Genomic DNA, 57,671 nt, shown 5'->3' with positions numbered 1-57,671 from the left:
TTGCCTGTAAAAGCCGGGTAAAAATTTGCCTAAAGGCGTGTCGGCCGGGTATTCACCCAATATGCGCTGAAACGTCTTTAACTGGTTTATGGCTTTCATTCTACTTTCTTTAAGGCGAAGTTTTGGTATTTAAGAATATCCACATGGGTGTTTATCCAGCCCAAACCCGCTTTTTTAATGAAATGGAAGCCGTTGTGCAAGCCGGTAAAGTCACCCAGATCGGGTTTGTTCATATCCTTGCCATCGGCTAATAATTTACCAAAGTAAAGCCCCTGGTCAAAGCCTTTAATGGCGAAATCGGTTGGTTCGACATGGTAAGCCCGACGATAGCTGCGTAAAAACGCATTGGTCTCAGCGCTTTTGTAATCAACCTTATCGGTGGAGGTGATGTGCGTGTTTAATCGTTGTAAAAGTGCCGCTTTCAGGAACGCGTACTTCTGCCAGCTTGGATGGCCGAACAAGGTTACCTGAAAATTTTTATTCAAGGTATCTAAAGAGCGCAGCGTAACCATCAAAAACGCCTGTTTAGTAGATGGCACCAAAAAAATATTTTGATCGGTAGGCGATAGTAGTTTCACCAATGGGGTAAGGTTGCCCCGTGTAATGGTAATGTTTATCACTTGGATCTTGCGCTTGCTAAGGCTATCTAAAGTTTGCTTGAACGGCGTTGTGTAAAGCTTCTCGTCGCTAAAGCCCGACTCTAAAATAAACACTTTTTTTGGTTTGATGCTTTTGGCAATGTAGGTAGCCGCGCCCATGGCATGGTACTCCAGAGGAGGTGTCATGGTAACTAAATTCTGGTTTTTGAAAGTAGCCGGTGCAGCAGGCGATAGCGGCGATATGATAGGCTTGCGCGCCGAGGTGAGCATAGCGGTAAAGGCCTTTACATCGTCCGGGAACACGGGGCCAACTATTATTTCGCTTGTTTTTACCTGCGGGTTTAACGCAAGGCTGTGCGCCTGCGCAGCATCATCCTTACTATCAAAAATTTGTAATTTGTAGTTGCTGCCGTTGGCGGTAAGCGAGTCTAAAGCCAATTTAAAACCCTGGTAATATTCTACCGACATGTTCGCCATTTTCAGTTTGGCAGCAGTGTAAGTTTGCCCGGCAGCGGCATGGTCAAGGCCGAACGGTAATATGAGCGATATAACCGATGCCCTGGCCTCCGGTGTTTTCACCGGGGGCTTTTCGGCAGGTTTGTCTTTTTTAATTACCGGATTTTCAGTTGTTGTTTTTACGGTAGATGAGGGTACAGTCCGGATCTTAGGCGAACATGCACCAATTATCAGCGCCGCTAAAACAAATATAAACCACTTATTCCCACTCAATTGTGGCCGGTGGTTTCGAACTGATGTCATATACTACCCGGTTAATTCCTTTTACGTTGTTAATTATCTCGTTTGATATTTTTGCAAGCAGATCGTAAGGCAAATGGCACCAATCTGCCGTCATCCCGTCTAATGATTCTACCGCGCGCAGGCAAATAACGTTCTCGTAAGTACGCTCATCGCCCATAACACCTACCGATTGTACCGGTAAATATATGGCGCCTGCCTGCCAAACTTTATCATAAACACCGCCACTGCGTAAATTGTTGATATAAATCGCATCGGCTTGTTGTAAAATATCAACTTTCTCGGGCGTTACATCACCCAGGATCCTGATAGCCAGGCCCGGGCCCGGGAAAGGGTGGCGGCCAAGGATGTTTGGATCGATACCTAAAGCGGCACCTACGCGGCGTACTTCGTCCTTAAATAAGGTGTTTAAAGGCTCTACCACCTTCAGTTTCATAAAGTCGGGCAAACCCCCAACATTGTGGTGAGATTTAATAGTTGCCGACGGGCCTTTTACCGAAACAGATTCGATGACGTCCGGGTAAATAGTACCCTGGCCAAGCCAGTTTACACCTTGTACCTCGTGTGCGGCATCATCAAATACCTCAATAAACACGCGGCCAATGGCTTTACGTTTTTTCTCGGGATCGCTAATGCCCGCCAATGCATCGTAAAAACGTTGCTTGGCATCTATCCCTTTTATATTAAGGCCCATGTGCTGGTAAGAATCTAATACCGATTGGTACTCGTCCTTGCGCAACAAGCCGTTATCAACAAATATACAGTGCAGGTTTTTGCCGATGGCCTGGTGCAGCAATACCGCCGCAACCGATGAATCGACACCGCCTGATAAGCCTAAAACCACCTTATCATCACCTAATTTCGCTTTTAGTTCGGCAATGGTGGTTTCGATGAACGAATCCGGGGTCCAATCCTGGCTACAGTGGCAAATGTCAACTAAAAAGTTTTGCAACAACTGCTTGCCATCGGTACTGTGGGTAACCTCGGGGTGGAACTGGATGCCGTAAGTTTTTGTACCGGTTATCTGGTATGCGGCAACTTTTACGCTATCGGTACTGGCAATAATTTCAAAATCATCTGCTATTCTTGCTATGGTATCCCCATGCGACATCCACACCTGCGACCCTGCCGGTACATCCTTAAACAAGATATTATCCGGTTTAATGTAATCCAGGTTGGCACGGCCATACTCGCGTGTGCTTGATGCCAGTACCTCGCCACCATGAAAATGCGCCATGTATTGCGCGCCATAACAAACACCTAAAATAGGAAGCGATTTGTGGTGTTTTATAAACTCAAAATGAGGGGCATCGTCCTGGCGTACAGAATACGGGCTACCCGAAAGGATGATCCCTTTTACGCTTTCGTCAACTTCAGGAACTTTATTAAAGGGATGGATCTCACAGTAAATATTGAGCTCCCTGACACGGCGCGCGATAAGCTGGGTAAACTGCGAACCGAAGTCAAGAATGAGGATTTTTTCTTGCATGGGCAAAGATAGGATTTTGAGCGGAAAAATGAGGCAGGAAATTTAGATTTTGGAACTAAGAATTGGTATAAAAATCTATATTAGCCCGCAAACATCTGTGTTATGATAACTACCCGTTTAGCCACCTTTGATGACGTAGCAGAATTACAGCAATTAATTGGCCTGTCTGTACGCGGCTTAAGTACGGCCTATTATACGCCAAAACAAATAGAAAGCGCCATTAAATACATATTTGGGATTGATAGCCGGCTGATAACCGATGGTACTTATTATGCTGCCGAAAAGGATAATGTAAAAGCAGGCTGCGGCGGCTGGAGCAAAAGGAACACCTTGTTTGGCGGCGATCAGCATAAAGAGATCGAAGACCCGCTGCTCGACCCTATGAAAGATGCCGCAAGGATAAGGGCTTTTTTTGTACATCCCGATTATGCACGACAGGGCATAGGCCGCAAAATTATTAATGTATGCGAAGATGCGGCAAAAGCCAACGGGTTTACCACCTTTGAACTCGGCGCGACTTTGCCCGGTGTGCCACTTTACGAGGCTATGGGCTACGAGGCCGTTGAAAGAATTGATGTTACTTTACCCGATGGTGAACTTTTAGGTATTGTGAAGATGAGGAAGGGTTAGTCTACAACCGTGCTAAGCTTATCGAAGCATTTGCGTTAAGGAACCATAGTGGGCAAAGACGTCTGCGCGCCCTTCGACAAGCTCTCCATCGTAGTTCTTGGACAAGGTGACGGCCTCTCTACGTTATTGCACCTTCAAAGCCCCAGGAATTGGTAAACTCAGGATGGGAAATTTTCATCCTGATCCTTCTAACCCGGAAAGATAAAAGACCATAACCCTCCGGATAGTTATTGGGAGACAGCGAAGCGTAATACCTTAATGACTAATGATGGTGACGCTATTTTGTCAGTACATGTAAAAATTTAAACCGCTGATTATAAGGAAGATATCTGTGTTCACGCGCGTTCATGGCCGTGAACGTGAACATTTTACAGTTATGGGGGGCGTTTTAGGGCCTATTCAGGGCGTTTTTTGGTGCTGCTGACCGGGTCTAATAGCGCATCTAAATAATCGCCAACCCAAACTCGGCCTTAAAGCCTAAAACATCAATATAATATTTGCCTTCAGATCGGATACGTGAATTACAACGGTAAAACTTAAGGCTTTCGTAATAGTTATAAATGGTTATATAAATACCTCCAATATCTAAAAACTCGCCCCGATCCTTATCGCCTGGTTTGCGCCGCCCATTTTATTGTTAAACGATGTGCCGTACATCACCCGTAAGCCAATGTTGGTTTGGAAGCCTATGCCCAGTTCAGTGTAGTTTTTAAGGATGGGGGTGCTCAGGTAATTTACGTTGACTATCTCCTGAAGTTTCAACTTGCGGATAAGCGGGACCATGTTGGTGAGTAACCCGCCAAAGTTGTGCTCCAGGTGGCCCTCCAGGTATTTATCACCAGTGCTAAATTGGTAATAATCTAACAGCAGGAATTTGTTGAGACCTCCCTGGTAAAATAAAACCTGGTTGCCGCTAAAGTGACGGTAATCGGTATAATAGATGCTTTTAGTATTGAAGAATTTGCCCGCGCTGATATAAAATGATGTTTTACCGTAAAAACCCATCGGGATATCTGATTTAGAGATATCTGCTGAAATAAGGTTATAATCAGCATCAGAGCCAAACACATTTTTGATCGCCTTGGCAAAGTTTAACCCAATGGTTGGGTATTTGGAGGGGATATAACGCTTGCCGGTAGGATAGGTTTCGTAGCGGTTACTAAAATCATAGGTGGTGCGCACGCTTACCTTGAACGATTGATTCTCCGGGAACAAGGGCGCATCTACTCCCGGCGAGAATGGGTTGTTTGATGTAAATTCCTTGCCTCTTGGATGGAAGAAACTGTAATCGGTAGTGTTTGACAGGTACTTGCGGTTTGCCCACTCGGCACCGGCACTTGCCTGCCATCCGCCGTAAATACGTTTAGAGATTGTGGCCGCCGCGTATTGCTTTTGGTAAAGCTTCTCAAAATTTTGCCTGTTTAACAGCGTATAGGCCGTATTCATAAAACTGCTTATAGGTTCGCGGTTATTCATGTCTATCACGTCGCTACCACCGGAAAGGTTGAGCGTTGCCGAACCAACCGGCAGGGTGATGCCACCGCTTGCGTTTAATAGCTTATTAGAGAAACCGTAACGCACTTTTCCGTAAACGTTAAGGTAGCGATTGTTTACACTGTCTATTTGTTTGGTAAATGAGCCGCCATAACCCAAAGCCAAACCTTCAACTGTGTTGTAGGTTACCGAACTTAGCAGGGAGTTAAAGTTGTAATACTCATGATCGTATCGGTTGCGGTGGCGGTAGCCGCCAAGCAGGAATTTGCCAACGCTAAATTTGTTGTTCACCTTATCTAGCGAATCCAAATAGGGCTTTGACTCGCGTTTGGCAGCCAATATAGCCTTCTTTTGGTAATCTATCTTTTCCTCGTCGGTAAGGGGGATGGGCCTTTCTTGTTCCCAATAGGCCGAATCTTTTTTGTTTACACCTTTGGTGATGCGCAGTACCTCCGCAAATTGTTTTTTATCAAGCTTTGGGTCGATATCGTAATCTTTATACAGCGATATAAAATAGCCCCCAAATTTAAAGCCGAAGAACCCGCCTGTAAATTCAAATTTTAATGACGACGGCATCCATGCTTTATCTCCGACCGGGAAAAACTGCTCGTTCACCTTTAAAGTATCTACAAAGTTGATGTTCGATTTTTTGGTGATGTATAGCCCAAGGCTTTGAATGCGCCAGCTATCGTCCATGATGTAAATGTAACCGCTAAAACATGGGTCGTAAGCGTTACGCGGCGTAACCTTGATCTTGTTAATGGTTTCGCCATTCTCGGTAATAAAGCCAACATATTTGTATTTGTAGTACGATAGGGCGTTATCTGCAATGGGCGAGATGAGCGGGCGATTGCTCAGCCCTTCCCAGGTTTGCAGGTTCTGGTAAAAGTTCACCTGCATATCTGATGCGCGGTTAAAGGTAAAAGCCTTGTTGCTGCCGGAGAACTTAGACGATATGATCTCCTCGTGCACCTTATCCGGGCGCTCGAAACTATATTTAGATTGCGACTCCGACAGGTAAATAATACCACGGCGGTTGGAATCGAGCCCATTTTCGCGGGCTATTTTTTGCACATCCACCCCCAGGAATTTCTTTGGCGCGGCAAGCAGTTTTTGCAGGCCTTTTATGTAGATCTCGCAGGTGTAGGCGTTTACCTCGTTAAGGTAGATTTTTCGTTTTTTTATGGCTTTGCGGATAATGGCGTATGCGGGGTCTTCCGCTCCGGCACTTATCGAAACTTCTTTTAGCTGGTAATCTTCGGCCTTTAAGGTAATGTTGATGGTTTGGTTTGCTTTCAATTCTACCTTACGGCTCTCCTGCTTATAACCTATTGCCTGGTAACGCACGTCGTATTGGCCTGCCTTTAAGTTTAAAGTGTAATTACCATCGTTATTGGCCGATGTGCCTTTGGTAGTATTACGGATGTAAACCGTAGCAAAGGGGACCGCATTCCCTGCGCCGTCTGTTATCTTGCCACTAAGGGTAACATCTTGCGCAAACAAACCGGATGATAAAAGCAAAAATATAGCGACAAGGAAAGGTAGTTTCATGCGAGAGATTTGGTAACGTAAAGATGGATAAAGATTTTAGATGCAGATTGTTAATTATTGTTAAACAAAAAGGCGTATTTATTTCTAAATACGCCTTTTCAGGTGATAAAGTTTGTAAGAATCTATTTCAGGATCTGCTCTATCTTTTCTAATTCTTCTGATGAAAAATCAATATTGTCTAATGCCTTCAACGAATCGGCAAGCTGTGCGGGCTTGCTGGCGCCTATCAATACCGATGTTACACGCTCATCCTTAAGCAACCACGCTAAAGCCATTTGTGCAAGGGTTTGGCCGCGGTGTTCTGCAAGTGCGTTTAGTTTTTTGATCTTTCCGATAACCTCATCCGTTACCTGGCTTTCCTGTAAAAAGCCGGTCGATTTTGCGGCGCGCGAATCTTCGGGGATGCCGTGCAGGTATTTGTTGGTTAATAGGCCCTGTGCTAATGGCGAGAACGGGATACAGCCCACGCCATCTTTACCCAATACGTCTAACAAACCCGCCTCAGCATCGCGTACGAACATCGAATACTTTGGCTGATGGATAAGGCAGGGTGTGCCCAGTTGTTTTAATATGGCAATGGCCTTTTCGGCTTCCTGCGCATTATAGTTGGAGATACCTACATACAAAGCTTTCCCCTGACGAACGATGAGGTCTAACGCGCCCATGGTTTCTTCAAGTGGGGTGTCCGGATCAGGGCGGTGATGGTAAAAGATGTCTACATAATCTAACCCCATGCGTTTAAGGCTTTGGTCGAGGCTGGATACCAGGTATTTTTTTGAACCCCAGTCGCCGTAAGGGCCATCCCACATGGTGTAGCCCGCCTTGCTGCTGATGATCATTTCATCACGGTAGCCCGCAAAGTCCTCTTTCAGGATCTTACCAAAATTGGTTTCGGCGCTGCCCGGGGGCGGGCCGTAGTTGTTTGCAAGGTCGAAGTGGGTGACGCCGCTGTCAAACGCCAAATGTAAAATGCTGCGGAAGTTTTCCATTACATCTACATGGCCGAAATTATGCCACAGGCCCAATGAAATTGCAGGTAGTTTTATACCGCTTTTACCGCAACGGCGGTATTGCATTTTGTCGTATCTTTTAGGTGAGGGTAGATATGTCATATTGTTTTGTTGATTGTACTAAAGTAGGCTTTTTTGTCTGAACCCAAATTTTCGGAATTAAAGAATTTATATATTAATCTTTGCATCTGGTTAATTCAAAAATTTTATCAATTCGAATTCAGACTACCTCCGCCACTACAAACGTACTGCCGCCCGCAAATACGAGGTCTTTATCGGTGGCTTTTGCCTGTGCTGCATGTAGTGCTGCTTTTACTGATGGATATGCTTCGCCGTGCAGGTCGAAACCCGTGGCTTTTTCTTTGATTGCTTCTGCCTCTAAACCACGCGGGATATCGGGTCGGCAGAAGTAATAGGTGGCATTGGTTGGCAGCATGGAGAGCACTTTGCTGATGTCCTTATCGTTCACCATACCTATTACAAAATGCAGTTGATCATATTTGACGTTGGCTATATTTTTAAGCACTTCGCTGATACCTTCGGGGTTATGGCCGGTATCGCAAATAGTGAGCGGGTTATGGCTTAGCACCTCCCAACGGCCGTGCAGTCCCGTTAGGGTTTTAACTTGTTTAAGCGCGGTGGTGATGTGCTCATCCGTAATGTTAAAACCTTGGTTGCGAAGTTCGTCAACAGCGGTTAAAACGGTGCGCGCGTTGTTCAATTGGTATGTGCCGGGTAGGTCAAGTTGGATCTGGAGAGCGGGGAGCGAAGTGCGGGGAGCGGTTATTTCCAGGTATTTTAAGTTCTCTTTTGAATCTCGACCCCGATAGCTATCGAGGTTAACTTCATGCTTTGCATCTGACGCAAACACAAATGGTGCATTTTCTTTTTTGGCCTTGCTGATAAATACATCCGCAACTTCTTGCTGGTACTCGCCGATAATTACCGGGGTTGAAGGTTTAATAATCCCTGCCTTTTCACCGGCAATTTTCGGGAGCGTATTGCCCAATAAATTCATATGGTCCCAACCGATGTTGGTGATAATAGAGAGAAGTGGGTTGATCACATTGGTAGAATCCAGTCTCCCGCCAAGGCCAACTTCTACAATAGCTACATCAACCTGTTCCTTAGCGAAAACATCAAAAGCAAGCGCCACCGTCATCTCAAAGAACGAGGGTTGGATGTGCTCAAAATCGGGTTTGTGCTTCGCTACAAAATCTACAACGGTTTTTGGGTTTATCATCTCCCCATTTATGCGGATCCGCTCGCGGAAGTCCTTTAAATGTGGAGAGGTATATAACCCGGTTTTATAGCCTGCAACCTGTAAAATAGCCGCCAGCATGTGCGATGTTGAGCCCTTGCCATTTGTGCCCCCCACGTGGATGCTTTTAAACTTATGCTCGGGGTTATCAAGGATGTTCAGTAGCGCAATGGTATTGGTAAGGTCTTCCTTATAAGCAGAAGCGCCCACACGGGTAAACACGGGTAGTTGGGTGTAGAGGTAATTGAGGGTTTCTGAGTAGTTCATGAGCTTTGGTTCATAGTTCATGGCCGAACTACTTGCTTACAAATGTAGCATCGAAAACTGATATGAGCTATCAGCCGAAGAAATTTTACAATGAGAATTAGCTATTGATTATTGCCGCTTAAACACAAAAGTCTGAGTGTATTCCCGGTCTTCACTTACATTTGCCGAAGGGTTTACTTTTGCATTTTTAACAGCTTGTATACACTTATCAACTATGTCGCCTGCGATGGATGTAGAACCTCGGGCAACGCTTGCAGAGACAATGTTTCCATCCGCGTCTATTTTGAATGTAATCACTATTTTACCTTCAAAGTTGGTAACAACAGGTTTTGAAGGTGGTCGTGTAAAGTTACGTGCGGTTAAAGCATTTCCACCATTTCCATCACCTGTCCCGTTATAGTTGTTAGTTAGCGTAGTTCCCGTTGGCTTGCCCTGATTGCCCGGCGTATTACCTGTGCCGTCGCCTTCGCCAGTGCCGTTGTTGGTTTTGCCTTTGTAAAGTGCGTTTTGGTTTACGGCCGGTTTAGCAACGGTTTTAGTTGTTGGCTGTGTGGCTACGCTGGTGCTTGGCTTGGTAGTATTGGCCGCCACTTCGGGCGCATCATCTGTAGTTTGGGTAACTACGTTTTTATCGCTGTTCTCTACTTGCTGTTTTTCTTCGGTTGGCGGGGCAGGGGTTACCTTGTCAGGTTTGGTTTTGTTGGCTTTCTCGGCTACGGATGGCTCTTCGGTGCTCATGTAATCGCTGCCCATGCCTTCATCCACCGTGCCATAATTCACCAGGATGCCACCTGTGCCATCCTCCTGTTTAACCGGCATCTGGAAAACAATAAAATAGCACAAAGCCATTACAATGCCCAGGATAACACCTGTTGCAAGAAATGCCTTTGGATAATTATTTTGTTGTCTGTATTCCATATTATTCAGTTTGCAGTGGGCAGTTATAAGTTGGCAGGTAGCTCATTTAAGCAAACTGCCAACTTATAACTGCCAACTCCCTGTTTATCCTTTAGGTTCTGTTGCCAGTACCATTTTAATATTTAGTTTTTGTGCTATGTCCATCACCTGCACCACGTCTTGTATAGCTACCGTTCGGTCTACATACAATACTATGGTCAACTCGGTTGCAAGGCTTTTGTAACTTTGCAAGGTGGGCTGTATTTGGTCTACCGGTACCTGTTTTTTATCTATGGTGTAAACCAGGTTTTTATCGATAGATACATTGATGGTTTTTTTTGATACCGATTGCCCGCTGGATGATTTTGGCAGCATTAACTTTACCACGTTGGGGTTGGTTACCGTAGACGCGATAAGGAAGAATAAAAGCAGGAAGAACATGATATCGTTCATGGCCGAGGTATGTACCTCTGCCGATGCACCCTTATGTCTTTTTCTTAAATTCATTTGCTTGGCTCCTCTAACAGGTCAATAAATTCGATGGCGTCGGTTTCCAGTTTCAAGATCACTTTATCAACCATCATATTTAAAATGTGGTAACAGATATAAGCGATAATACCTACAAACAAACCTGCTGCCGATGTTACCATTTTTACATATAAACCACCCGAAATTACACCCATGCTGATGTTATCGGTTTTAGAGATATCATAAAAAATCTTAATAACACCCGCAATGGTGCCCAGGAAACCAAACATGGGGGCTATACCAGCTACAATACCGATGATGCCAATATTTTTTTCCAGTTTTGATACTTCCAGCTTACCAATGTTTTCGATAGCGCCCTCTATATCTTTTATAGGGCGGCCGATACGCAGCAAACCCTTTTGAAGCATCCGGCCCAAAGGTGAGTTACTGTTACGGCAAATAGCAATAGCTGATTGAAGATCTCCGGAGTGGATGCTGCTTCGTACCTGGCTCATTAAGTGCGATTCGTCTTTCGAGGCCTTGCGGATGGTGAAAAAACGCTCGAAAAATATAACAAGGCCCAGTACAGCCAGTATGCCGATAGGGATCATTACCCAGCCACCTTTTAATAGCAGATCGCCAAAGCGTAATTCTTCTTCGGGTATCTTTGCTAATTGTTGTGTTGCGGCTGTATGCGCGGTATCAATCAGTTTTGCGGTGGTATCTGCTGCAACCTGCAATAATAACATCATAGTTTTTGTTTAATTCTTAATATAAAAATGTAGCACGTCGGCTATTTATTTTAGGCCGATTGGTTGTATGTAAACGTCTTTCGATTTTATTTTACCGGTGTTTAAAATTTTATCCATAGCAGCTTTAGCCTCCGCTTTTGTCCTGTAGGTACCCAACGATATCTTGTGCTTTTTGCCGGGTACACCTTCTGCAATGTGGGCTTCGAAGCCCATCTTTTGGTACCGGGCAATTTCCATGTTTGCCTTTGATATAGTTTTAAATGCCGAGGCCAGTATCTCATAACGTGGCCCTGTAATTTTAGTATTTGTAATTGGTGCGCTTTTGGTAATAGTATCTGTTAAAGATGGTATTACAGCGGTAGATGTACTATCTTCTTTTACAACCTTTTTAGCGGTATCAACCGGGGTAAGTGTATCTGCCCTGGCCGGTATAACCGCTGCAGATTTTGTATGCATTGGTTTAGGCGCTTCCAGGTTAAATATAGTTGGATCGTAACGGGTAACTAAATAGATTGCGCCCGCTGTAAGAGCTATAGCTAAAACAACAAATGTAATAGTTGTGTTTCGGCGTTTTCTCCTGGTCAGGTCAACCAAGTAAGCTTCGTGTTCTTCATCAGTTTCGTAGCGGTAGCCATCTGCTGCCGGCTCTTCAGAATTAGGCATTGCAACCACCGGCGGGGCAGCAATAGGATTCTCCTCAGTGGGGGCAGGTGCCGGGGTAGAATAAACAGATGCTGTTGGTATAGGTTCTGTCCCTAATTTATAAAGGCTTATCGGTTCGTACCCAAAAAACTCCAGGTCGGAACTTATACCGTTACCTGGGCGGAAGTAAAGCTGATCGCCTTCGGTATAAAACCAGCCAAGGTCTGCCAGTGCAATTTCTTCAGCCTGCGCCTGCAATTTTATGTTGTTGATGTATTTTTCGGTAAAATATTTTGATGATGCCAGCGATATATTCTTTCTATCGGCCATGTATTGCGCCAGCGTTTCGTCTTGCACCGGCTGCGGATCAAACTGCACGCTGTAGGCAGGCGGGTACATTTTCCCCTCCTGTTCGTTATAATGGCCATTGATGCGGGTATGTGCAAAATAGCCCAGGCCCGGCACACTTACATCACCATGTTGAGCCAGCAAGTCGCTTATAAAATTGCCTACATCCATTCGCTAAAAGTACGGATAATTATAAAACATCAAAAAGCTTAAAACGCGTAGCCTATGCCACCGAATATATTAAACCCATAATTTGGATAGTAAACCCATGTTTTGCTGCTTGCGTTCAAGATATTATTGGCCTGCACAAATATCGATAGCTGTTTGTTTATTTTGTACGTAGCCCCACCGCTCAGATCAGCAAACGAATTGATCGTTGTGTATTGCGGTGCCGCCGGTGTGCTGCCTGTTACCAATAATGGATCCTGCGTGCTACCACGGAACATTAGCGATCCGTTTATATCAACCTTATCATTTATGTGGATGCTTGTACCTGCGGTTAATATAAATTTAGGCAGGTTCCATGGTTGGGCTTCGCTCGCCATTTTATAATCTTTAAACTCTACGCGGCCATAAACGTTCACGTCTTCGCTTGCTTTAAAGTCAAGCTCGCCGTTAAAGCCGCTTACGCGTGCATCGCCGTTGTCATATATAACCTGGTATTTGTTAAACGTTGTAGCAAAATTATTTACGAATAGCGGCAGGTTTTTGATGCTGTTGCGGTAGATGGCCGCCTTAAAGCCAAGGCCCGGTGCAAGCGTACCTTTTAAACCTACGGTAATGTCCAGTTTATCAACGGAGTTTACCAGGTTGATATTCTCGCCCAAAAATGGGTTAACATCCGTTAGTTCTTTGATAGATGCGCGGTTTACATCACCTTTTGCTTCTGCAAATAGCCGTACGTATTTCGGCACTACCTGAAACTCTAGCTTGGCAGCCGGGAAAATGAAGAAACGGTCTGAAAAACCAAACTCTTTGGCGATGTTAACGCCCGCGTCTATCTTATAATTCTCACCCTGGAACTTAATGTAAGGGTTTGCCCTTATAATGCTATTGCTTTGCGAGTACAGTACATCTTTTTGTGTGCCAAGGTCTAACGATGCGCTTAAGCCCGCGTAAAACTGTTTAATGGTTTTATTTAAAAAACCGCTGATTACAACGTTGCTTTCTTTTGCGCTGTAGGCATTGTTAAATATGTAGCCTTTAAACTTAGCCGCGTAGGTAAAAGCGTTCTCTTCGTCTTTGAAGTTCTTGGCTATCTCTCCTTCGGCACCAATGGTATTAAATACCTGTTTGCCGGGCGTAAAATCCACAGGTGGGTTATCCTGATCTATACCGTAGAAATACGTTTGATGGCGTTTGTAATTGATACGGCCGGTAAGCGTGTTTTCGGCACCAATGCTTTTACCAAATACGCCTATTTCCTGGCGGCTGTCGTTTTGCTTATCAAGCGATGAGCCCGATTGCGCAAAGTGTTTCAGATAACCGCCAACTTGCAGTGCCTGGTCTTTACCATTACCAAAGTAAGCTTCGCCAAAAGTAGTTTTCATATTACCGATACCAACCTTTGCATAGTTATTGGTTTGTACCGAATCTTGCTCATGCGGCCTTTTCATGGCATCCAACTGGCGGATATTGTTATCCTGTGCCAGTTTTTTGTCTAACGGGGCATAGGCTAAGGGTGCCTTATATGGCGTTTTATCTTCCAGATCGGGATTGCGGCGAATTTTTACCGCCTCTGCCAATACCGGTTTGTAAGATGTAGTAACTACAATCTCCTCGGCAAGGCTGCTGTTGGCCGGGTTGTTTTGCCCGGCTTTTTTGGTGGTATCTGCCACCGCTACTTTAGATGCTGCATCGCCAAGGTTCTTCGCGCCTGCGTTTTTCACCGTAGTGCTTTTAGCCGGTGCTTTAGCTTTCGCGGCGGGCTTAGTTGTAGTTTTTGCAGGTTGTTTCTTATTCGCGGGTTTCTTTGTTTGCGCCATGGCAGGAACAAAGAAGAATACCGTTAAAAAGGTAAGCAGTGTTATGGTGTGTCTTTTAGTCATTGCTTGTCTTGTTCTATTGTTCTTTGTTTTCCTGTTTGGTTGGTTCTGTAGTTGCCGGCGTTGTTTCTGCCGGGGCTGCTTCTGTAGGTTTATTCTCTGCCGGGGCAGTTTCTACAGGTTTAATGGTTTCTTGTTTCGCTTTTTGCGGCTCCAGCACGTTCATTTTCTGGCGGGCTATATCCAAAATATCATCGTTGCCTTTGTAGTTGTCTATGATGCTTTGCAGGGTTGCTTTCGCCTGGTAAGTATCTTTCAAGCCAAGGTAATCATCAGCTAACAGGATGTACGTTTTTGCCACCCAGTAATCGTAATTAGGCAGATCCTTCACCAAGTCGAAACAGGTTTTTTGCGATGCCTTGTACTTGCCTTGCAAATATTCTACATTGGCAATGTTATATTTGGCTTCTGCTGCCGCGATGGTTTTTGTGTTGGTAACGGTGTACGTTAGTTCTTTTATTGCCGCGCTGGTATCGCCACGTTGCAGGTAAGCTTTACCTGCGTAAAGGCCTGTTTTAAATTTATCTTCCTGTGATGATTTTTCGTTATCACGCACCAGTTTAGCGTACTTCAATACATCGTCAGGCATGTTTATCTGCGAGTAACTTAACAGCAGGTTGTTCACTGCGAAACTGTAATCGGCTTTGTATTCCGAGTTGGTTTCCAACCTTTTCAGGAATACAATGGCATCGTTGTATTTCTTTTGGGCCATGTACAACTTAGCCATGCTGATAAGCGATTTCTCGCTGTAAGCGCTTGTCCAGTCGTTTAATATTACATTGTAGTCAAGCACGGCTTCGTCGCCCTTGTTGAGGTTAACTAAACTTTGAGCACGAATAAAGCGTGATTGTTTTTCGTAGATCTGCTTGGTTGGGAATTTATCAAAGTAAGCGCCTACTGCATTAACGGTTCCCTGCCAGTCGCCTTTTAGGTAAAGGTTGTTTGCGGCGGTGTACAAAATGCCTTCCTGTTCAGATGTGGTGTAGTTGCCAATAGCGGTAGAATTGGCGTAGTTTAGGAACGACGACGCATCACCCTTATCGGTATAAATCTTTTCAACCTGTTTCAAAGCCTGTTTGGCTTCATCAGACGATGAATAGTCTGACACTACCTTTTTGAACGCGTTGGTAGCTTCGTCATCCCTGCCGGCATTGTAATCAATTAAACCGATAGTGGTGTAGGCGCGCGGTATATAACTACTGCGCGGGTATTTAGCGATCATAGCGTTCAGGTCGGCTTTTGCACGGTCGCCATCATTTTTCAGGAAGTAGGCGTAAGCAATCTCGAAAGAAGCATCATCCGCGTAATCCGAATTTGGGAACTGGCTTAATAAACTGTTCAACGTGCTGATCTTAGCATCGGGGTTGTTTTGTAACCCCTGGATTATGCCGCGCTGAAACAAGGCATATTCCTGCCCCTGGCTGTGGCGGGCAATAATACGGTCGTAATTTTCTAAGGCGCTGCCGTAGCTCTTCATGGCAAAGTAACTATCGCCTAAACGGCTTATAGCATCGTTCTCGGTTGCCTGGTCTTTAACATCGCCACGCAAAAACTTCTCGAAGTAAGTAGCGGCTTTTTTGTATTGCTCATCGTAAAATGCAGCATAGGCAAGCGCGTAGTTGGCAAAGTTGGCTACATCCGTTTGTTTAGCTTCCGGCATCGCCAAAAACGCCTCAAAATTTTCTACCGACTCGGTATATTTCCTTACCTCGTACATAGATTCGGCCATCCAATAAAGTGTTAGGGCCTGTACCTTGGTATCAACCGGGTTTTTTAGCGAGCGAAGGAAAATACCTATCGCGTTTTCAAAAGCACGTTCATTATAAAACTCCAACCCACGGTAATAGGTTACTTTTTGGTAAGCTATCTGCGCGCTTTGGGATTTATTGGGGATAGGTTCCAATATCTCTACCGCTTCCTTATAGTTTTTTGAGTTAAGCAACGCCTCGCCCAAAAGTATCTTCACCTCATCGTTACGGGTAGATCGCGGGTAATTTTTCAGGTATGCACGGGTTGCTATTAGTGCCTCGTTGTTAAAATCGAGTTCGTACGATAGTTTAGCATATTGGTACAAGGCATCTTCCTGTAATTGCTTATCATAAGTTAGTTTTGAGGCGGTACGGAAAGCGTTACGGGCGCTTTCTTTGTTGTTCATTTTCAGGAACACATCGCCAAGCGTGTAGCTGCCGCTTTGGCTGTAGTTATCGTTTTGGGCTACCAGTTTTTCTAACACGGTAGCTGCCTTGCCATAGTTGCCTACTTTGTAATAGGCATAACCTATCTGGTAGCTGTCCTGCGTGTTTTGGGTGCGGCCCTGGTCCTGGTCTTCAAAGCGGCTGTAATATTCAACCGCCTTATCATAGTTTCCCTTTGCAAAGTATGATGCACCAATAATACGCAGCATTTCGGTTTCGTTTTGCTGCTTGGTGCTATTGATGATAGGGATAGCGTAGTTTATAACATCATCATAGCGTTTATCTAAAAAATAAACGGCAGTAATATAATATGGGTAGCTGTTTTCGTACTTCTTAGAATTTTTAAGCTTCTCGAAGTTTAACAACGCCAGGTGATAATCTTTATTCAGATAAGCTATGTAGGCGAAGTAGTAGGTAGCATCATCGGTAAAAGGCGAGCGTTTGTTCTTCACCTCGCCAAATAGCAGTTGCGCGTTCTTATAATCGTTGGTTACAAAGTAGGCGTAGCCCTTGCGGAATTTGTACTCGGTATTTTGCGCGCCGTTCAGGTCCACAGCGTCAACTTTATTGAACCAAACCAAGGCCTCGGCATACTTACCCTGTTTAAAGTACGATTTACCGACCTGGAAATACGCAAGCTTAGCTAAAGGATTTTCGGGGTGTTCTTTAATAAAACGGGAAAACATGCTTTCTGCATCATCGTTACCCAGCTCAAGCGCGCAAAGGGCTTCGTAATATTGCGAGTTTTCTTTCAGCTGGGATAACTCCGACTCGAATTTTGATTGCTGGCCGGTTTTTAATCTTGTTTGTTCAACCAGGCGATATTGCTCGGCGGCGGCAGCGTATTTACCCATTGCCAGCAGGTTATTCGCATTCTGGTAAATGCGGTTTGTGTGGAATGATGGATTTTGCTGCGCCAGTGTTGGCAGGGCCAAAAGCACCGGTGCAATAAAGGTGATGTATCTAAGTTTGATCATAAAGCGCAATAATGATGGGTGCTAAATTAGCTAAACGCAAAAATGCAATCCACATTAGTAATTAACAAATGTGGATAAGCCTTTTTTTTAAACGGCACTAAATACAACCGTGGTATAGCTGTGGAAAACTTTAAATAGATGCGCTAATAGACCCTATTGCGGTGATATATGAATGATAGCTGTGTAGAAAAATATTTAGGCACCCGTAGCGTTTGATTGATAAGATGTTAAAAAAGTACTGCCGGTTATTATGGCTTTGGGGTTTAATATGGTGTTTTGCATCGTTTAAGACCAACGCCCAAACCACCTCTTATATAATCCTGCAAAACCAGGCGCTTAAAATCACCCCTAAAGAATTTTATGTAGCAGCGGTTGAAGATGGCCGCGTGGATAACACCATTATTGGCAAGTTGCAACCTGTTGCAAATGTTGCAGGCGAGCCTGAGGCCGCTTATAAAATAGACTTAAAAGGAGGCATTGCGGCTATTAAAAACTTTGTAGCATACAGCCTGCCGGTTAATAAAACCCTGCGCCCCGTAATTGTGAAGTTAAACAATTTGAAAGTGACCGAAATGCCTGCAGGAACAGGCGCTGTTAAAGGACAGTTGAAATTGTCGGTATCGTTTTACCTGCAAAAAGGGGAGGACCCGGTGCACTTGGTTGATTATAATACCACTACAACCTACCAGCATAAAGCAGGCCCTGCGCAGCAAATAGAACCTTTGATACGGAGTGCCTTAAGCAATTGCCTTACTTATTTAAACACCTGGATGGATGCCCAGGCTGATGGCAATATCAAGCTCGCTAAAACCTTTAAAATTACATTTACTGATTATAACGAATCTGCCGAGGGGGATACGATATATTATAGTGTAAACCGGCCGCTTAAATGGGTGGATTTTCGTGGTAAAGCAGCCAGTAACAGCCGGCATGGTGCAGAGATATTTGCAGGTTTGGGGTATGAAGAACACTCAAAAATAGAGAAAGGAACGGTGTTGATGACTTTTGCCATGAAGGTTTACGCGCCTAAAAGTGCTTGCTGGGTAAACCCTTCATCAAAAACCGCGACCAGCTTGAACCACGAGCAAAGGCATTTTGACATTGCCAGGTTGGTTGCCGAACACTATAAGCAGCGAATAATTGCCGAAAAGCCTACGCCAGATACTTATGACGCTATTATCAGTATGGAGTATCTTGATGCCTTAAGAGAAATGAACAAACTGCAAAAACAGTATGATACCGAAACAGCACACGGTATAGATAATTACAAGCAAAGCTTGTGGAATGATAAAGTAGAGAACGAATTACTTGAACTTGGGATTAAACGCAAAGCATCTTAAGCTGCTGCAGACATTGCTAATTGTTTTTTAATGGAGTTAAGCAATACATTGATATCAAATGGTTTGGCTACAAAATCATTGGGGCCGTTTTCATGGTTAAGCGTAGCGCTAACATTGTGGCTTGCAGATATCATAATAACCGGGATGTTGTGGGTGCTTAGCTGCCTCTTAACATCTTTACAAAGTTCGCGTCCGTCCATATTGCCAAGCATTATGTCAAGCAGAATAAGATCGGGATGTTTTTCCTGTATAGTAGCCATTAAGTTGTGTCCGTCAGAAAGTGTGTCTACTTTATAGCCCGAATCTTCCAGTATAAATTGTAGTACTTCCAGTATATCGTGATCGTCGTCAACAGCTAATATCCTTCTCATTACGTATCTTCTAAGTATCGTTTGTATTATAATTATTCACAGAGCAATACTTATACCAAAAAGAATGTTAAGCGAATTTAATCTGCTTTTTTAACTATATATCTTGCTGTCTTACAGTTAGCGCAAAAATATTTTTTTAATGGAATAAAAAATAGAAAAGTTTTTACCACCCAGCTTCTGTGTAACTGGTGATGAAATAAATTGCCGCATTTAGGGCAATGTGTGCTGGGGGATTTAGCTGTATGGCTCAAATTTATTTCTGGTAGTTGTTGTACTTACGTTAAATGTTAGGAAATGGTTTGCTTAGTGTTATTTAATATACACCCCCAGGCTCATTAAACGTTAATTGAATAAATAACTTTTTAAGTTTTTAGGTTGGGCAAAGCTAAAAAACCCTTTTTATGCCATAGCCAGTTTGTTCATTATAATTGGTCGGGTAAGATGATTACGTAAACGCATCTTAATTCGATATTAAGATAATGTAAAATTTATAAGGTTTAAAATAATATTATAAAAAAATCTTTACAGTTAAAAACGGGGGGTTGAGAAAACAATCCCAACCCCGTTTTTCTATTGGTAATTAATAACCGAAGATTTGCTTCATATCCGGCTTGGTTAATTCGCCGTATTTTTTTAGATCTTCATCGGTAACGCGTTTGTCTGATGCTACTATACAGTAAGTGTATGGTTTGCTTTTTAATTCGTTATCGTGGAATGTATTAAGATCTGCAAAACTGATACCGTTCACTTTTTCGAAAGTTGCTTTACGGGCATCATAATTCAGACCTTTACGTTGTGCCGCCAGGTAGCTGAAAATGATACCATCCTGGGTAATGCGCTCTGTTTCTATCGATTTGCGGATATTTTCTTTAGCAGATTTAAACCCCTCTGCCGATTCGGGCATTTTGGTTAGCAATTCGTTCATGGCGATGATGGCTTCGTTCATCTTGTCTGACTGTGTGCCCACATAACCTACAAATGTATTATCATCTTCTTTCTTCTGCGACTCCAAATAAAACGCGTAAGTTGAGTAGGCCAGCGCTTTCGATTCGCGGATATTCTGGAATACGATGGAACTGATGCCCGAACCAAAATAATTGTTAAATAACTCTATAGATGGTGCCTTATCTACATTATAAGCGTCCTCGTTGCGCACCCATTGTATCTCGGCCTGTACCATATCAAAGTTGCCGAACAGCACGGTGTTTTTATCAGCCTTTACACGCGTGAATTTTCTCATAGCAGGGTAGGCCATAAAGGAGCCGGGTGTTTTATGCAATTTGGCTAAAGTAGCACCCGCCTGTACCGCTGTTTGCGGCCCGTAGTATAATATGGTGTGCTTGTAATTTACCAAACCATGTAGCAGGGCTACCAGGTCTTCGGCTTTAAGGTTTTCAATTTCCTCGTCGCTAAGTACATTGTTGAACGGGTTTTGCGCACCATATTGGGCGTAACTTACCAAACCTTGCATAATAGCGCCTTTGTTCAGTTTAAGGTTTTCCCTTGATCTTTTAAGGCGGGCCTTTAAGCCGGCAAGCGCTTTATCATCTGCCTTGCAATTTGCCAACAGATTTTCAAACAAGGTAACCGATGCACCAAAATTTTCCTGTAATCCATTTATACTTATGGTAGAGTTTTCGGTACCGGCGCTGAAATTAAAGCTTGATGCTAATTTGTAGAATGCTTTGCTGATATCCTCGGCAGATTGTTTATCCGTGCCCAGGAATTGCAGGTACTGCGCGGCAATTGGCAGCATTTTGTTGTTCCAACTGCCCATATCGTAGCGGTAGTACAGGCGGAAAATGGCATTGGTTTTATTTTGTACCGAGAGTACATCAACCGGGCCTGCTTTTGCACGCTGTATATCTTTGTTAAAGTCCAGCCAAACAGGTTGCACCGGGTTGGCCGGCATAGCGTTGATCATTTTCACATAAGCCGATTGCTCACCAGCGTTCACCTCAACAGGTGTGATGGTTGGTTTATCAACCTTGTTGATGTTTTTATCGGCGCCTTGATGTTTGTAAACGAGCACGAAGTTATTATCCTTTAAATACTTGTTGGCAAAAGCCACTATCTGTGCTTTAGTCACTTTAGATAGTTCGGCAATCGACGCTACATCCGTACGCCAATCTACACCCGACGTAAAATCGTCCATCAGGTTGCTGGCGCGTTGGTTATAGCTTTCGTCCTGCTCTATCTTGCCTTTTTTGTAGTTGTTTACGATAGACTGGATCAAGTCGTCAGAAAACTCACCTTTACGCAATTTGTCAATTTCGCCCAGCATTAAAGCCTTTACATCATCTAACGACTGCCCTTTAACCGGTGTACCACGTAACACAAGAACGCTGTAATCCTTCAAAGTATTTGCCGACGCAAATGCGCTAAGCAGTTTTTGTTTCTTGGTAAGGTCAAGGTCAAACAGGCCGGCTTTGCCGTTAATTAATAACGAACCCATCAGGCTCAATAAACGTGCGTCGCGTGTGCTTGCGCCAGGGAAACGGTATGCAATGGTCAGGTTCTCGGGGTTAGGGCCGTACACATCACGCTGGATAGGGGCGGCAATTGGCACCTCCGGCGCGAAGGTGTATGCTGGGGTAGCCTTGGTTTTCATATAGCCAAAGTGTTGCTCTACCTTTTTTATCATCACATCGGGGTTAAAATCTCCCGATAAAATAACCCCCATGTTATTTGGTACATAGTAATTGTAATAGTACTTGCGGATGGCCTTTAACGACGGGTTCTTCAAATGATCGATAGTGCCAATGGTGGTTTGTTTACCATAGTTATTGTTCGGAAACAATGCCTCGAACATTGCTTCCTGCACTTTGCTTGGGTCGCTGTCCAATCCGCGGTTTTTCTCTTCGTAAACAGCCTCCAGTTCGGTATGGAAGATGCGCAATACCGGCGCCCGGAAACGCTCGCCCTGCATAGCCAGGAACTTATCTATAGACGAGCTTGGGATATCCTCGGTATAAACCGTTTGCTCGAACGAAGTAAAGGCATTGCTGTTTTGGCCGCCCATGGCTGCCATCATTTTATCGTACTCGTTGGCAATGGCAAATTTTGCCGCTTCGCCCGATGTTTTGTCTATCTGTTTGTAGATCTCTTTACGCTTAGCCTCGTCTTTGGTAGAGTTGTATTGCTCGTAAAGTTCGTCTATCTGGTCTAATAAAGGTTTTTCTTTTGCCCAGTTTAGCGAACCAAATTTATCGGTACCCTTAAACATCATGTGCTCCAGATAGTGGGCAAGGCCAGTGTGGTCGGCCGGGTCTGTTTTGCTACCCGCTTTTACGGCAATGTATGCCTGGATGCGTGGTTGCTTGTTGGTGGGGCTAAGTATTACGGTTAGGCCGTTCTTAAGTGTGTAAAAGCGCGAGTTGGTTGGGTCGCCGCTTACATATTTGTAAGTGTAACCACCGGCTTTGGCGGTTTTCCAGATGTTGGCGGTTTGTGCCGATGCCCCGGCAGCATAAACGACCGCAAGTACCAGCAGGAGTGATAGTTTTAGTTTCATGTTAATAGTTAAGGATATAAATATAGATAAGCGCCTTAACTATTTACTTAGGTAGAAAATTTAAATATCCATGAATATGCTATGTAATAAGAAAGTTACATAAAGGCGGGAGGGTGAGTAACAAAAAAATCCTGCCATTTTCATGGCAGGACCTTTTAAAATTAGCGGTTTAGCTTAGCTCCAAAGATTAGTTGGGTATGTGCCGTTGTTAACAAGTTCTGATATCGAATTTTGAACGATGGGCTTATCTTCTTTATAAGTCACACCAAACCATTTAGTAGCGGTTGGGATAACCTTGAATGATGCCGTGCCGCTTTTGATCAGATCATCAGCCACCAATGGGATAAAAAATTCTGATTTAGGGTTTTCTTTGTTAGCCGCAACAAACTTTTTGAAAAGTTCTTCGCTCTGGCCAAACACGGCCGGGGTAAAGCCCCAAAAATTCATAGATACACGGGTGTCGTTTGCTAAAGGGTGCTCGCCGGTAGTATCTTTATAAGCTACGCTGCCATCTTCTTTAAAATAAACCTCGGTACGCTCGGTAACTTCGGTCATGTTGCCGTAATCGTCAACCGCGCAAACACCGCGAGATACGGTTCCATTGTCAGATAAGGTTTTGTCTATCTGGTAACCAATGATAGCGTATTTGTCGTCGGCAACTTCGGTAGTTAAAAACTTAGCCATTTTTTCAAAGGCATCGTAACCGTAATAATCGTCAGCATTTATCACACAAAAAGGTTCGTTTACCTGGTTACGTGCAGCTAAAACAGCGTGGGCAGTACCCCATGGTTTAGCTCGTTCAATTTTTTCGCTGATACCAAATGGCTCCAGGTCAAAGTTTTGGAAAACGTAATCAATTTCGATCCGTCCTGCTAATTTAGGCTCAAATATGGCTTTAAACGGTTCCGCAAATTCCTCGCGGATAATGAAGCTCACTTTTCCAAAGCCTGCTTTAATAGCGTCGTAGATAGAATAGTCGATGATGGTTTCGCCATTAGGGCCAAAACCGTCAACTTGTTTCATGCTGCCGTAGCGGCTGGCCATACCTGCGGCCAAAATTAATAGTGTTGGTTTCATGCTTTCTTACAGTAGGGTGTAGGTGTTTGTGTTATACACAATGTTTATTGGGTATAAATGTTTTAAATTATTTAATGTATCTAAAATCTTGTCCGTTGGTTATGTTCAGCAAGCATTCATATATCAAGCGGATCACATTGTCCACATCCTCTTTATGGATCATCTCCACAGTGGTGTGCATATAACGCAGCGGTAACGATATCAGCGCCGATGGTACGCCATCGTTAGAGTAGGCAAACGCATCAGTATCTGTACCGGTAGAGCGGCTTGATGCCTGGCGCTGAAACGGGATGCCCGCTTTTTGTGCCGATTCTATCAGTAATTTATTCAGGTTGTTTTGTACCGCCGGGGCGTATGAAATAACCGGGCCTTTACCACAGGCAAGGTCGCCCTGGGTAATTTTGTTGATCATTGGCGTACCGGTATCATGTGTAACATCGGTAACAATGGCAACATTCGGTTTAATGCGGTGCGCTATCATTTCGGCACCACGCAGGCCAATTTCTTCCTGCACGGCGTTTACGATATATAAACCAAATGGTAACGTAATGTTATTTTTTTTTAGCAAACGTGCAACCTCGGCAATCATGAAACCACCTGCGCGGTTATCTAAAGCCCGGCCAACGTAGTAGCGGTTGTTAAGCACCATAAATTCATCCTCGTAAGTAATTACGCAGCCTACGTGGATGCCCAGGGCCTCAACTTCGTCCTTACTGGTGCAACCACAGTCAAGGAAGATGTTTTTAAGTGTTGGGGCTTCTTCCTTTTCGCCGCCTAAACGGGTGTGGATAGCCGGCCAGCCGAATACGGCTTTTACAATACCGTTATCGGTATGGATGTCTACGCGTTTAGAGGGTGCAATCTGGTGATCGCTGCCGCCGTTGCGGATAACGTAGATCAAACCATCGTTAGTAATATAATTCACATACCACGAGATCTCGTCGGCGTGTGCCTCAATTACCACCTTATACTCGGCCTGTGGGTTTATTATACCTACAGCTGTACCATAATTATCAACAAAATGATCGTCTATATAGGGTTTCAGGTACTCCAACCAAAGTTCCTGGCCTTTGTATTCAAAACCGGTAGGCGAGGGGTTGTTAATATATTTTTCGAAAAATGCTAAGGATGTTTCAGTTACTACAGCCGGTTTTTGCTCGGCCTCAGGTTTCTTTTTTGCCATGTGTTATATAATAATGCTATGCGGTGATAGCCGTGGCAAATATAATAAAGCTGTTGATAATGAAGTAATATATGCAAAAAGCAATAAAACCTTATTTATAACTTAACATTCACTTTATAGTATATGCTCATCTTTGCAGCGTAATAAAAGATCAGTTAATTAGTTAAAGTCACAAGAGGTCAGTTTGCGCAAGGCGAGCTGACTTTTTTTATTTTACCGCCAGGCTTTTCTCCATAATAATATAGTCGACTCCGTTTTTTTGAAACTCATTGCCGATTTTAGTGTAGCCCATTTTCTCGTAAAACCCCATCGCTGATAGCCTTGCATTACACCAGAGGCGTGTCCCGTTCTCACGCGCTACAAACGCGGTTACATAAGCCAAAATTTCTGTGCCGATGCCTTTTCCCTGTGCATCTGCCACTACAGCCAGTTTGCGAAACTGCCAATCTGTACCCTTTTGAAACAGTGATACTACTCCAACCAGTTTGTTATCCTCAAACGCCCCAAAGTGATAACCGTGGTTATCCTCCTCCATTTCCATGTTATGCATGTACCCCCCGTGATACAATACATCCCTGCGAAGCCGCCAGGTTAGGTGAGGGGTTATTTGTTCGATGGAAAGCATAAGCATTGGTTTCTAATAACGATAGTCGTTTACGGATTTACAAAATAGACCAGGATACTTTCATTGTTTTTAAAAAAACCAATATATGTTAAGTAGTCTTTGCCGGGAACTTCTCTTGAAAAAGAATATTTGATATCATTAATACTTCCCGTTTTCATGATTTTATTAAGTTCGTCACTTCCTGAGATTTCCGAATTTTTAAGCATCATTTTATCTTTGTTGAGGGTATTTAATAGCGATTTGTAATCTTGCTTGGATAATTTTATAAGTGCACATGATATATAGTCGCCATGAAAATCTGGATAGGAGGCCGTCTTATCTATAACCTCAGCAGATTTTGGGATTTCCAATGATGTAACTTTTTTAAAATCTTCAAAATAGAAACTATCTGTAGGGTATATTGCTGTGTACATGCCGTAAGCCAAAGTGGAAATTGATATTGCTATTATTAACAAACCAATCCATCGGTAGCCTTTTTTAGCAAGCCATTTATAAAGAAAATACATTATTAATGTTGGGATACACGATATAATTGCGAGTACCAATATCACCGCTATTAATAAACCCAATGTATTCATTTTTGAATGATAAGCGTTTAAATTCTAAAATTACAACGGTATATTCCCATGCTTTTTCTTAGGGTTGTTCACCACCTTATGTTCCAGCATTTTAAAGGCATGTATCAGTTTAACACGGGTTTCTGCCGGGGCTATAACCTCGTCAATAAAGCCACGCTCGGCGGCGCGGTATGGGTTGGCGAAGATGGTTGCATACTGCTCTTCCTTTTCGCGCCATTTGGCTTCAGAATCTTCTGCAGATGATATCTCCCGTTTAAAGATAATCTCGGCAGCGCCTTTGGCACCCATCACGGCTATCTCTGCACTTGGCCAGGCGTAGTTCATATCTGCGCCGATGTGTTTAGAGTTCATTACATCATACGCGCCACCATAAGCCTTGCGGGTGATAACGGTGATACGCGGAACGGTAGCCTCGCAGAAAGCATAGAGCAGTTTGGCGCCGTTAGTAATAATGGCATTCCATTCTTGGTCGGTGCCCGGTAAAAAGCCCGGTACATCCTCAAATACCAATAACGGGATATTAAAGCTATCGCAAAAACGCACGAAGCGTGCGCCCTTGGTTGATGAATTGATATCCAGTACACCCGCCAAAAACGCGGGCTGGTTGGCTACAATACCAATGCTACGGCCTGCAAGGCGGGCAAAGCCCACCAAAATGTTCTCGGCAAAGTCTTTATGAACCTCCAGAAACGATCCGCCGTCAATCACCTGCTCTATAACCTCGCGGATATCGTAGGGTTGTGAAACGTTCTCGGGCAGTATATCGGTTAATGCGGGGCGTTCCTCATTCTTTACCTCGTAGGGCAGTGATGGGGCACGGTCCTCGCAGTTTTGAGGCATATAACTCAGTAGTTTTTTTACATGGTTAATGGCGTCTATCTCGTTAGCGCAGGCAAAATGGGTTACGCCACTTTTTGTAGCGTGGGTATTGGCACCGCCCAGCTCTTCGGATGTTACCACCTCGTGCGTTACGGTTTTTACTACGTTGGGCCCGGTTACAAACATGTAGCTGGTATGCTCTACCATCAATATAAAATCGGTAATGGCGGGCGAGTACACCGCTCCGCCCGCGCATGGGCCCATAATGGCCGAGATTTGTGGCACAACACCGCTGGCCATGGTGTTTTTGTAAAATATATCAGCATAGCCACCAAGGGACACAACGCCTTCCTGGATGCGCGCGCCGCCCGAGTCGTTCAGACCAACAACAGGTGCGCCATTCTTCATGGCAAGGTCCATTATCTTAACGATCTTTTCGGCATGGGTTTCAGATAGCGACCCACCAAAAACGGTAAAATCCTGCGAGAAAACGTAGATCAGCCTACCGTTTACGCTGCCGTAACCGGTAACCACACCATCGCCGGGGTACTTTTCTTTCTCCATCCCAAAATCGGTACTGCGGTGCAATACCAGCATGCCTATCTCCTGGAATGATCCATCGTCCAGCAAAAAATGAAGCCTTTCGCGGGCCGTTAATTTCCCTTTTTTGTGCTGACCTTCAATACGTGCAGCGCCTCCACCCTCAAGCGCTTGGTCGCGCTTTTTTTGTAAAATCTCCAGCTTTTTGTTCACGATGTGGTTTATTGGTAAAGCGATAAAATTAGTAATTATATTGTAAGATTAGCTTTAAAGGGCACAATGATACTTTGCGTTTCCAAAAAACGTTATCTTTGCGACGCATGAAAAACAGAATTTGCAAAAATTCAATGGCAGCACTATTTATGGGCATCTTTTTAATAAAGATGGTTATATCTGTTGCGCCTATTTTTTTATGTATGGATAATAAGGCCGTGCGTGCGGTGATCATGCAATTAGAGCATGAGTCAAAAAACGAGAAAGACGACCCTGAGAAGGATGCCTTTAAAGACAAAAAGTTTTTTGACGAAAATGTAAATCACCTCGTTGTGTACAGGCCGCTTGTTGTCGAAAACAACATTCTGCACAACCAGGAACGCTCCCTTTACCAGCAGGTATATCATCCTGCGGTACCTACCCCACCACCCAACGTTTAACTACAATTTGCCGGATATCTTCTTATCCGGTGAGCAACCGCGTACCGCTGTTTTTTGTAACAGCCGGGCAAGATATGCATTACACGCAACGCTGATTTAGTGTTGGGTAACGTGCTGTTTACTTAAGTTTTCATTATAAAATTATTGTTTATGCAAATCAAGCAAGGCGGCGTTTCCGCCGGCGACCTGAACCTGAAAAAGTATTTCTTAGCTAAAAATTTAAAAAAGGACCTTCCCGGGGGCTTAGTGGTGTTTTTAGTGGCCCTGCCATTATGTTTGGGTATAGCCCTGGCATCGGGCGTGCCATTGTTCTCGGGTATTTTGGCGGGTATTATTGGCGGTATTGTTATTGGTACGCTTAGCGGCTCGCAGTTAAGCGTGGCCGGGCCGGCTGCCGGTTTAACAACCATCGTTTTAAATTCTATCACCAACCTGGGGTCGTTCGAGGCATTTTTACTTGCGCTGGTACTTGCAGGCGCTATGCAGATCGTGTTTGGTTTAGTTAAAGCGGGTACCATTGCCAACTATTTCCCTTCATCAGTTATCGAAGGCATGCTGGCCGCTATAGGGATCATCCTGATCATGAAACAGTTCCCACACGCTGTAGGCTTCGACAGGGATTTTGAAGGTGACGAGGGCTTTAGCCAAACCGACCAGGATAATACCTTTTCGGGCATCTTCAGCGCCTTAAATAAGATCAATTATGGCGCGGTGATTATCACGCTGGTTTCTTTGGCCATTATGATCTACTGGCCTAAGGTTAAAAAACTGGCTATGATACCGGCACCTTTACTGGTTGTGGTTTTGGGCACTGTAATGGCTTGGCTATTTGCCGGTACGGGCCTTGCGCTTTTAGATAAACAATTTGTACAGATCCCTTTAGTACACAGCACGGGGGAGTTCTTCGGCTTGTTTAAATCGCCTAACTTTAGTGCCATAAGCAATAAGGCAGTTTGGATAACAGCGGTTACCATTGCCATTGTAGCAAGTTTAGAAACCTTGCTAAGCCTGGAAGCGGTTGATAAAATTGACCCTATTAAACGCATCTCGCCTACCAACCGCGAACTGGTTGCCCAGGGTGCGGGGAATTTAGTTAGCGGCCTTTTGGGTGGCTTGCCTATGACGGCCGTTATCGTACGCTCGTCCGCAAATGTAAACGCCGGTGCACGTACCAAAATGAGCGCCATTTTCCACGGCTTTTTACTGCTTATCTGCCTGTTGGCTATTCCATCCTTGCTAAACAAAATACCGCTATCATGTTTGGCGGCTATCTTGTTAACCGTGGGTTATAAGCTGGCAAGGATAGGGTTGTTCAAACACATGTGGCATAAGGGGCTGGATCAGTTTATCCCCTTCGTGATCACTATTTTGGCCGTTGTGTTTACCGACTTGCTGATAGGCGTTGGTATTGGAATGCTGGTAGGGATCTTCTACATTTTGCGTACCAATATGCGTAACCCATATTTCTACACTATTGGCAACAATGGCGAAAAAAATACCATCCGCATAAAACTGGCCGAGGAGGTTTCGTTTTTAAACAAAGCCGCCATCCAAATAACCCTTACCAGCTTGCCAAAGGGCAGCGATGTGGTTATTGATGGCTCAAACTCGCGCTATATAGATCCGGATGTTTTAGAGATCATCAATAATTATAAGCACAATGCTTATACCAAAGGCATTATTGTGCAATTAAAAGAGATAAAGGACAAGTACGATGTGCCGCCTTTAAAAGACCTTATTTATAAATCAGAATAATTTAAAACTACCATGAATAATACAGAAAATAAAAACGGAATCGATACCAATAGTATAAAACTGGCCCAGCGTGCCAGCTACAATAAGTTAAAAACCAACAACAGCGAGTGGGCTGCTAAACGCACTGCCGAAGATCCTGAGTTTTTTACCAAACTGGCACAGGGGCAAAGCCCCGAAGTGCTTTGGATAGGTTGCTCGGACAGCCGGGTACCTGCCAACGAGGTTACCGGTACAAAGCCGGGCGAGGTGTTTGTGCACCGCAATATTGCCAACGTGTGTGTACACTCGGATATGAACATGCTTAGCGTGTTGGATTATGCCGTTAACGTGCTAAAGGTAAAACATGTGATCATCGCCGGCCATTACGGTTGTGGTGGTGTGGCGGCAGCCTTAAGTAACAAGCAGTTTGGCATTATAGACAACTGGCTGCGCCACATTAAAGATGTTTATCGCTTGCACGCCAACGAACTTGACCGTATTACCGACGATAAAGCTAAGGTGAACCGATTGGTTGAGCTCAACGTTACCGAGCAGGTATACAACATCTGCAAAACGTCTATCGTCCAAAATGCCTGGATGGAGCGCCATGACCTGGAAGTGCACGGTTGGGTGGTTGACATCAGCACCGGGTTAATAAAAGACCTTGGTGTAAGCAGCAGCAACCCGCATAGCCTTGGTTATGTGTACGAGTTTGATAACGTTGAGGCAGTAGCCGCGCATTAATTAGCCCTCTATAATCTACCTATATATTGCCCCCGGTCGCTATTGCGGCCGGGTTTTTTATTAATATTCAAAACACGATTTTGTTGCGTATGTTTAAGCATCATAAAGCTCCTATATGTTAAGGCAACCACAGGATAAACGTACGCTCAATCAAAACCTGATGCTGGCGTCATCGTCGGCATTTGTGGCGGGTATTACAGATGTGGTGGGGCTGCTTGCTTTTTTGGCGTTTACATCAAATGTTACCGGGCACGTGGCAAACCTTGCCAAAAACATCCTCAAGCAGGATTTTAGCGCTATTATCATTTTTGTGATATGGCTTCTGATGTTTATGATAGGCTCGTTTGTTTCAAACTTTATTGTACAGTCTTTAAAGCACATCAGTTTGTACAGGGCACATTCGGCACCCATCATCTTAGAGATTATTGTGCTGTTGTTTGTAGCTGTTTACGGGCATAAGTTTTACCAGGAAACCGAGCTGGAGCGTAAAATTGTTATTGGCTCGCTGTTATTTGCCATGGGTTTGCAAAATGGGCTGGTATCAAACATATCGGGCGGATTGATCAAATCTACCCACCTTACCGGTTTGTTTACAGATCTGGGGAGCGAACTTGCCGACTGGATGCACCCAAAAACCAAAGAAAGCCAAATCTTAAAGAACAAGATATATGTAAGATTAACTGTGCTTACTTTTTTTATTTTTGGCGGGATGGTAGGTGGTTACTTTTTTAATCTCTATGAGTTTAAGGTATTTTACTTTGTACCTGTTATATTGCTCACTATATTGTATTACGATATGTTACCTGTATTTTTCCATAAGGTGTTCCAGCTGATATATCCAACCAAAACAAAAATTACAAAATCCAAATAAAACAGATCTATATGTGCGCTACAAAATTGATACACGATACCAGCCATATCACTTACGAAAGCCTGCTTGACGGCAACCGCCAGTTTGTTGAAGATACCCTAAAAGAAGACCCGCAATATTTTGAGAAACTTGCTAACGGCCAAAAGCCACCTGTTTTATGGATAGGCTGCGCCGATAGCCGTGTACCAGCCAACCAGATAACCAACACCAATCCGGGCGAGATATTCGTACACCGTAACATTGCCAATATGGTGATCCACACGGATATGAATATGCTAAGCGTGTTAGATTACGCGGTGAATGTATTGGAGGTAAAACATGTGATAGTAACCGGCCATTACGGCTGTGGTGGGGTGCTGGCATCAATGAGTAACAAACAATTTGGGCTGATAGATAACTGGTTGCGCCACATTAAAGATGTTTACCGCGTACACGCCAGAGAGCTTGACGCCATTGAAGATGAAACCAAGCGCGGCGACCGCCTGGTGGAGCTTAACGTGGTGCAAAATGTAAGTAACCTTTGCAAAACATCCATCGTGCAAAACGCCTGGGCAAATGAACGGGAACTTAACGTACACGGCTGGGTTTACAGCCTTGCTACCGGTGTAATTACCGATATGCAAGTAAGTACCAGCAACAATTCGAAGATGGATGAAGTGTTTAGATTCGCTAAATAAAAAGAATCAAGACATATTATATTATTCAATTATCAAGTAGCCGGCGATGGTAGTTTATTTGCCCCAAATGGTAGCCTAAGTGCATCGCAAGGTGAACAAAAAAGTATTGGGTAGTTGCATTTTCTAAGAAGATCCCGGCAGGGTACTTTTCATTTAATTGATCTTCTGAGATCATATCGAAGGTTCTTCCGATCATGATAATGGTATTTTCAATCATATCCACCAATTTTGCACGTGGTACATTTTTTAGCGCAAATTCATCAGGGCGGTTCCTTACATAATTGGTGTTGCCAAATTCGGCGCCAATATAAGTGTTGAGGTTACCAACCAAGTGCAGGCAAAGGTTGCCAGCAGAATTTAATATTCCCTTTTCGATATACCAAAGCTTTTCCTCGTTTTGGTAAGCTTCTATCTCCTCCTTCAATTTTTCAAGGTCGCGGATGATCAATTGTTTAAGCGTGTCTTTTATCATATAGGTATAGTCATTTATCAATATTAAAAGCTAAAAGGCGAAGGTTTCTTAAACCTTTCGCCTTTTAGCTTTTATCTTTTACCGAGGTATTAGTGCTCAGGCGTTAAAAACGGGTACCTGTAGTCCTTTGGAGAATCGAAAGTTTCTTTGATGGTACGTGGCGACACCCAACGCAACAGGTTGATCATCGATCCTGCTTTGTCGTTAGTACCAGATCCGCGGGCGCCGCCGAATGGCTGCTGGCCTACTACTGCACCTGTTGGCTTGTCGTTTATGTAGAAGTTACCCGCAGCGTTGCGCAAACGTGTGGTAGCCTCGGCAATGGCATAACGGTCTTGCGACAGGATAGCGCCTGTTAAAGCGTAGATAGAGGTCTTGTCGACGATATCCAGGATCTTGTCCCACTCTTTATCCTCGTAAACGTAAACGGTTAAAACCGGGCCGAACAATTCCTCGCACATGGTTACATAGTAAGGGTCCTGCACCTGCAGCACGGTAGGCTGTATAAACCAGCCCTGGCTTTTATCGTAAGTGCCACCCGCAATTACTTCAACAGTAGCATCCGCCTTGGCGGCATCAATATATTTAGCCAGTTTGTCAAAAGAAACTTCGCTGATAACCGCATTAATAAAGTTCTCGAAATCTTCGGTAGGGCCCATTTTAAAGGTAGCCATTTCTCGTACCACATGCTGTTTAACCGCAGGCCAAATGCTTGCCGGGATGTAGGCACGCGAAGCCGCCGAACATTTTTGACCCTGGTACTCGAACGCGCCGCGTAATAAAGCTACGGCAACCGAGTCGGCATTCGCGCTTGGGTGGGCAAGCACAAAATCTTTGCCACCGGTTTCACCCACAATGCGCGGGTAAGTTTTGTATTTATGGATGTTGGTACCAATGGTTTGCCAGATGTGCTGGAACACCTTGGTAGATCCTGTAAAGTGGATGCCTGCAAAATCGGGGTGGTTAAATACCACGTCGCCAACTTCTGGGCCATCGGCATAGATCATGTTGATAACACCGGCAGGCAGGCCTGCTTCTATTAACACCTGCATAATAACGTTAGCGGCATAAACCTGCGTATCGGCAGGCTTCCAAACCACAACGTTGCCCATCATGGCGGCAGAAGTTGGTAAATTACCCGCTATAGCCGTAAAGTTAAACGGTGTAAGCGCAAACACGAAGCCTTCCAACGGGCGTTGCTCCAAACGGTTCCAAACACCTTTGCCGGATACGGGCGGTTGCTGCTGATAGATTTCCGTCATATATTGCACGTTGAAGCGCAAAAAGTCGATGAACTCGCAGGCAGCATCGATCTCGGCCTGGTAAGCGTTTTTGCTTTGGCCAAGCATGGTTGCCGCGTTAATGGTAGCGCGATATGGGCCGGCCAAAAGTTCGGCGGCCTTTAAAAATATGGCTGCACGTTGTTCCCACGGCAGGTTCTCCCAATCCGCCTTAGCAGCAAGGGCGGCATCTATGGCAGCGGTAACATGGCTTTTATCGCCATAGTGAAAAGTGCCTAAAAGGTGTTTATGATCATGTGGCGGGCGCAGTTCCATCAGTTTGCCTGTACGGACTTCCTCACCGCCAATATACATGGGGATATCTACTTGTTTTGAACGGGCTTCTGTTAAAGCCGCCTTAAGTTCTGCACGTTCCACACTGCGCGGGCCGTAGTTTAATACAGGCTCGTTTACAGGCTCGGGAACATTAAAAAATCCTTTTAACATAGGTGTTTAAATTAGTGCCGCAAAGATACGGGTAAATGTGCAGATGTGCCAATATGCAGAGGAGCAAATTAGTTTTGTGACGTGGGGTTGATAGTAAATACACTCAATGGCAATACGAGGTACTGCATAATTAATTTAGAAAAGAGTGACAGTATATTTTCAGTCGGTAAAAAAAATTTAACTAATTAATTATCAAGGTGTTCATCATGGTCACAGTGTTCACGAGCGTGAACATGAACATTAATGCACATCTGTTTTCCGGTTTTAATGCAAAATGTATCACATTTCCCCAAAATGTTTATCATTGTACCATGTCTGACGAAGCGGTTGTAAAACGGATAAAGGTTATTGTTAAGGAGCATGGAGGGCAACTTGCACTTGCCAACGCCATTGGGGTAGACCAGGGCTTTATCAGTAAAGTGATCAACCAAAAGCAAGACATCAGTTACTACCTTATCCGCAAGCTTTGTTTCCAGTTAAAGTACTCGCCCGAGTGGCTGATACTGGGTACCGGGGATAAGATGATCCACAAACCCGATTCGGCCAAGCTCATCACCGAGATCCAGATGCTGCGTACCGAGGTAGATATCCTGCACGCAAGGATGCGCGCCTACGAGATTCAGCTCGAAGAATTAAAGCAACACAACTTAACTGATAAGCAAAAAGCTGGTTAACAGCGCTATTAGGGCACTTGTTAACATTGAGGTAATATTAAGTGGCTGTTATGGTAATGCATCCGTAACATTCAACTAACATCGCGGTAATAATTTTGCGGTATTAAATTAATACACGTGAAAAAAGTTTTATCCGCAATCACCGTTCTATTCGTTTTAACCCTTACGGCAGGCAATTTACTTGCCCAAACTACGGGCCGCATCTCCGGTAAGGTCATCGACCAAAAAACCAGCGAAACCTTAATTGGCGCTACCGTTAACATTGAGGGCACTACAAAAGCTGCCGCAACCGATGTTGACGGCCATTATGTATTAAGCGGCCTTGCGCCGGGCAAATATGTAGTATTGGTTAGGTACATTGGCTATCAAAACAAAACCATATCTGATGTCGAAGTAAAACAAGGCGCTAATACCCCCCTTGATATTACCGTGGGCCAGGCCGAATCAAAAGCGCTTAATGAGGTTACCATCAAGGCTACTTATCGCCAGCAATCAATAGGCGCTTTATATGCTATGCAAAAAAATAGCGTGTCAATATCAGACGGTACATCTGCCGAGGTTATAAAAAAATCGCCTGACCGTAACACTGCCGACGTTTTGAAGCGTGTAAGCGGCGCTACCGTGCAGGATAACAAATTTGTGGTTATCCGCGGGTTGAGCGATCGTTACAACAACGCAATGCTTGACGGTGCATCGTTACCAAGCACCGAGCCTAACCGCAAAGCGTTCTCGTTTGATATCGTGCCATCAAACCTGGTAGAAAGCCTTAATATTACCAAAACCGCTACGCCAGACCAACCCGGCGATTTTGCAGGTGGATTGATCCAGATAAATACCAAAGATCTTCCGGAACAAAATTCTATATCATTTGGTATTGGTGCAGGTTATAATACTGCATCTACAGGCAAAACCTTTTTAAGCGGCCAGCGCAACGCTACCGATTATTTTGGGTTCGATAATGGTAAAAAACAGTTGCCAAGCGGCTTTGTGCCATACTCAAGCATTGTTAACGGGTTAAACTTAACCCAAAACAGGGCTTTGCTAAAAAGTATCTCTCAAGATTATAACATCTACAAAAACACTGCGCTGCCAACACAAAACTATCAGTTTACTTTATCAAGGGTTAAAGACTACGAAAAAACAGGGAACCGTTTCGGCGCTATTTTGGGTTTGACATACCGCAATTCGCAAACTATTGCCAATGATGTTAAACGCGATGCTTACGGATATGATTATAATGATGATATCTATAAATTCTCTACTAACATAGGTGCTTTATTAAACCTCGGTTATTCGTACGGTAAAAATAAGATCACGTTCAAAAACGTATATAACAGGATTTACGACGACCAATTTTTGCAACGTACAGGTAGCAACCAAGCAACAGGTTCTGATGTAAAATACTACGCCTTTGATCTTTTACAAAAAGCGCTATTTAAATCAACCTTAGAAGGTAACCACCCGCTTGGCGAAAAAGGCGCTAAAATAAATTGGAACTTAAGCTACAGCAATGTGCTTAACGACCAGCCACAGCAACGTAAAGTAAGTTACTCGCGCAACATAGGCAGCGGCGACCCTTTTGAGGCTAACGTATCTACTTTGGGTAAGGATAACGCGACCTTATATGCTAAACTTAACGAGAACCAATACTCGGGTAGTGTTAACTATTCGATGCCATTTAAAATGTTCTCTCAGCCGGCAACGTTTAAAACCGGTTTAACCAGCTTGTACCGTAACAGGAGTTATAATGTACGTTTCTTAGGTGCTGTAGTTACCGATGATCCTAATTTGAATGACCCGGATTTCATACGCCCATTAAAACAACGCCCTGTTAACACATTGTTCCGTAGCGATGTGCTTAACGCAGACATTTACAAATTAGATGAAATAGACGGCTCTGATGACTCGTATGCCGCACACTCGTTAACAAACTCCGGTTATTTAATGTTAGATAACAAACTTACCGATAAATTGAGGTTGGTTTGGGGTGCACGTGTTGAGCAGTTTGACGTAAACGTAACACCGGTAAGCAAAAGGGCCGATGGTATAGTAAAACAAAACTATGTAGACATTTTACCATCTGCTAACTTAACCTACAGTTTAACAGATAAAATTAACTTAAGGGCATCATACTCACGTACGCTTGCACGCCCAGAGTTTAGGGAGCTATCTATATCTCAATACTACGATTACGAATTGTTAGCATTGCAACAGGGTGACCCTAATCTGAAAAGATCTAACATAGATAACGTTGACGTTCGCTTTGAGCTGTATCCATCAGCCGGGCAAATCATCTCAGTATCGGGTTTCTATAAACGTTTCAAGAACGCTATCGAAACATACAATAACGATGTTAACTCAACCCGTACCATTACCTACTTTAACTCTGACAGGGCTAACGTAATTGGTGCCGAGTTCGAAATTCGTAAAACGTTAGACTTTTTGTATAACACCAATTTTATGAAAAATACGACTGCTTATGCAAACGTGGCCGTTATAAAGTCAACGGCATATAATCCTACTGATGCAGGTATAAACTTTAAATACACAAAACGCACGTTAGTGGGCCAGGCGCCATATGTTATCAACGCCGGTTTACAACATTCGTTCCTTGATAACAAACTAAACTTTAATGCCTTGTACAACAGGGTAGGCCGCAGGCTTAATGTTGCAGCGGGTGCATTATACGAAGATATTTGGGAAGCACCACGTAACGTGTTCGACGCGCAACTTGGCCTTAAAGTATTTAAAGGCAAAGGCGAAATTAAAGTTACCGCAGCCGATATCTTGAATAACGCCAGTACTTTCTACTACGACAATAACTTTGATAAAAAGGTTGACGCCGGCGATGGCATCCAGAGCAGCTACAAGCCGGGCTCTACCTATTCAGTTGCATTTACTTACACCCTATAGTGTTAATATAGGGTTAACATCCGCCTATGTTATTTAACATAGATATAAACAACTCTTAACCTTGAGTTGAAGGCACTTGTGTTATTTTGAAACAGAAAATTAAAAATCAAAAAATGAAAAAAATTCTATTAGTAGCGGCACTTGGCTTTACCATATTAGCCTCAAGCTGTTCAAAAAACACTGTTGACCCGGGTGATGGTGGCGGTATTGTTACCCCACCGGTAACAGGTGATGGTGTTGTAACTGTAAACGCTGATATCACTACAGCAACAACCTGGAAAGCCGATAAAATTTACCTGTTAAAAGGTAACGTATTTGTAACCAGCAATGCTACTTTAACTATAGAGCCCGGCACTATCATTAAGGGTGATAAAGCGACTAAAGGCGCTTTGATAGTTACCCGCGGTGCAAAGATACAAGCTGTAGGTACTGCAGATAAACCTATCGTATTTACATCAAACGTAGCTTCTGGTGGCCGTTCACAAGGCGATTGGGGTGGCGTTATCCTTTTAGGTAAAGCCCCAAACAACATAGGTGCTTCTGTACCAATCGAAGGTATCTCTGATGCTACTGATAAAGGCAAGCATGGTGGTACTGATGCTGCTGATAACTCTGGTACAATGAAATATGTACGTATCGAGTACGCGGGTATCGCTTTAAGCCCTGATAACGAGATCAATGGTTTAACTTTTGGTAGTGTTGGCTCTGGTACTACTATAGAGTACATTGAAGTTTACCGCTCAGGTGACGATTCTTTCGAATGGTTTGGTGGTAGTGTAAATGCTAAACACTTATTAGCTATTGATGGATGGGATGATGATTTTGATACCGACAACGGTTTCTCTGGTAAGATCCAGTTTGGTTTAGCCCAGCGTTTAGCTGCAACTGCCGACGTATCTGGTTCAAACGGTTTCGAATCTGATAACAATGCAACAGGTACTAACGGTACACCACAAACAAGCGCGGTATTCTCTAACATGACTATCTTAGGCCCGGTAGAGTTTATCAAAACTCCTACAGCTAACCCTCCGGGTGTTAATGCTAACTTCCAGCATGGTGCTCAGATCCGTCGTAACTCGGCTATCAGCATCTTAAACTCTGTTATAGTTGGTTATACTGAAGGCGTATATTATGATGACGCTTTACCAGCAGGCGGTACAGAAAACGCATCTGCTAACTTAGCATCTGGTGCATCTGTATTTGCTAACAACATCGTAGCAGGTAGCAACGGTAAAAACAACCAGATCAAAGCTTCAAACGCAACAATTTTAGCTACAATTACTGCAAAATTATTATTAAACAACACATTTACCACTGATCTTTACGGCGCTGGTATCTATACAGACCCATACAAATTTGGTGCTGATATCGCTCCTGCTGCAAGGGCTGGTGTTCCGGTATTTACTCAGATAGGTACTTCACCAGCTTTAACCGGCGCGGTATTTACTGATGCAAAAGTCAATGTTGATTTCTTCACTAAAGTTGCTTACAAAGGCGCTTTCGGTACAGAAGACTGGACTTCTGGTTGGGCTAACTTTAACCCACAAGCTATGGCTTACACTACTCCAGGTGCTGTTAAATAGTCAGGAAAATAATTAATGAATATTGAAAAGGCTACCCATACGGGTAGCCTTTTTTGTTTATTGACTTGCTGTTCTTATTTACCTGTTGTACGGATATTCGTTTATCCAGTGGAAGCCCCGGTTTAGCAGCCTGAAATTTTTAAGATCATACTTTTTTAACTGTATGATAACTGAGTCCTTTTTGAATGTGCCTTTAAGCAGCAACAAGTCCTTCGCCGGTCGGCTGTAGGTATAATAAGCCTTGTTAAGAGTATCTGCATAGCTAAACATAACAATAGTGTGTTTATTGGTATCTATCTTAAAATCGTGCCTTTTAGTGCAGTCGTTACTCATGATAACCCTTGCTGCGCCGCTGTAGCTAATGGTGAGTTTATCCCAGCGCGTGGTATCTGATTTTAGCGGTGCAATGGTATCCTTGTTACGCACAAAACTTTGCACGTTGTATATGCCATACAGTGGTGGTTTCTTAGCCTTGTCGCCGTATTGAGTGGCTGCATCCACATCACCGTAAAAATTCATGGTAATAGTATAAACAACCAATACGTATTTTAATGTGGTTAGGGTGATGTTTTTCCAACGCTTTTTAAACTGGTGCCGGCCAAGGTTGGCGGGCTGTGCGGGTTTGTTGAATATAAAAAAATTGCTCAACCGGATAAAGTCCTTACTTAAAATATATCCGCACATAATAACCAACATAGTGGATAACAGTTTAACCGGCACATCAAAACAATAGTTGATAGCCATAATATTGCCCGCCACTACAAGGCCTATAATGGCCCCCAAAGTAGATGTACGCCTGAAGAATAGGAGTACCCCGCACATAAATTCGGCAAAACCTGTAAAGTAGTTAAACCCGGTAGAGTAGCCCATATACGTCCATGCCAGGCCCATAGGCGATGCATTGCCGAATGGTTGCAGCAACCTATCGGGAGATGGCCCCGGGAACTGTAGTTTAATGATCTTTACGCATCCATAAGTTATCATGGTGATGGCAACATAATAGCGAACAATTACGGTAAGCCAGTAAAACAGATTGTTATAGTTGCGCGCTTTGCGGTCGGCAACGCTCCATATAATTGCGCCGATGACTGCAAGTACAAGGCCAAAAAGCAGTAATACGAAATCGTAAGTGGTATCGCCGCTGCCGTTTGTAAAAGTATCTATAGGCTTCTTCATGCCTAATATATGTGTGCCTATCCATACCATTAAGCTGTGTATCGGCACGATATATATTTCATACAATTTGTCAATATTGGGCAGCACCCCGTTAGGGTTAAAAATGATGTACTGGATAAAAAAGATAAAGAAAAAGCGCAGAGCGATCTTTCGCCCCGGCGACCAGTAAGCTGGTTCGGCAGTTGTAACAGTCATTGTGTTAGGGTTTTGTAACCCTAAAATAGCAATAAACTGTTATGATTAATTATTGAGCACGTTTTTTAATTCAGAGACACTAACGGATCCGGCAGGTTTTCCTTTAAGAAGTACTGTAATGTTGTCTTCGCTTTTGTGCAATTGCAGCCGGCCGCTGAACAAGTTGTTTTGTGCAGAAGATAAAAATCTGTTAAGATTACTGGCGGTTTCTTTGCGGCAGGCCAGTTCGGCTATACCATCGGTGATTACCAACCTCAGCTTTTTATTGTCAAGTTGTATGTTTAGCTGCAGCCCGTTATGGAGGTTGAATGTTTTCATCTACCCTTAAGTTTTATGATAAATTTTTGCGCCAAAACTATTTGTTTAAGCAATTGTAATTTATAAAATAATTATAAACCCATGATACCCATATTTTTTACTGTAGGAGATAACAGACCGGTTAAGATAATCCCAAACACACAGGCGCAGGTTGACGGGCACCCCGTGCTCACTTATACCTATAATGTGTATCGTAGCGAAGGTGGCTTTGATAACGAGGAAGAGATCCGCCAGGAAAGTGAACTATTACTCGAGACAAAAACCGATCCTAATTACCTTGGATACATTACGTTTGAAGAGCCTGGTAAGTTATTTACCTACACATCAGGTGGCCATGATGAACTTAGCTCGGCCGAAATTGAAGAAATAATTGAAAATATAACCCATTACCGCGACCACCCGGGGTTATGGAATGTAGATGGATTAGATTCGGAAAAGTAGCTTATTAAAGATTAAGACAAAGTTCAATATTTACAATATTTTCTCTGGTCGGTCGTCCTTAAATCAATGAAGAATATATTATTTTTTGGTGATAGCTTAACTGCAGGCTATGGTTTGGCAAGCGCGGTTACAGAGTCCTTTCCTGCACTGATGGGAGCAAAACTAAAGGCCGATGGGTTGGATTATAATATCATCAATGCCGGCGTAAGTGGCGATACCACAGCCGGCGGCTTATCCCGGTTAGATTATTGGCTAAGTAAACCTGTTGATATATTTGTACTGGAACTGGGTATAAACGACATCCGCAGGGGAGTGTCACCAAACATTATCGCTCAAAACCTACAGCATATTATTGATAAGGTAAAAAGCAAATACCCGCAGGGAAAGGTGGTACTGTTGGGAATGGAGTTGCCGGTGTTTTTAGGCGGTAATATCGCGGTAGCATTTAATAGCATTTACCAGAAACTGGCGAAGGATAACCAAGTAGCCTTAGTGCCGTTCCTGCTGGCTGGTGTGGCAGGAGTAAAGCACCTCAACCTGTGGGACAGGGTCCACCCATCTGCCGAGGGCTATAAGATTGTTGCAGAAACCGTGTGGCCGGTGATAAAGGAAGTGTTGTAGAAATTATATAGAAAGATATCTCATTTGCGAGCGTAGCTCGGTAATCTCAGCATATCCTATGAGATTGCCACATCGCTATCGCTCTTCGCAATAAAAATTAGAGTCGTATCTATTGCCAATCTTTGATCGCTTCACCCAGATCATATACCGGAACATTGCTGATAGCAGCCCCGATAACCCCTGCTGCAGCTGTAGAACGGTAACCCGCAGCGCAATGTACCACAATAGGCTTATCGGCAGGGATCTCGCCAATACGTTCGCGAAGTTCGGGTAACGGGATGGTGAGCGAGTGGTCAAAAATTTTACCGCCCTTTATCTCGGCCCAATTGCGTACGTCTACGATGGTATAATTATCGGGGTGCGCTTTAAAATCGGCATAATCGATATTAGCAGATTGCTCTTTGGCATTAGCCGGTGTAAGAATGGCGGCAATGATATTTTTCTCGTACCCTATCTTAGCTGTTTTACGAATAACTATTTCCAGTTCTTCGTCAGTTGCTGCTATTAAGTAAAACTGTTCGGCAGGGCCTATTATTGAGCCTAACCAGGTTTCAAATTTCTCGGCGTCCTGCAAATTGATGGCATTTTTTAAATGTCCGTTGCGGTAAGCTTCTTTGGTACGGCTATCTACAATTAAGACTCCTTTTTCCAGTTTAATATCTGTTGATGGGCGGGTAACCATGCCAATGCTTTCTTCAAAATTTGGCGCTCCGGTTTTGTTCAATTCCACATCGTATCCAAAGTATTTGGGCATAAAGGGCTGGTCGGCCAGTAGGGTTTTTACAAAGGCCAGTTCGTCCATTAGCTGCAGGGCATAGTTATCGCGCAACTCTTTGCCGATGCTGCTGTGCAGATCGGGGCTCATACTTTTACCGCAAAGCGAGCCTGGGCCATGTGCTGGGTAAACCGTAACATCCGCGGGTAAGACCATCAATTTATCGCGTGTACTGTGATACATCTGGCGTGCCAGTTCCTCTTTTTTAGCGGTAATATTACCTGTATTCTCGCGCAGATCGGGGCGGCCAACATCGCCTGCAAAAAGGGTGTCGCCGGTAAATACGGCACAATCGCGCCCTTTCTTATTCTCTAATAAAATGCAGATAGAATCGGGCGAGTGGCCCGGCGTATTAATAGCTTTTAGTTTAATATCATCCAGATAGATCACATCGCCATCATCAAAACTTTCGTGGGGGTAACCGGCACCCGCAAGCTTGCTTACATAAATAACCGCGCCTGTAGTTTGGTGGATCTCGAGGTGAGAACTCACAAAATCGGCATGCGGGTGGGTTTCGATCACGCCGGTAATATCCGCATTATGCAGTTGGGCAAAATCATAGTAAGGCTGCGGGTTTCGGGCAGGGTCGATAACAACCATTTTGCCAGAGCGAATTATTGCGTACGACGCATGCGCCAATCCCTTATCGTAAAATTGATGAACTATCATATAATGTGTCAGTGCCGCAAAGATATAGGTTTAGATTAGAGTGTTGTAAAGTTGAATGTTAGAATGTTGTAAAGTTATTTAAATAAACAAAACCCGGTCTCTCAACCGGGTCTGTCTATATACTTGATATTAATACTTGCTACTAAAAACCTACCAAACTCTTATTCGCTCCTCAGGTTTCTTATACATCTTATCTCCCGGTTTTACATCGAATGCGGTGTACCAGGCATCCATATTAACAACAGTTGCGTTGGTGCGGAATTGCTCCGGCGAGTGCGGGTCTGTAAGGATACGTTGCGCGGCAGCCTCGGGGCGTTGCGCGCTGCGCCAAACCTGTGCCCACGATAGGAAGAACCGTTGGTCGGGTGTAAAGCCATCGATCTTTGTAGTCGACTGGCCTTGTTTGGTTTTCTTATACGCTTCGTAAGCTACGTTAAGGCCACCAAGGTCGGCAAGGTTTTCGCCAAGAGTAAGTTTGCCGTTTACGTGGATGGTATCCAATACGGTAAAGGCATTGTACTGGCCAACAACCTGATCTGCACGAGTTTTAAATTTGTCGGCATCGGCTTTGGTCCACCAGTCGCGCAGTGTGCCATCGGCATCGTACTGGCGGCCTTCATCATCAAAACCGTGGGTCATTTCGTGGCCAATAACCGCCCCGATACCACCATAATTCACCGCGTCATCTGCCCCAAAATCAAAGAATGGAAACTGCAGGATCCCGGCAGGGAAAGCGATCTCGTTATTGGTTGGGTTATACGATGCGTTAACTGTTGGCGGGGTCATACCAAAACGGGTCTTATCAACCGGTTTTCCCAGGCGGCTCACGTTAAAGTTGTAGCGCCAAACAGCAATGCGCCTTAGGTTACCTGCGTAATCATCGCGGCTAATAACCAGGCCATCATAAACTTCCCATTTATCGGGGTAGCCAATTTTTACCGTAAACGCAGCCAGCTTTTTAAGGGCGCGTGCCTTGGTTTCTTCGCTCATCCAGTCCAGGCGTTTTATGCGGTCGCCAAGGGTTACTTTCAGGTTGTTCACCAAATCTATCATGTATTTTTTGGCCGCTGGTGTAAAGTATTTCTCTACATAAAGCTGTCCCAATAACTCGCCAATGCTGCCGTCAACCAGACCGCTCATACGCTCGTTGCGCGGGGTTTGGGCTTTTTGCCCGCTAAGTGCTGCGCTATAGGTAAAACTCGCGTTCACAAAAGGAGAGCTTAAAGTAGAAGCGGCACCACGCAGGATGTTCCACTTTAAATAAGTCTTCCAGTCCTCCACAGGTGTAGCGGCAAGCAAAGCATCCGCATCTTTAAAGAAAGTTGGCTGGCCAACAATGATGGTATCCTGCCCGGTTGCTTTGAGCATCGGCAGTATCTGTACCCAGTTTAAATGCGGGGTTGTTTTGCTAAAATCGGCCACGGAAAACTTGTTGTAGGTGACATTTGGGTCGCGCTGCGCCACGCGGCTCAGTTGCGATTTTGCCAGGGTTTTTTCGATATCGAAAATGGTGCCTGCATTTTTAGCGGCAGTAGCTGCATCAGTACCTGTTAAAGTGAACAGCTTAGTGATGTAAGTCTTCAAAGCATCCTGGATCTTTTTGCTGCGGGCGTCGTCCTTCAGGTAATTATCCCTGTCCGGCAGGCTGGTGCCACCTTGCCTCAGGCTGATGATGTATTTATCTACATGCTTATCATCCTGGCCTACGCCAAAGCCAAATAGCGGGCTGCCTATGCCGTTAACGCGTTCGTAAACTAATTCGTTAACGATGCCTTTAAGATCGGTTATGTTGTTGATGCGGGCAAGGTCTGCGGTGATTGGGGTGTAAGCTTTCTTCTCGATACCAAGGCTGTCCATACCACTGGCGTACAGATCGCCTACGCGTTGTTTAAGGGTGCCTTTTGGCTGGCCTGGCGTTTTGCTAACCTCGTTAAGCAGGCCCAACAGTCGGTTGGTGTTTTCCTGGCGGAGGATATTGAAGCTTCCCCAGCGGGTTTCTTTCGCGGGGATGGCGTTCTGTTTGATCCAGTTGCCGTTGGCATAATCAAAAAAATCGTCGCCGGGTTTTACCGACAGATCCATATTGGCCGGGTCGATATACTTTTTAGGTGGATCGTTTGGTGATTTTGTTTTGGGGTGTTTGTCGCCGGTAGCAGCAAACACGTTGGCCGATAAGCACAGGGCACCCATCAGCATTAAGTTGGTGAACTTTAGTTTCATGATAAATCAGTAAAACGTGAAGTTAATTATTTTATCTGCCGGATGGCAAATATCTTGGCAGGGCCAACTACTTATTAAACCAGTTTATAACAAATGACAAACGGGACATTTTAATAAAAGCTGCCAAAAAACGATTTACAGGCAATGTTTTCATACCCGGGTGCAAAGTTTACATAGTATAAACGGCTGTGTGTAAAAATATTGTTGCTGATTGTGACGAGAGGGTAATTTATAATAATTCCACATAATTAGCACGCGGGTTTACTTACCCGGCGGCACTGCGTGCGCGATCCTCTCTGCTTCGCAAAGAGGGCGGGGAAGGAGCCTCAATCTAAACCGTTCTATGGAAGAGGCGTTTTTTTTATACCCTCTTTGCGAAGCAGAGAGGGTGGTCGAGCGAAGCAAAGACCGGGTGAGTACATTGCCGCGCGTTTAGTGCGATTTACCTGTTCCCAATTAGCGCCAAATAGTTATTTTTGCAGGCTATGAGTATTGCAAAAACCTATTCGCCCGCAGAAGCTGAAGAAAAATGGTATAGTTACTGGTTACAACACAACTTCTTCAGGTCGGTGCCTGATGAACGCGAGCCGTATACTATTGTTATCCCTCCGCCAAATGTTACCGGCGTTCTGCACATGGGCCATATGTTAAACAATACCATACAGGATGTACTGATTCGCCGTGCCCGAATGAAAGGCAAAAATGCCTGCTGGGTACCGGGAACAGACCATGCCAGTATAGCCACCGAAGCTAAGGTTGTTGCCATGCTAAAAGAGCGCGGTATCAATAAAAAAGACATCAGCCGCGAAGAATTTTTGAAATACGCCCTAGAGTGGAAAGATAAATACGGCGGCATCATTTTAGAACAACTCAAAAAGTTAGGTGCATCGTGCGATTGGGAACGTACCAAGTTTACTATGGACGATGACATGAGCGAATCTGTTATAGATTACTTTGTTCACCTGCATAAAAAAGGCTGGATCTACCGCGGCGTGCGCATGGTAAATTGGGACCCGCAAGGTAAAACCGCGGTAAGCGATGAGGAAGTTATCCGTAAAGAAGTAAACCAGAAGCTTTATTACATTAATTATGAGGTTGCGGGGGACGAAGAGCAGGGAGCGGATGAAGGGCGCCCCCCACACCACACTCCACGCACCCAAAGCTACCTAACCATCGCCACCACCCGCCCCGAAACCATTATGGCTGATGCGGCTATCTGTATCAACCCTAACGATGAGCGTTACACCCACCTGCATGGTAAAACGGTATTTATTCCACTGATCAACCGCGAGATCCCGGTGATACTGGATGAATACGTTACCATGGATTTTGGTACCGGATGTTTGAAGGTTACCCCGGCGCACGATCTGAATGATTATGAACTTGGGCAGAAACATAAATTGCAGATCATCGATATACTAAACGATGACGCCACACTGAACGATAAAGCACAGATACTGGTTGGCGAAGACCGTTTCGTTGCCCGTAAAAAAATAGCGGTGCTTTTAGAAGATGCAGGCGCGTTAGAAAAAACTGAAGACTACACCTCGCAAATAGGATTTAGCGAACGTACAAATGCTGTCATCGAACCAAAACTATCAATGCAATGGTTTTGCAAAATGGCGGAGTTGGCTAAACCCGCTTTGGAATACGTGACCAATGGTGATGTTAAACTTATCCCCGAGAAATTCATCAACACCTACCGCCATTGGATGGAGAACGTTAGGGACTGGAACATCAGCCGCCAGTTGTGGTGGGGCCAGCAAATCCCTGCTTATTACCTGCCAAACGGCGAGTTTGTTGTAGCCAAAACTAAAGAAGAAGCTTTATTAGAGGCTCAAAAAATTGATGCCTCATTTACGATAAGTGACCTTACCCAGGACGAAGACGTTTTGGATACCTGGTTCTCATCCGGCCTTTGGCCTATCTCAGTTTTTGATGGTGTGCGTAACCCGGATAATGCCGAAATAAACTACTATTACCCAACAAATGATTTGGTTACCGCTCCCGAGATCTTATTCTTTTGGGTAGCACGCATGATTATGGCAGGGCATGAATTGCGCGAGACTAAGCCATTCACCAATGTTTACCTTACCGGTATTGTTAGGGATAAACTTGGCCGCAAGATGTCGAAGTCGTTAGGTAACTCTCCCGATCCGCTTGATCTTATAGCGCAATACGGTGCCGATGGTGTGCGTGTGGGCATGTTGCTATGTTCGCCTGCCGGTAACGATCTGATGTTTGACGAGAAATATTGCAAGCAGGGAAGTGGGTTCGTTAACAAGATCTGGAATGCCTTTAAACTGGTTAAAGGCTGGGAGGTAGATGATAGTTTAACATCAAAAAACGAAACTGCTATTGCTTGGTTTGCAAGCCGGTTTAACCAGGCCCTTGCCCAAATAGAGGACGACTTTAAGCAATACCGCCTCTCTGAAGCGTTGATGGCGACCTATAAGCTTGTGTGGGATGATTTCTGCGCGTGGTACCTGGAAATGGTTAAACCTGTTTACCAGCAAGGGGTAACGCGCCAGAAGATCGACGCTGAAACCTACAGCGCTACGGTAGCATTTTTTGAAGATATTTTAAAAGCGCTGCACCCCTTTACACCATTTTTAACTGAGGAGCTATGGCATGACGAATTGTTTGGTGAACGTGCCGAACTGGATTGCTGTATTGTTGCACAATTGCCAGTAAATGGGCAAGTAAATACTCAGTTGATAGCCGAGGTAGAGGTTGTGAAACAATTAATAGAAAAGATCCGTAACACCCGGGACACCAATCAGCTATCGCCAAGAGATGCGCTTCCGCTGGCTGTAAAAGCTGGTTCGGGTATTAACTATAACAGTTACGAGGCCATCATTAAGCAACTGGGTAACATTAGCGAGTTAAGCTTGGTTACCGACGCGGTAGCGGGCTCAAATAGCTTTATAGCAGGTACAGACGAGTTTTTTATTAAACTGAATATCGAAATTGATGTTGTTGCTGAAACAGAACGACTTACAAAAGAAAAGGAATACCTCGAAGGCTTTTTAAAATCGGTTAATGCTAAGTTAAATAATGAGCGTTTTATGGCAAATGCCAAACCCGAGATAGTTGAAAACGAATTAAAAAAGAAAGCTGATGCAGAGGCCCGGTTAAAAATAGTTGAAGATAGTTTAAGCGGATTGGCAGGCTAATTGCATAATTTGATAGGATACATATCTAAATAATAACTAATTGTGTATATAATACAATTAGTTATTATTTTAGTTAACCTATTATTATACCGCCAATTAAGTAAGTGAGTTTTTTTAACCTTTCTATTAACAAGATACTAACCAGGGAAATGTCAATTCTTGACCAGGCCCGAATCCGTTTGCTATATTTTGGGTTATTATTGGCTATAGTAGGTTTAAGTGCTTTGTACGTTAGCGTCTATCTGCAGAACCTGCATGTAATGTCTATAGTATTAGGTGGTGTGCTTTTATCTTTTATAGCCCTGTTTAAATATCTTTCGTTTAAACCGCATTGGCGCACCATATCACACACGTTGCTTATTATTGGTACGCTGGTTAATTTGGCTACGGTTTTTGTGATTCTGCAGGATGTAAATATTATTACTGTTCAAATTATCATCCTGGTTATTGTGTTCAGCTTTTATATGCAGGGACAAAATTGGGGCATGTTTTACTCCCTGCTAAACCTGCTGCCTGTTTTGATATTTATGGTGATGAAATATGACCATAAATATTTTATTGATTTTAAGCCGGAAACGGCCGACGATTCAACCACGATTATAGCTGTATTTGCCAATTTTATCCTAATAATATTTATTCATAGCCACTTTTATACTGCGTTTTTAAAGAATATACAACAGCTTAAAGATACCGGTGAAGAGCAGACGGCATTAAATATTAAATTTGAACGGGCTATAGAAAAGGCTGCAAAATCATCACAGGTGCAGTCGGAATTTTTGTCCATCATGTCCCATGAGATTCGCACACCGCTAAATGCCGTTATTGGCATGAGCAACCTGCTGCTGATGAACAACCCGAGGCAAGACCAAAGCGAAAACCTGGAGATATTAAAGTTTTCGGCAAATAACCTCTTGGCTATTGTTAACGATGTGCTCGACTTTAATAAGATAGAATCGGGAAAGGTTGTGTTCGAGAAGATCAAGTTTAACTTAGTGGACCTGATGCAGAATATTTGCGGCGGGCAAATTATAAAAGCAGAAGAAAAAGGGTTATTGTTTAAACTCGACATTGATAGTTCACTGCGACATAAAGTAATATTTGGCGACCCAACCCGCTTAACGCAGGTCATATTTAACCTTGTGAGCAACGCCATTAAGTTTACAGCTAATGGCAGTATACTGGTAAGGGTAACCTGCCTGGAAGACCGCCATAACAACATTACGGTTAGTTTTTCGGTAAAGGATACGGGTATCGGGATCAAGAAAGAAAACCTGCAGACCATATTTGAGCCGTTTACACAAGAATCTATCACTACAACCCGCCAGTATGGTGGCACCGGTTTGGGTTTAGCCATTATTAAGCGTTTGCTGCAGCTTCAAAGCCTTAAAATGCATGTAAGCAGTAAGGTGGGGCAGGGCTCGGAGTTCTCCTTTAATATGGAGTTCCCGGTATCTACCGTAATAGTGAGCGTCAAAGAAAGATCGTCAGAACTACAACAGTCTCAGCAAACCATCGCGCAGGCCGAAGGGTTGGGTAGCAACCTGCGCATTTTAATAGCAGAGGATAACCCGGTTAACGTAATGCTAATGAAAAAACTATTTTCTAAATGGAAGATAGTGCCAACCATTGCCGAAAACGGCGAGCGCGCAGTCGAAATTATGCAATACGGTAATTTCGATGTGGTACTTATGGATCTGCAAATGCCGGTAATGAGTGGATTTGACGCCTCAATGGAAATCCGTAAGATGACCGATCCTGCTAAGGCAAACGTGCCGATCATTGCTTTAACCGCATCGGCATTGTTTGATATTCGCGACCAGGTAATTAATGCCGGGATGAATGATTATGTAGCAAAGCCTTTTAAACCTGATGAGCTGATGGAGAAGATCCATAACCTTGTTGCCTCGGTTAATGACTAAAGTTCCTTATAGCCGGGCAATTCTTCTAAAAATTTATAGGTTTCGTTATCGTGGTTGATGCTGCAGTAGTAATGTTGCAAACCGTTGCTAACCGCCATTAGCTTTACTTTGTGCACCATGTTATACCGTGCGGCCTGGTCAAACGTCGCTTGGTTTATGGGTACGTATGGCGCCTTACATTCAACCAATAATATTTTATCGCCGGCTGTATTGAACACCACAATGTCGGTACGTTTAGCCATGCCATGCAGCCTCAAACCGCCCTCTAACTTTATAAGCGATTTTGGATACTGCTTTTGCCTGATAAGGTATTGCACAAAATGCTGGCGCACCCACTCCTCGGGCGTAAGCACAATGTTCTTCTTCCGTAATTCATCAAAAAGCGTGAGCTGCCCGTTATCGTCAGTCAGTTTAAATGGGTAAGGCGGAAGATTAAGCGGCTGGAGCATTTAAGTCAAAAGTAGAAAGTTAAAAGTTAAAAGCATCTGTCTGATGAATTTTCTGTTTAAAGGGCTAAAAGCAGACTCATGCATTCTAACGCTTTATTATCAACAATGCCACACTTTTAACTTTTAACTTTTTACTTTTGACTTACCCATGGCATCTGCTCCCGATATAATAAAAGACCTAAAGAACCGAAAACTTAAACCTGTGTACCTGCTGCACGGCGAGGAGCCTTATTATATAGACCTGGTAAGTAATTACATAGAACATAACCTGCTTACAGACGCTGAGAAAGGGTTTAACCAAACGGTGTTATATGGTAAGGATACCGACGTGATGACGGCTATAAACGCCGCAAAACGTTATCCTATGATGAGCGACTACCAGGTGGTGATGGTGAAAGAGGCGCAGGATATGAAATGGGGCCGGGATGATGATGATAAAAAAAGCATCAATCCGATATTAAGTTATCTTGAAAATCCGCTTGCAAGTACCGTTTTGGTATTCTGCTACAAATACGGCAAGTTTGATAAGCGTAAAAAAACTTATAAGGCTATAGAAAAAAACGGGCTAATATTTGAATCGACCGCGTTGTATGATAATAAGATCCCCGGCTGGATAGAGGGTTATGTTTCTGATAAAAAATATAAGATTAACCAGCAAGCCTCAGCCATGTTATCGGAGTATCTGGGTAACGACTTGTCTAAAATTGCCAATGAGCTGGATAAACTGATGCTTAATATTAGCGCAGGGCAGGAGATAACCTTGCAATTGATTGCTGATAATATTGGCATCAGCAAAGAATATAATGTGTTTGAACTGCAAAGCGCACTTACCCGGAAGGATGTTTATAAGGCAAACCAAATTGTAAACTACTTTGAGGCCAATCCAAAGGCCAACCCGATAGTTTTAGTATTGGGCAATTTAAATAACTTTTTTAGCAAGGTGCTGGCTTATCACTACGTAAAAGATAAATCGATGGCGGCTAAAGAATTGGGCGTTAATCCATATTTTATGAAGGATTACGAGCAGGCAGCACGAAACTACAACCTCGGCAAAACCTTCCAAGTGATTAGTTACCTGCGCGAGTATGACCTTAAAAGCAAAGGTGTAGAATCAAACACCGGCCACGGTGGTTTGATGAAGGAGCTGATGTTTAAGATCCTGCACTAACGGCAACCCAACTTACTTTATCGTATTCTCTACCCGGCTGTTGATGTCTTTAATAATATAATCCAGTTCGATTGCGCTTTGTTTTAGCATTTGTATGGATTCGGCCATGTGTTCTTCATCGCAGGGTATGCCTTCAAAAGAATTAATAATCCCCATAATATTAGCCAAAGGCTTGCGGATAATATGAGAGTTGATATGGGCTATCTGGTCCAAACTCGCGTTTTTGATGTTTATCTGCTCCTCGCCATGTTTTTGCCCGGTAATATCCTGAAAGTACACCGCCAGGCCTTCATTGGGGTAAACTGTAAAACAGATCCACTTTTTTAGCGGCGCAATATACTCTTCAAATTTTGCGGTTTGTTTGGTTTTAAGGGCTTCTTTAAACTCTTTATAAACTTGCAGTTGCTTGTAATACGGATAAAGCTCCCAAAGCTTTTTATGCAACACCGTATTTTGGCTGATGGATAAAATACGCGCGGCCTCCTTGTTCCAATAAGTAACCCTTAGCTTGTTATCAAGGGTAATGAAGCCATCGGTGATACTCTCCAGTGTTTCTTTGGTCTTGTTAATGGCTTCGGTAAGTTTCATGTCTTTCAACTTCTGTTCGGTAACATCGTGAATGATCACCATACGGCAACGGCTGCCGTAATAGTTTACTGTGTAAGAAGTGATATGCACATACATGTAAGTGCCGTCTTTCTTAACATGTGTAAGGTCGCGGGTAATGGTTTGGTTGTTCTTAATATGCTTAATTAAGGTAAGCATTTCCGGTCTCTCGTGTACAGGGCGGATGTCCGACAGAATAATTTCATGCAGGAACTCGTGGTGCGAATAACCGTAGTGTTTTATTGCCGCCTCATTTACCTCTTTAAATTGCAGGGTATCCACCTCCACGATCCACATAGGGTTGGGGTTATTGTGAAATAGTACCTTAAAACTCGCGTCATCATTACTTATCTGTAGTGGCATATGTCAAAATCCCCAAAGTCTTATTACAATAATAGAAAATCTACTGTTAAGATTACTTAAAATTAACCATTATAAGAATAAATATACATGTTTAAGCTTTTAATTAATGCGGACATTTCGCTGTAAAATCCTAATTTGCCGCTTTATCTGGATGCATCATGAACCATTGGTTAGTAAAGTCGGAACACCAATATATAGAAAGTGCCCTCACAATAGCAAGAACGATGTTTTTATTTTTTTAAAGTGCTGTTTTTGACACCTTTTTAGGGTGTTTTGGTTCCTTTTTTGACACCTTTTTTAAGGCTAAAAAAAGACTAAAAATCGGGGATTTTTATAGCTAAATGGGGGATTTCTTAGAAGTTAAAAGGACTGGTTAGCAACAGATGAACCTTTATTTGAATCCAAGGCTATGTAAATTCGCACCTATTTATACACATTAGTAGGATACCACAAATAGCATTAATACTTTTGAAGAAGATATACAGGGATTAATATTGTACCCATCGGTATAGTGTTAATATTTGCTAATTATTAACATTATATCCGCAAGCGAAAGTATGCTCATTTATAGCTGTATATTTGACTTATAACAAAAAAGCCATTCAAGAATTCGTAGTTCTCAAATGGCAAATAATTTAATGAAGTATAAAATAAACAGGGATTCAAGTAAAGGTATTTTACTTGCCCCGCAGATTCAAAATCGCATAAGCGATTTATCGTCTTACAAAGTTGAAAAAAGTATTTGCATTTTTCAATTTTATTATCAAAAAGTTATTCAATTGATTTGTCACGTTGTTAGCCTATCGCTAATAGTTTGGAAAATCTTGAATATCATTTTATGGTTATGGTCACATCCACGACCGGATATCATTTAGGATAGACGTACATTTAAGACCCTCGCACTGGATGCGGGGGTTTTTTGGTTAACTACATTGTGGGCAATCCCCCTTATCTGTTTCGTTTCAATAGTCGTGCAGTCAGGTCTTCGACTTTATCAGACTTAACATCAGACTTTTTCAGGTCATCGGTAGATGATTTAGTGTACCTTGACTTGATATAGTCTACACCTTCGCTGATACTTTCGACCTTAGTCACCACCCCGGCTATCTGGTCAACCATTGCAGATAGCCCTGCAAGCGATTTAAGGGCTTCTAAGGCTTCTAATTCCCTACGGCTGACTATTACGTCATTATCAGGGTTGAAGCGGTTTAAAGCCTCGGTAATGATTTTCTTGGATTCTATTTCTTCATAAAACTTTTTGTCCCAAAGAACATAGTCATTCCATATTTTACCTAAAGTATTTTGCTTCATAGCCATAATCCAATAAAGGTATAAACAAAATAATTGACAAACTATGTCAGCTAATGACAGGATTTCGATATATCAAAAAAGTGAAGGTTGATAATCTTTGTTTCCAATTAGCTAATGAAGATTTTGACCAAAAATGTAAGTAGTGAAAAATTTTCAAAATAATTTATTGGTGAAGGTTATAGTTTAAAATGCCGTGTCCGGCATGTTAAGTATGGTTAGAAAGGTTTTACGTTGAAGATAGTGCTTCGCACCTTGAAGGGTAACACGTTGATGATATTTTTCTTTTCTATAGATATAGTTCTAAAATCCTATAAGAGGTTAAAATAAGAAGCTACATTGAATAATTATTCAATTTCCAATATCTGTATCATCTAAACTTTCAAATGCCTTAGAAGGGCTTAAAATAGATTTATGAATTTATTTACATTGAAGGTTAGGGCTAAAGCCTTTTGATAAGCAACCCGCAGGGAATACTTTCAACCTTACTACTAAGAACGCCCCGCAGGGTAAAGAAGAACAAAGTAATATTTGTTAACTAACTTTCAACTTATTCTAAAATCTTAAAAATGAAATTTTTTCTATTTAAATAATAGTTTAAGTAATTCTTTATATATAAGTATATGTATATGTAAGTGTATAAGTAGTTATGTTAGGGTAATCATTAGGGTAAAGGTTAGGGGAATGATTAGGGTAATAGTTAGGGTAAACGTTAGGGTAATTTGAAAACACTATCAATTTTGAAAATCTATATGTTAGGGTAATCATTAGGGTAATTACTTGGAAACAACTTCGCCGGGGTGCTTCTATATATTCAACTAAAATATATTTACTACCATCACTTGACAAATTGAGAAACTGACCTAAGTTTGCTTATATAGAGGTTTAAGATAATTTATTTTCAACTTCTTAGTACTTTTTAGTTTTTAGATAGTATTTATAATAAATAACACTTTATACCTCCGGAGAAAGTTTCCAAACCTCATTTCTTCGGGGGATATATCCACTGGAAACGGATATTAGAGGTTTGGAATAATGGATATATTAAAGATGTTACCTACAGAAAAAAATGAAGTATTCTTCAACACCCCAAAAGATTTAAATATAGAATTATTGTTCGCAGATATGCCAAACAAGTTTATTCCTAAAGTACAATGTTTGCTGCATCTTATCAATAAAGATTCATTAACCGGAGGCTATCAGCTTAATGCCGAAAATCATATCTGGTTCTTTGGTTTAAAAGATGCTGAACTTTCTCAAATGGTAGAAAGATTAATTGATAATGAAATTATTGAGAGAGTATCAAAACATAAGTCAGGTGAGGTAAGCAGGGTGTACAAAATGGTTAACCCTTATACACGTGACGATTCAATCAAACATATTTACCCTAAAGACAAATATTTGTTTATTCAAAAATGGGTAGTGGATGGGTATGTTGTTAAGGGTAGCAAGTACACCGCTTATATCAGACCTGAAAAGAATGTAAAAAACGTTTCGGCCTTAGCACTTGAAAACAAAATGTTACGTGACCTATTAGCAGCAAATAATATATCAATCCCGGTTACCGGGCTTATTATTAGCGAAGCCCATACAGATACGCCGGAGGTACCAGAGGAACAAATATCAACATTAACAAAATTTAAAGGAACAAAAAAAGATAAAGCACTAACATTACTAAAAATGATAAAAGAAACTAATATTAAGCCCGTGGAGGCTTTAAAACCTACAGACGGTACAACAGCAATGGATTTGAGAATGGATGACACAGGTAGCTTCTTTGTAGATAACTACACCCGTTACAAAAGAGCCTTAGATACAATTTCTACTACTGATAAGATTATGATGAAAAATAACCTTCAACAGAAATTAGCAGGGAATATTGAAGGTGAAGAAATCTACGAAACCGATACCTTAATATTTACATTCAATCTGCACCCGGAAATTAATACAGTTGAACTTAAAGATGTTGCCTAATATCAATTGTGAAAAATTTTCACTTTTACCAAAAACGTAAACTAAATTTAGTTTACGAAATTATATTCTGTGTCACGTTGTAATTTGTAGGTATGATTTATTTTACCTTTGGTAAATTGAAGGTTAGGCAAAATATAATTTGGGTTTTTCTTGTAGATTTGAAAAATAGTTGTATCTTTGCCGGAGTTAAAAGCTAATAAAGCTACGAACGTTAACATTAACAGCTATAACGAAGCTACAACCAGAGAAAACAACGTGAAACGAAAAGATATTGAAAATAAAACGGCTATAGAAACCGGGGCGAAAGTTCCGGTTTCGTCAGTTAAAGGGGGTAAGTCTAATCTAAATTTAGTTTAGGATTTATTTAACAGGTAAATGGCATTAAGAAAGTAACAGACTATTTATAATTAAACAACAATAATATGAACAACGAAAAACTACCGTCAGAAATGAATGATGATGAATTAAACAAGTTTCACACCGATGCAATTGCGGAAAAGTATAATCTTAATCTATTGAGTGAACAGAATAAAGTAAACGAGGTAGTGAATAACTTTCCAAAGAATGGCACCTATCAAGAAAAGAGGGCATACCTTGATGATGCTGTAAAAAAAGAGATAATTATTTCTTACCTTCCTGTTTACACGGCAGGTGAAGCTAATGATAATTGCGGATTCAGTCTTAGCATTTATGGCACTAATGAACGAATTTTATTATAATCAATGAGTAGTCCTGAAATAGGTTGACTGTTTTTGATTACACAAACATTGATAAAAAAGCTCAAACATTCACCAAAGATGTTTGAGCTTTTTTGTTG

45 protein-coding genes (1 of these 45 running past the window's edge) are annotated in these 57,671 nt (G+C 43.1%); 17 read left to right on the top strand and 28 right to left on the bottom strand.

The window, feature by feature from the left end; genetic code table 11:
* The 3 genes in view from ACVW0P_RS17990 to guaA are tightly spaced (each overlapping or abutting the next) and all read right to left on the bottom strand, a layout consistent with a single transcriptional unit that may run on beyond the window.
* Positions 1 to 99: the 5' portion of an RsmB/NOP family class I SAM-dependent RNA methyltransferase gene (locus ACVW0P_RS17990; protein WP_457133289.1), read on the bottom strand. Its footprint begins 1,104 nt before the window's first position; only the first 99 of its 1,203 coding nucleotides appear in the window; the start codon lies at positions 97 to 99; its stop codon lies beyond the left edge, outside the window.
* Positions 96 to 1,358 (bottom strand): ABC transporter substrate-binding protein, encoded by a 1,263-nt coding sequence (locus tag ACVW0P_RS17985; RefSeq protein ID WP_457133288.1) that lies wholly within the window; start codon positions 1,356 to 1,358, stop codon positions 96 to 98. Before ACVW0P_RS17985 ends, ACVW0P_RS17990 begins: the two co-directional genes overlap by 4 nt.
* Entirely contained in the window at positions 1,315 to 2,844 is a 1,530-nt protein-coding gene (gene guaA / locus ACVW0P_RS17980; protein WP_354429222.1) for a glutamine-hydrolyzing GMP synthase, read from the bottom strand. The genes ACVW0P_RS17985 and guaA overlap by 44 nt, the downstream gene beginning before the upstream one ends.
* Positions 2,845 to 2,946: 102 nt before the next feature.
* Here guaA and ACVW0P_RS17975 point away from each other — a divergent pair, with 102 nt between their 5' ends.
* Positions 2,947 to 3,474: a GNAT family N-acetyltransferase gene (locus ACVW0P_RS17975; protein WP_457133287.1), complete on the top strand. Its 528-nt coding sequence runs from the start codon at positions 2,947 to 2,949 to the stop codon at positions 3,472 to 3,474.
* A gap of 585 nt (positions 3,475 to 4,059) precedes the next feature.
* Here ACVW0P_RS17975 and ACVW0P_RS17970 read toward each other — a convergent pair.
* The 9 genes from ACVW0P_RS17970 to ACVW0P_RS17930 form a co-directional block, all read right to left on the bottom strand.
* Positions 4,060 to 6,519: a DUF5686 and carboxypeptidase regulatory-like domain-containing protein gene (locus ACVW0P_RS17970; protein ID WP_457133286.1), complete on the bottom strand. Its 2,460-nt coding sequence runs from the start codon at positions 6,517 to 6,519 to the stop codon at positions 4,060 to 4,062.
* A 122-nt stretch (positions 6,520 to 6,641) separates the two neighbouring features.
* Positions 6,642 to 7,631, bottom strand: a complete 990-nt coding sequence (gene mgrA, locus ACVW0P_RS17965) for an L-glyceraldehyde 3-phosphate reductase (protein WP_457133285.1) — start codon at positions 7,629 to 7,631, stop codon at positions 6,642 to 6,644.
* A 118-nt stretch (positions 7,632 to 7,749) separates the two neighbouring features.
* Positions 7,750 to 9,057: a bifunctional folylpolyglutamate synthase/dihydrofolate synthase gene (locus tag ACVW0P_RS17960; RefSeq protein WP_457133284.1), complete on the bottom strand. Its 1,308-nt coding sequence runs from the start codon at positions 9,055 to 9,057 to the stop codon at positions 7,750 to 7,752.
* Between the two features lie 108 nt (positions 9,058 to 9,165).
* The gene (locus tag ACVW0P_RS17955; protein WP_457133283.1) at positions 9,166 to 9,975 is read right to left on the bottom strand and encodes an energy transducer TonB family protein; all 810 of its coding nucleotides are present in this window, start codon (positions 9,973 to 9,975) and stop codon (positions 9,166 to 9,168) included.
* A gap of 84 nt (positions 9,976 to 10,059) precedes the next feature.
* The gene (locus tag ACVW0P_RS17950) at positions 10,060 to 10,461 is read right to left on the bottom strand and encodes an ExbD/TolR family protein (RefSeq protein WP_322228082.1); all 402 of its coding nucleotides are present in this window, start codon (positions 10,459 to 10,461) and stop codon (positions 10,060 to 10,062) included.
* Positions 10,458 to 11,174, bottom strand: coding sequence for a MotA/TolQ/ExbB proton channel family protein (locus ACVW0P_RS17945; protein ID WP_354429232.1), 717 nt, complete (start codon positions 11,172 to 11,174; stop codon positions 10,458 to 10,460). The genes ACVW0P_RS17950 and ACVW0P_RS17945 overlap by 4 nt, the downstream gene beginning before the upstream one ends.
* A gap of 45 nt (positions 11,175 to 11,219) precedes the next feature.
* On the bottom strand, positions 11,220 to 12,335 hold the full coding sequence (locus tag ACVW0P_RS17940) for an HU domain-containing protein (protein ID WP_457133282.1): 1,116 nt from the start codon (positions 12,333 to 12,335) through the stop codon (positions 11,220 to 11,222).
* A gap of 38 nt (positions 12,336 to 12,373) precedes the next feature.
* Positions 12,374 to 14,212, bottom strand: coding sequence for a hypothetical protein (locus ACVW0P_RS17935; RefSeq protein WP_457133281.1), 1,839 nt, complete (start codon positions 14,210 to 14,212; stop codon positions 12,374 to 12,376).
* A gap of 13 nt (positions 14,213 to 14,225) precedes the next feature.
* Entirely contained in the window at positions 14,226 to 17,381 is a 3,156-nt protein-coding gene (locus ACVW0P_RS17930) for a tetratricopeptide repeat protein (protein WP_457133280.1), read from the bottom strand.
* A gap of 224 nt (positions 17,382 to 17,605) precedes the next feature.
* On the opposite strand from ACVW0P_RS17930, the gene ACVW0P_RS17925 reads away from it, so the two are divergent.
* Positions 17,606 to 18,721: a DUF922 domain-containing protein gene (locus tag ACVW0P_RS17925; protein WP_457133279.1), complete on the top strand. Its 1,116-nt coding sequence runs from the start codon at positions 17,606 to 17,608 to the stop codon at positions 18,719 to 18,721.
* Here the strand turns inward: ACVW0P_RS17925 and ACVW0P_RS17920 are convergent.
* The 7 genes from ACVW0P_RS17920 to ACVW0P_RS17890 all read right to left on the bottom strand — a co-directional run bounded on the left by ACVW0P_RS17920 (position 18,718) and on the right by ACVW0P_RS17890 (position 27,641).
* Positions 18,718 to 19,092, bottom strand: coding sequence for a response regulator (locus tag ACVW0P_RS17920; protein ID WP_457133278.1), 375 nt, complete (start codon positions 19,090 to 19,092; stop codon positions 18,718 to 18,720). The two genes, ACVW0P_RS17925 and ACVW0P_RS17920, sit on opposite strands and share 4 nt — an antisense overlap.
* A gap of 580 nt (positions 19,093 to 19,672) precedes the next feature.
* Positions 19,673 to 22,606 (bottom strand): insulinase family protein, encoded by a 2,934-nt coding sequence (locus ACVW0P_RS17915; protein WP_457133277.1) that lies wholly within the window; start codon positions 22,604 to 22,606, stop codon positions 19,673 to 19,675.
* Between the two features lie 174 nt (positions 22,607 to 22,780).
* Positions 22,781 to 23,683, bottom strand: a complete 903-nt coding sequence (locus tag ACVW0P_RS17910; RefSeq protein ID WP_457133276.1) for a nucleotidyltransferase family protein — start codon at positions 23,681 to 23,683, stop codon at positions 22,781 to 22,783.
* A 67-nt stretch (positions 23,684 to 23,750) separates the two neighbouring features.
* Positions 23,751 to 24,866, bottom strand: coding sequence for a M42 family metallopeptidase (locus ACVW0P_RS17905; protein WP_457133275.1), 1,116 nt, complete (start codon positions 24,864 to 24,866; stop codon positions 23,751 to 23,753).
* A gap of 208 nt (positions 24,867 to 25,074) precedes the next feature.
* Complete coding sequence (locus tag ACVW0P_RS17900; protein ID WP_457133274.1) at positions 25,075 to 25,491, bottom strand: GNAT family N-acetyltransferase; 417 nt, start codon at positions 25,489 to 25,491, stop codon at positions 25,075 to 25,077.
* A 29-nt stretch (positions 25,492 to 25,520) separates the two neighbouring features.
* A complete protein-coding gene (locus ACVW0P_RS17895; RefSeq protein ID WP_457133273.1) occupies positions 25,521 to 26,069 on the bottom strand; it encodes a hypothetical protein in 549 nt (182 codons plus the stop codon).
* Positions 26,070 to 26,099: 30 nt separating this feature from the next.
* Entirely contained in the window at positions 26,100 to 27,641 is a 1,542-nt protein-coding gene (locus ACVW0P_RS17890; protein WP_457133272.1) for an acyl-CoA carboxylase subunit beta, read from the bottom strand.
* Between the two features lie 107 nt (positions 27,642 to 27,748).
* Here ACVW0P_RS17890 and ACVW0P_RS17885 point away from each other — a divergent pair, with 107 nt between their 5' ends.
* The 5 genes from ACVW0P_RS17885 (at position 27,749) to can (ACVW0P_RS17865) (ending at position 32,107) form a co-directional block, all read left to right on the top strand.
* Complete coding sequence (locus ACVW0P_RS17885) at positions 27,749 to 28,081, top strand: hypothetical protein (protein ID WP_354429253.1); 333 nt, start codon at positions 27,749 to 27,751, stop codon at positions 28,079 to 28,081.
* A gap of 150 nt (positions 28,082 to 28,231) precedes the next feature.
* A complete protein-coding gene (locus ACVW0P_RS17880) occupies positions 28,232 to 29,836 on the top strand; it encodes a SulP family inorganic anion transporter (protein WP_457133271.1) in 1,605 nt (534 codons plus the stop codon).
* 12 nt (positions 29,837 to 29,848) lie between these two features.
* Positions 29,849 to 30,559: a carbonate dehydratase gene (can, locus tag ACVW0P_RS17875; protein ID WP_457133270.1), complete on the top strand. Its 711-nt coding sequence runs from the start codon at positions 29,849 to 29,851 to the stop codon at positions 30,557 to 30,559.
* A gap of 115 nt (positions 30,560 to 30,674) precedes the next feature.
* Positions 30,675 to 31,430 (top strand): YoaK family protein, encoded by a 756-nt coding sequence (locus ACVW0P_RS17870; protein ID WP_457133269.1) that lies wholly within the window; start codon positions 30,675 to 30,677, stop codon positions 31,428 to 31,430.
* Between the two features lie 11 nt (positions 31,431 to 31,441).
* Positions 31,442 to 32,107, top strand: coding sequence for a carbonate dehydratase (gene can, locus ACVW0P_RS17865; RefSeq protein WP_457133268.1), 666 nt, complete (start codon positions 31,442 to 31,444; stop codon positions 32,105 to 32,107).
* A gap of 25 nt (positions 32,108 to 32,132) precedes the next feature.
* Here the strand turns inward: can (ACVW0P_RS17865) and ACVW0P_RS17860 are convergent, their stop codons facing one another.
* Positions 32,133 to 32,579 carry a DUF1572 family protein gene (locus tag ACVW0P_RS17860; RefSeq protein ID WP_457133267.1) on the bottom strand — a complete coding sequence of 149 codons (447 nt, stop codon included), beginning with the start codon at positions 32,577 to 32,579 and terminating at the stop codon, positions 32,133 to 32,135.
* 89 nt (positions 32,580 to 32,668) lie between these two features.
* On the bottom strand, positions 32,669 to 34,306 hold the full coding sequence (pruA, locus tag ACVW0P_RS17855) for an L-glutamate gamma-semialdehyde dehydrogenase (RefSeq protein ID WP_457133266.1): 1,638 nt from the start codon (positions 34,304 to 34,306) through the stop codon (positions 32,669 to 32,671).
* A 311-nt stretch (positions 34,307 to 34,617) separates the two neighbouring features.
* On the opposite strand from pruA, the gene ACVW0P_RS17850 reads away from it, so the two are divergent.
* The 3 genes from ACVW0P_RS17850 (at position 34,618) to ACVW0P_RS17840 (ending at position 39,476) form a co-directional block, all read left to right on the top strand.
* Complete coding sequence (locus ACVW0P_RS17850) at positions 34,618 to 34,980, top strand: helix-turn-helix domain-containing protein (protein WP_354429268.1); 363 nt, start codon at positions 34,618 to 34,620, stop codon at positions 34,978 to 34,980.
* A gap of 117 nt (positions 34,981 to 35,097) precedes the next feature.
* Complete coding sequence (locus ACVW0P_RS17845) at positions 35,098 to 37,893, top strand: TonB-dependent receptor domain-containing protein (protein WP_457133265.1); 2,796 nt, start codon at positions 35,098 to 35,100, stop codon at positions 37,891 to 37,893.
* 113 nt (positions 37,894 to 38,006) lie between these two features.
* On the top strand, positions 38,007 to 39,476 hold the full coding sequence (locus ACVW0P_RS17840; protein ID WP_457133264.1) for a hypothetical protein: 1,470 nt from the start codon (positions 38,007 to 38,009) through the stop codon (positions 39,474 to 39,476).
* A 78-nt stretch (positions 39,477 to 39,554) separates the two neighbouring features.
* On the opposite strand, the gene ACVW0P_RS17835 is transcribed toward ACVW0P_RS17840, so the two are convergent.
* The gene (locus tag ACVW0P_RS17835) at positions 39,555 to 40,847 is read right to left on the bottom strand and encodes a hypothetical protein (protein WP_457133263.1); all 1,293 of its coding nucleotides are present in this window, start codon (positions 40,845 to 40,847) and stop codon (positions 39,555 to 39,557) included.
* Between the two features lie 45 nt (positions 40,848 to 40,892).
* On the bottom strand, positions 40,893 to 41,165 hold the full coding sequence (locus ACVW0P_RS17830) for a hypothetical protein (RefSeq protein ID WP_354429276.1): 273 nt from the start codon (positions 41,163 to 41,165) through the stop codon (positions 40,893 to 40,895).
* 81 nt (positions 41,166 to 41,246) lie between these two features.
* On the opposite strand from ACVW0P_RS17830, the gene ACVW0P_RS17825 reads away from it, so the two are divergent.
* Together ACVW0P_RS17825 and ACVW0P_RS17820 are read left to right on the top strand one after the other, a co-directional pair.
* On the top strand, positions 41,247 to 41,606 hold the full coding sequence (locus ACVW0P_RS17825) for a hypothetical protein (RefSeq protein WP_457133262.1): 360 nt from the start codon (positions 41,247 to 41,249) through the stop codon (positions 41,604 to 41,606).
* A 66-nt stretch (positions 41,607 to 41,672) separates the two neighbouring features.
* A complete protein-coding gene (locus ACVW0P_RS17820; RefSeq protein WP_457133261.1) occupies positions 41,673 to 42,227 on the top strand; it encodes an arylesterase in 555 nt (184 codons plus the stop codon).
* 109 nt (positions 42,228 to 42,336) lie between these two features.
* Here the strand turns inward: ACVW0P_RS17820 and ACVW0P_RS17815 are convergent, their stop codons facing one another.
* The gene (locus ACVW0P_RS17815) at positions 42,337 to 43,671 is read right to left on the bottom strand and encodes an MBL fold metallo-hydrolase (protein ID WP_457133260.1); all 1,335 of its coding nucleotides are present in this window, start codon (positions 43,669 to 43,671) and stop codon (positions 42,337 to 42,339) included.
* Positions 43,672 to 43,821: 150 nt separating this feature from the next.
* Positions 43,822 to 45,891: a M13 family metallopeptidase gene (locus tag ACVW0P_RS17810; protein WP_457133259.1), complete on the bottom strand. Its 2,070-nt coding sequence runs from the start codon at positions 45,889 to 45,891 to the stop codon at positions 43,822 to 43,824.
* A 485-nt stretch (positions 45,892 to 46,376) separates the two neighbouring features.
* Here ACVW0P_RS17810 and ACVW0P_RS17805 point away from each other — a divergent pair, with 485 nt between their 5' ends.
* Together ACVW0P_RS17805 and ACVW0P_RS17800 are read left to right on the top strand one after the other, a co-directional pair.
* Positions 46,377 to 49,067, top strand: a complete 2,691-nt coding sequence (locus ACVW0P_RS17805) for a valine--tRNA ligase (RefSeq protein WP_457133258.1) — start codon at positions 46,377 to 46,379, stop codon at positions 49,065 to 49,067.
* Between the two features lie 149 nt (positions 49,068 to 49,216).
* Positions 49,217 to 50,986 (top strand): ATP-binding protein, encoded by a 1,770-nt coding sequence (locus tag ACVW0P_RS17800; protein WP_457133257.1) that lies wholly within the window; start codon positions 49,217 to 49,219, stop codon positions 50,984 to 50,986.
* Here ACVW0P_RS17800 and ACVW0P_RS17795 read toward each other — a convergent pair.
* Entirely contained in the window at positions 50,983 to 51,435 is a 453-nt protein-coding gene (locus ACVW0P_RS17795; RefSeq protein ID WP_457133256.1) for a type I restriction enzyme HsdR N-terminal domain-containing protein, read from the bottom strand. The two genes, ACVW0P_RS17800 and ACVW0P_RS17795, sit on opposite strands and share 4 nt — an antisense overlap.
* 148 nt (positions 51,436 to 51,583) lie before the next feature.
* Here ACVW0P_RS17795 and holA point away from each other — a divergent pair, with 148 nt between their 5' ends.
* Positions 51,584 to 52,603 carry a DNA polymerase III subunit delta gene (gene holA, locus ACVW0P_RS17790; RefSeq protein WP_457133255.1) on the top strand — a complete coding sequence of 340 codons (1,020 nt, stop codon included), beginning with the start codon at positions 51,584 to 51,586 and terminating at the stop codon, positions 52,601 to 52,603.
* A gap of 12 nt (positions 52,604 to 52,615) precedes the next feature.
* Here holA and ACVW0P_RS17785 read toward each other — a convergent pair whose 3' ends face one another.
* Both ACVW0P_RS17785 and ACVW0P_RS17780 read right to left on the bottom strand, forming a co-directional pair.
* Positions 52,616 to 53,572, bottom strand: a complete 957-nt coding sequence (locus tag ACVW0P_RS17785) for a PAS domain-containing protein (RefSeq protein WP_457133254.1) — start codon at positions 53,570 to 53,572, stop codon at positions 52,616 to 52,618.
* 948 nt (positions 53,573 to 54,520) lie between these two features.
* The gene (locus tag ACVW0P_RS17780) at positions 54,521 to 54,889 is read right to left on the bottom strand and encodes a hypothetical protein (protein WP_457133253.1); all 369 of its coding nucleotides are present in this window, start codon (positions 54,887 to 54,889) and stop codon (positions 54,521 to 54,523) included.
* A 1,026-nt stretch (positions 54,890 to 55,915) separates the two neighbouring features.
* Here ACVW0P_RS17780 and ACVW0P_RS17775 point away from each other — a divergent pair.
* Positions 55,916 to 56,854, top strand: a complete 939-nt coding sequence (locus tag ACVW0P_RS17775) for a hypothetical protein (protein ID WP_457133252.1) — start codon at positions 55,916 to 55,918, stop codon at positions 56,852 to 56,854.
* Positions 56,855 to 57,276: 422 nt separating this feature from the next.
* Positions 57,277 to 57,573, top strand: coding sequence for a hypothetical protein (locus ACVW0P_RS17770; protein ID WP_457133251.1), 297 nt, complete (start codon positions 57,277 to 57,279; stop codon positions 57,571 to 57,573).
* The last annotated feature ends 98 nt before the right edge of the window (positions 57,574 to 57,671 follow it).

Source organism: Mucilaginibacter sp. UYNi724, from assembly GCF_054057495.1.
The sequence above is the reverse complement of the archived record's forward strand: the minus strand, read 5'-3'. Positions and strand labels throughout refer to the sequence as shown.

What these genes read in the sequence shown, in the direction of transcription:
- ACVW0P_RS17985 (WP_457133288.1), bottom strand. Translation starts at nt 1,358, where the DNA reads ATGACATCAGTTCGAAACCACCGGCCACAATTGAGTGGGAATAAGTGG.
- guaA (WP_354429222.1), bottom strand. Translation starts at nt 2,844, where the DNA reads ATGCAAGAAAAAATCCTCATTCTTGACTTCGGTTCGCAGTTTACCCAG.
- ACVW0P_RS17975 (WP_457133287.1), top strand. Translation starts at nt 2,947, where the DNA reads ATGATAACTACCCGTTTAGCCACCTTTGATGACGTAGCAGAATTACAG.
- ACVW0P_RS17970 (WP_457133286.1), bottom strand. Translation starts at nt 6,519, where the DNA reads ATGAAACTACCTTTCCTTGTCGCTATATTTTTGCTTTTATCATCCGGT.
- mgrA (WP_457133285.1), bottom strand. Translation starts at nt 7,631, where the DNA reads ATGACATATCTACCCTCACCTAAAAGATACGACAAAATGCAATACCGC.
- ACVW0P_RS17960 (WP_457133284.1), bottom strand. Translation starts at nt 9,057, where the DNA reads ATGAACTACTCAGAAACCCTCAATTACCTCTACACCCAACTACCCGTG.
- ACVW0P_RS17955 (WP_457133283.1), bottom strand. Translation starts at nt 9,975, where the DNA reads ATGGAATACAGACAACAAAATAATTATCCAAAGGCATTTCTTGCAACA.
- ACVW0P_RS17950 (WP_322228082.1), bottom strand. Translation starts at nt 10,461, where the DNA reads ATGAATTTAAGAAAAAGACATAAGGGTGCATCGGCAGAGGTACATACC.
- ACVW0P_RS17945 (WP_354429232.1), bottom strand. Translation starts at nt 11,174, where the DNA reads ATGATGTTATTATTGCAGGTTGCAGCAGATACCACCGCAAAACTGATT.
- ACVW0P_RS17940 (WP_457133282.1), bottom strand. Translation starts at nt 12,335, where the DNA reads ATGGATGTAGGCAATTTTATAAGCGACTTGCTGGCTCAACATGGTGAT.
- ACVW0P_RS17935 (WP_457133281.1), bottom strand. Translation starts at nt 14,212, where the DNA reads ATGACTAAAAGACACACCATAACACTGCTTACCTTTTTAACGGTATTC.
- ACVW0P_RS17930 (WP_457133280.1), bottom strand. Translation starts at nt 17,381, where the DNA reads ATGATCAAACTTAGATACATCACCTTTATTGCACCGGTGCTTTTGGCC.
- ACVW0P_RS17925 (WP_457133279.1), top strand. Translation starts at nt 17,606, where the DNA reads ATGTTAAAAAAGTACTGCCGGTTATTATGGCTTTGGGGTTTAATATGG.
- ACVW0P_RS17920 (WP_457133278.1), bottom strand. Translation starts at nt 19,092, where the DNA reads ATGAGAAGGATATTAGCTGTTGACGACGATCACGATATACTGGAAGTA.
- ACVW0P_RS17915 (WP_457133277.1), bottom strand. Translation starts at nt 22,606, where the DNA reads ATGAAACTAAAACTATCACTCCTGCTGGTACTTGCGGTCGTTTATGCT.
- ACVW0P_RS17910 (WP_457133276.1), bottom strand. Translation starts at nt 23,683, where the DNA reads ATGAAACCAACACTATTAATTTTGGCCGCAGGTATGGCCAGCCGCTAC.
- ACVW0P_RS17905 (WP_457133275.1), bottom strand. Translation starts at nt 24,866, where the DNA reads ATGGCAAAAAAGAAACCTGAGGCCGAGCAAAAACCGGCTGTAGTAACT.
- ACVW0P_RS17900 (WP_457133274.1), bottom strand. Translation starts at nt 25,491, where the DNA reads ATGCTTTCCATCGAACAAATAACCCCTCACCTAACCTGGCGGCTTCGC.
- ACVW0P_RS17895 (WP_457133273.1), bottom strand. Translation starts at nt 26,069, where the DNA reads ATGAATACATTGGGTTTATTAATAGCGGTGATATTGGTACTCGCAATT.
- ACVW0P_RS17885 (WP_354429253.1), top strand. Translation starts at nt 27,749, where the DNA reads ATGAAAAACAGAATTTGCAAAAATTCAATGGCAGCACTATTTATGGGC.
- ACVW0P_RS17880 (WP_457133271.1), top strand. Translation starts at nt 28,232, where the DNA reads ATGCAAATCAAGCAAGGCGGCGTTTCCGCCGGCGACCTGAACCTGAAA.
- can (WP_457133270.1), top strand. Translation starts at nt 29,849, where the DNA reads ATGAATAATACAGAAAATAAAAACGGAATCGATACCAATAGTATAAAA.
- ACVW0P_RS17870 (WP_457133269.1), top strand. Translation starts at nt 30,675, where the DNA reads ATGTTAAGGCAACCACAGGATAAACGTACGCTCAATCAAAACCTGATG.
- can (WP_457133268.1), top strand. Translation starts at nt 31,442, where the DNA reads ATGTGCGCTACAAAATTGATACACGATACCAGCCATATCACTTACGAA.
- ACVW0P_RS17860 (WP_457133267.1), bottom strand. Translation starts at nt 32,579, where the DNA reads ATGATAAAAGACACGCTTAAACAATTGATCATCCGCGACCTTGAAAAA.
- pruA (WP_457133266.1), bottom strand. Translation starts at nt 34,306, where the DNA reads ATGTTAAAAGGATTTTTTAATGTTCCCGAGCCTGTAAACGAGCCTGTA.
- ACVW0P_RS17850 (WP_354429268.1), top strand. Translation starts at nt 34,618, where the DNA reads ATGTCTGACGAAGCGGTTGTAAAACGGATAAAGGTTATTGTTAAGGAG.
- ACVW0P_RS17840 (WP_457133264.1), top strand. Translation starts at nt 38,007, where the DNA reads ATGAAAAAAATTCTATTAGTAGCGGCACTTGGCTTTACCATATTAGCC.
- ACVW0P_RS17835 (WP_457133263.1), bottom strand. Translation starts at nt 40,847, where the DNA reads ATGACTGTTACAACTGCCGAACCAGCTTACTGGTCGCCGGGGCGAAAG.
- ACVW0P_RS17830 (WP_354429276.1), bottom strand. Translation starts at nt 41,165, where the DNA reads ATGAAAACATTCAACCTCCATAACGGGCTGCAGCTAAACATACAACTT.
- ACVW0P_RS17825 (WP_457133262.1), top strand. Translation starts at nt 41,247, where the DNA reads ATGATACCCATATTTTTTACTGTAGGAGATAACAGACCGGTTAAGATA.
- ACVW0P_RS17820 (WP_457133261.1), top strand. Translation starts at nt 41,673, where the DNA reads ATGAAGAATATATTATTTTTTGGTGATAGCTTAACTGCAGGCTATGGT.
- ACVW0P_RS17815 (WP_457133260.1), bottom strand. Translation starts at nt 43,671, where the DNA reads ATGATAGTTCATCAATTTTACGATAAGGGATTGGCGCATGCGTCGTAC.
- ACVW0P_RS17810 (WP_457133259.1), bottom strand. Translation starts at nt 45,891, where the DNA reads ATGAAACTAAAGTTCACCAACTTAATGCTGATGGGTGCCCTGTGCTTA.
- ACVW0P_RS17805 (WP_457133258.1), top strand. Translation starts at nt 46,377, where the DNA reads ATGAGTATTGCAAAAACCTATTCGCCCGCAGAAGCTGAAGAAAAATGG.
- ACVW0P_RS17800 (WP_457133257.1), top strand. Translation starts at nt 49,217, where the DNA reads ATGTCAATTCTTGACCAGGCCCGAATCCGTTTGCTATATTTTGGGTTA.
- ACVW0P_RS17795 (WP_457133256.1), bottom strand. Translation starts at nt 51,435, where the DNA reads ATGCTCCAGCCGCTTAATCTTCCGCCTTACCCATTTAAACTGACTGAC.
- holA (WP_457133255.1), top strand. Translation starts at nt 51,584, where the DNA reads ATGGCATCTGCTCCCGATATAATAAAAGACCTAAAGAACCGAAAACTT.
- ACVW0P_RS17785 (WP_457133254.1), bottom strand. Translation starts at nt 53,572, where the DNA reads ATGCCACTACAGATAAGTAATGATGACGCGAGTTTTAAGGTACTATTT.
- ACVW0P_RS17780 (WP_457133253.1), bottom strand. Translation starts at nt 54,889, where the DNA reads ATGGCTATGAAGCAAAATACTTTAGGTAAAATATGGAATGACTATGTT.
- ACVW0P_RS17775 (WP_457133252.1), top strand. Translation starts at nt 55,916, where the DNA reads ATGGATATATTAAAGATGTTACCTACAGAAAAAAATGAAGTATTCTTC.
- ACVW0P_RS17770 (WP_457133251.1), top strand. Translation starts at nt 57,277, where the DNA reads ATGAACAACGAAAAACTACCGTCAGAAATGAATGATGATGAATTAAAC.